Consider the following 56,896-nt stretch of genomic DNA (forward strand, 5'->3'; position numbering starts at 1 on the left):
TGCCGTGACCGCCGCCAGCCTGCAGGACCGCCCCGGCGGGCGGGCGCTGCTGACCGCCGCCCGCCCCCGCTATCCGCGGCTGGTCAGAGTGTGGGCCGACGGTGGCTACGCCAACGTGGTCGACACCCACCTGATCGACTACGCCCACGACGAGCTGGGCCTGCACTTGGAGATCGTTCGCCGCAGCGACGACGTGCCAGGCTTCCAGGTACTGCCGCGCCGATGGGTCGTCGAGCGCAGCTTCGGGTGGCTGACGAGGAGCAGGCGGTTGGCACGCGACTACGAGCGCAAGACCGAGCACGCCGAGGCCATGATCAAGGTCGCGATGATCCGGCTCATGGCCGCCCGGCTCACCGGACGGCACATCGAGCCGCACGGCCCCATCGAGACCGAGGCCGCCCGCCGCCTCGCCGAAGACCTCGACGAGCAGCAGTAACCGATCAGTTACCCAACACCCTCTCAGAGGGCGGGTCCTCAGAGGGCGGGTCCTCAGAGGGCGGGTCCTCAGAGGGCGGGTCCTCAGAGGGCGGGTCCTCAGAGGGCGGGTCCTCAGAGGGCGTAGCCGAAGGAGAAGACGCGGTCGGGGTCGACGGCCCGCTTGACCGCCTGCAGCCGCTCGGCGACGGCGGGCGGGTAGGCCGCGGCGACCTCGGCCGGACCGCTGACCTCGCCGAGGAAGTTGACCACGCAGCCGGGCGCCTTCCACGGCTCGAGCGCGGCCAGCAGGCCCTTGCCCAGCGCCGGGACGACGGCGGCCAGCTCGGGCACCGCCGGGCCGATGACGAGCACCTGGAAGGCGCCGTCGCGGCCGGCCACGGCGTTCGGGCTCTGCGGCTGGCGGGCCAGCGCGCCGCCGAGCAGCCGGAGCTCGACCATGATCAGCGGGATGTCGAGCTGCGGCCCGGCCGCGGCGAGGAGCGCGTCGATCGTCCCCTCGGTCAGCTCGGCGAGCTGCATGCCCTTCTCCCAGCCCGGCATCGGGTCCTTGGGGTCCATGTGGATCGAGTCGAACTCGGTCGCCAGCAGCGGGTGGATGAAGCCCAGGACCACCTCGCCGGCGGACCTCATCGGCTCGAGCAGCCGCTCGCCCTCGGCGAAGTCCTCGCCGGAGTAGGCGTAGCGCAGGTGCAGCACGGTCTGCCCGCGCAGCGGCGGCGGCAGCTCCTCCAGCGGCGGCACCCGCAGCAGCGCGATCGAGGTGCTGACCTCCTCGGGCAGGGTCGGCGCCCACTCGCGGAAGGCGTGCAGCACCGCGGCGGCGTCCTTGCCGGCGAAGAAGATCCCGCCGCCGAGCACCGAGCGCACCGGGACCAGCTGGATCTCGATCGAGGTGACGACGCCGAAGTTGCTCTTGCCGCCGCGGACGGCCCAGAACAGCTCGGGCTCCTCCTCGGCGCAGACGGTGCGGATCGCGCCGTCGGCGGTGACGATCTCGACCGAGAGGACCTGGTCGGCGGCGAAGCCGTACCTGCGGCCCAGCGAGCCGAGCCCGCCCCCGAGCGTGTAGCCGACCACGCCGACGTCGGACGACGACCCGCACAGGCCGGTGAGCCCGAACGGGGCCGCGGCCTCGAGCACCTTGACCCAGCGGACGCCGGCCTCGACGCGGGCGGTGCCGCGCATCCGGTCGATCGTCACGCCCTGCATGCGGCGGGTGGAGATCATCAGCGAGCCGGCGGCGTTGCGCACGGGCCCGTGCCCGGTGGCCTGGACGGCGACCTTGAGGCCGTGGGCGGTCGCCCACGAGACGGCGGCGGCGACGTCGGCGGCGCAGGTGGCGCCGACCGCGATCGCCGGGGTGTGGGTGACGGCGACGTTGAAGGTGGCGACCTCGGCGGCCATGCCGTCGTCGCCGGCGACGTAGACCGGGCCGTGCACGCGGCTGCGCAGGTCGTCGACGTCCTCGGCCGGGATCGCCGGCGCGAGGCTGTCGAGGACGGCGTCGTCCATGGCGACCGGCAGGGACTCGGGCTCGATGAGGCTCATGGGGGGTTTCCCTCGGGAGAGTGCTCGCGGCGCTCCGCCGCGGTGGGGGTCGATCGGGACGGGGAGCACCGTGGCCCCGGCGACTTGACCCGCACTTGCAAGACTCTTGGACGACGACTTGCGGTCCCCGGCGCCCGGGAGCGCGACGGATCCGCACGAAAGGGTCTCCCGATCCGGGCCGAGACCTGGGAGGATCCCCCGTCGTGCGTTATCGCGTCCTCGGCCCGCTCGAGGTGTCGGGAACCGACGGACGCCCGCTGGACGTCGGGGGCGCCAAGCCGCGCGCGCTGCTGGCCCTGCTGCTCGCCGACGCCAACCGCGTGGTCGCCGTCGACCGCATCGTCGCGACCCTGTGGGGCGACGACCCGCCGCCCACCGTCACCGGCACGCTGCAGGCCTACGTCTCGCACCTGCGCCGGGTGCTCGAGCCCGACCGCGGGCCGCGCGAGGCGCCGTCGGTGCTGCTCACCCGCGCTCCCGGCTACCTGCTGCGGACCGACGCCGGCGACCTGGACGCGCTGCGCTTCCCCGAGCTGGTCGAGGAGGCCGAGCGGGCGCTGGAGGGCGGCGACCCGGCGCGCGGGGTCAGCCTGCTCGACCAGGCGCTGAAGCTCTGGCGCGGCGAGCCGCTGGCCGAGCTGGGCGACACGCCGTCGGCGGCCACCGACCGGCTGCGGCTGGTCGAGCTGCACGTGCGCGCCCGCGAGCGGCGCTGCGACGCCCTGCTGGCGCTGGGCCGGGCCGACGCCGCGGTCACCGACCTGCAGGACCTCGTCGCCCAGAACCCGCTGCGCGAGCGGCTGTGGGCCCGGCTGGTCACCGCCCTCTACGCCGCCGACCGGCAGGCCGACGCGCTCGACGCGGTGCGCCGGTGCACCGAGCTGCTGCGCGACGAGCTGGGCATCGACCCGGGTCCGGAGCTGCGCGACCTGGAGCAGGCCGTGCTCCGCCAGGACCCGAAGCTGCTCGAGCGGCTCCCCCGCCCGAAGCTGACCGTCGCCCCGCCGCCCGCGCCGGCCCCGGTGGTGCCGGCGGCGGAGGAGATCGTGGGCCGCCGGCAGGAGCTGGACCGGCTCAGCGCGGTCGGCGACCAGGTCGCCGGCGGCCGGCCCGCGGTGGTGGTCATCGAGGGGGAGGCCGGGATCGGCAAGACCCGCCTGGCCGAGGCCGCCGCCGACGCCGCCCGCGCCGCCGGGTGGGCGGTGGCGTGGGCGCGCTGCGCCGACGACGCCGGTGCGCCGCCGCTGTGGCCGTGGACCCAGGTGCTCGAGCAGCTCGGCCAGGAGCAGCTGACCCTGGTCACCGAGGCCGACGCCGCCGGGGACGCCGACGCCGCCCGGTTCCGGCTGTTCCAGGACCTGCGGGGCCGGCTGTCGTCGGCCGCCAGCCGCCCGCTGCTCGTCGTCCTCGACGACCTGCAGGGCGCGGACACGACGTCGGTCCAGCTGCTCGGGCTGCTCGGCCGGCACCTGCCCCGCGTCCCGCTGCTGGTGATGATCACCGCGCGGACCGTCGGCGAGCAGGTCCCGGAGACGGTCTCCGACGCGCTGGCCCGGCTGGCCCGCGAGCCCTCCGCCACGTGCCTGCGCCTCACCGGGCTGGCGACCGAGGACGTGCAGACGCTGCTGGCCCGCCAGCTCGGTGCCGGTGACCGCTCGCTGGCCTCCGCCGTGCACGACCGCACCGGCGGCAACCCGTTCTTCGTCGTCGAGCTCTCCCGCTGGATGCTCGGCGCGCACGACCTGCAGCTGACCCGCGTGCCGGTGCCGCCGTCGGTGGGCGAGGTGCTGCGCAAGCGGCTGGACCGGCTGCCGGCGGACACCCGCGCGGTGCTGCAGCTGGCCGCGGTCGCCGGCCGCGACATCTCGCTGGAGCTGCTGGAGGCCGCCGGCACGCCCGCCGAGGACGCCCTGACGGCGCTGGACTCCGCCGTCGCCGTCGGGCTGGTCGTGGAGGGCGCCACCCCGTGGACCTGGCGGTTCACCCACGCGCTGGTGCAGGAGGTGCTGGCCGGCGACCTCTCGGCGCTGCAGCGGGCCCGGCTGCACGCCCGGCTGGGCGCGGCGCTGGAGCAGCGGGCCGCGGCGGGCACGCCCGAGGAGGCGCTGCTCGAGCGGCTGGCGCACCACTTCATGGAGGCGGTCCCGGTGACCGGCCCCGGCCCGGCGCGGCGCTACGCGGCCGACGCCGCCCAGGCGGCCCGCTCGCGGTGGGGGCACGGGGAGGCGGCCGAGCACACCCGCCGGGCGCTGGGCCTGCTCGACCCGAACGAGCCCGACGCGCTGCGCACCCGGCACCAGCTGCTCACGCTGCTCGCCCACGACCTGCTGCGCAGCGGCTCGCGCACCGAGGCGCACGAGGTCACCGCGCAGGCCATCGCCGCCGCCCGCGAGCTCGGCGACCGCAAGTGCCTGGCCGACGCCGCGGCGATCTGGGGCAGCATCACCGTCTGGAACTGGCGGCCGCACGGTGTCGTCGACGACGACATGGTCGCCGTCCTGGAGGACCTGCTCGAGCACCGCGACGAGCTGGCCGACACCGACGACGAGCGCGACCGGCTGGCCGCGCGGCTGCTGGGCACCCTCGGCGTCGAGCTGGCGTTCAGCCACGACCTGCAGAAGGGCGTGCGCTACGCCGACCAGGCCGTGGAGCTGGCCCGCCGGATCGGCGACCCCGAGCTGCGCGGCCGCACGCTGAACAACTACAGCCTGGCCGTGTGGGGCCGCCCGGGCGCCGCGGAGCTGCGGCTGGCCGCCGCCGAGGAGACGATCTCGCTGGCCGGCAAGGGCCTGCCCCGCCGCACCGAGTTCTTCGCGCGGCTGCACCGCGCGGCGATCCGGCTGCACATGACCGACCTGCGCGGCTTCGAGGCCGACCTGGACGCCGCCCGCCGGCTGGCGATCTCGCTGTCCGGCCCCGAGGTGCGCCCGCACGTGCTGTGGCAGCAGGCCGGCGCGGCCTGGCTGCGCGGCGACGCCGCCCGCGCCGAGGAGCTGACCACCGAGGCCTACGAGCTGTACCGGCGGGTGACACCGCACGCGCGGCACGCCTACGCCGCCCACCAGTTCACCCTGCGCCGCGGCGACCACCGGCTGCCCGAGGCGGTCGACCTGCTGGTCGAGACCGGCGACGAGGGCAACCCGCTGCTGCAGCTGATGGCGGTGCTGGCCGCCGCGGAGTCGGGCGACCTCAAGGAGGCCCGCCGGCTGCGGGCCCGCTGGGGGCGCACGCAGATCCGCGACTGGGCCAGCGACGTCGCCGTCCTGCTCGAGGCCGAGTGCGCGCTGCTGCTCGGCGACGAGCCGGAGCAGGAGATGGCCGTCGTCCAGCTCCTGCCCTTCCGCGGCCGGCAGGCGGTCCTGGGGACGCCCTCGTTCTCGCTGGGCGCCTACGACGAGCTGCTGGGCCGGATCGCCGAGGCGCACGGCGACACCGTGGCCGCCCGCGAGTGGTGGCTGGCCGCGCGGCAGCAGGGCCGGCTGGTGGGGTCACCGCACCAGGTGGCGCTGGCCGAGTCGCACCTGGCGCGGGTGCCGGCCGAGAAGGCCGTCCGCCCGCGCCGCAAGCGCTCGACGACGCCGCCCCCGCCCGCCGCCTCCGCCTGAGCTCCGCCTGAGCTCCGCCTGAGCTCCGCCACGATCAGCCGAGCTGGTCGTGGCGGGACCTCCCTGACGCTGGGGCGTGAGGGAGGACGCGTTGCGGTGAGGGAGGAGCCACGGCGGCGTCAGGCTCCGCAGTGGGCGGTGGTGGTCCTCGGGATGTCCAGCGCGGGATTGCGGTCGAAGAAGCCGAACGGCGCGAGGGAGAACCCGCACGAGTCGACCGGCATGACCGGCCACTCCTCCGGCCGCGGGAAGTGCACCATGCCGAAGGTGTGCCACAGGACGACGTCCTGCCCCTCGAGCGGGCGGTCGCCGGCGACGAAGACCGGCAGCCCGCCGGCGCCGGCGTGCTGGTTGACCAGGTCCCCTGCGGCGTGCCGCTGGGCGGGGTCGTACCGGGTGACCCACAGGTGCTTGGTCGCGAACGCGGCCCGCTCGGCGATCGACGACGACTCGCCGGCCAGCAGGACCGGCCTGCCCTCCGGGACCAGGACGTACCCGACCGGCTGCCCGAGCCGGTTGCGGACCGACGGGTTGACCACCTGCCACACGCGGTCGACGGATGCATCGGCCATCCGCTGTGCCTCCGACTCCCGGGTCAGGGGCGTCATCCGGCGGCGGAACCCGTTGGCGAACGGGTTGCCGTCGCCCGCCGGATCAGGGACGGCGTCGACTTCGTAGACCGTGTTCCCCGTCCCGTCGACGGCCATGTCCAGCCGTGCCGAGAAGAGGTGCTGGTGGTAGGGCGCACCCAGCCCCGGAGCTACCTCGGTCGCGTACGGGTGGTCGGGGCCGCGGTACGAGGAGGTCCACAGGATGCCGGTCGCCTTCACCTCCAGCTGGATCCGGCCGTCCAGGTACAGATACCAGTAGAAGCCGTAGTCGTAGTTGCCGACCGTGGTGACGAAGCTGATCACCAGCCGGCGCTGCCGCCGGGTCTCGGCCATGTCGAAACGTCGCTGTGCTTCCAGAGGAGACCGACGTCCTCCTCGTGCAGGCAGACGGCGTTGGGGAGGACCTGCGGGTGGCCGGTCTCGTCGGCGAGCACGGCGTCGAAGTAGCGGATCTCGCCCAGGCAGTCGCACCCCAGCTCGAGGCTGTTGGCGAACCGGCCGAACAGGTACTCGCCGCCGTCGAAGTAGTTCTGCCAGTAGCGAGCCGGTGAGGGATCGGCGTACGGCACGATCATCTCGGAGACCGACGCGCGATAGACCACCGACCGGCCGTCGTGGGTGACCTGGTGCAGGGAGAGGCCCTCCCGCGCGTCGAAGCCGAACCGGAACCGCCAGCCGGCCCAGCTGACCTCGTCGTCGTCGACGGTGAAGCTGGGGCCCTCCGGCTGGCTGATCTCGATGGGCCGCAGGTCGGTCCGGGGTGGGACCGCGTGCGGCGCGGCGTCCCAGCGACCGCGTTCGGCCGGCACCGGCAGGTCGAGCAGGTCGTGCACGGCGGTGACCACGCCCGCGATCAGGTCGATGTCGGCGACCAGGCCGTCCACGGGATGGGCGTAGGGGCTGTCCTGCGCATCCGGCTGGAGGAAGGGGAGCACGCGGAGGAGCCGCCGGTCCGCCTCGCCGGCGAGACCGTAGGCGCCCGCCGACAGCGGCGCGCAGCGGACGTCCGCGACGTCGAGCCCCCGCCGGGCCAGTGCCGTGGTCCACCGCTCGTCGGCGGCCACGATCCCCTCCATCTCCAGGAACTCCTCGAACAGGATCGGCAGCTGCCCCTCCGTGGCGGCGTCGATCTCGACGTCCCGGACGATCGCCCGGCGGCTCAGCGAGACCGACACGTCACGCGCGATGCCGGTGGCGCGGTCGAGCAGCAGCACCCGCACCCGTCGGTCGACCTCCGCTCCCGGGCGCCAACCGAGGACGTCCTCCTTGTCCGGCTCCTCGAGCTGGACGAGGACGAACCGGGTCGATGCGGAGAGCGCCCCGGCATCCGCGATCAGGTCTCGGACCTCCTGGATCTCCTCGGCGGTGAGCCGGGCCAGCGGGTGACGGACGGCGGGGGCGCGGGTGGACGTCGCGGTCATCGGGGCTCCTCCGGCGCGGGAGGCCCACCCTTCCCCGCTCCCGTGGCCGGACGCTACAGACCTTCGGCCCGGTCCATCACCGGGTCGTCGCGATGCCGCCGTCCACGGGGATGACCGTGCCGGTCACGTACGCACCGGCGCGGCTGGTCAGGTAGACGACGACGCCGGCCATGTCGTCGGGGCGGCCGATGCGGCCCAGCGGCGACCGGGCGGCGATCTCGTCGCCGAACGCCTCGAGGGTGGCGGCCATCATCTTCGACTCGAACGGGCCGGGGGCGACGGCGTTGACGGTGATCCGGCGCGGCCCGAGCTCCTTGGCCAGCACCCGCGTGAGGTGGTGCAGCGCGGCCTTGGACGCCGAGTACGAGTAGGTGTGCATCGGCGGGACGTGCAGGCCGTCGATGCTGCCGACGTTCACCACGCGCGCCGGGTCGTCGTCGGTGCCGCCCTCCTGCAGCAGCGGCAGGAACGCCCGGGTGAGGAAGAACGGCGACTTGAGGTTCAGGTCGAGCACCTTGTCCCAGCCGGAGGCGGGGAACTCCATCAGCGGCGCCCCCCACGTCGCGCCGGCGTTGTTGACCAGGATGTGCAGCTCGTCCTCGTGCCGCCCCACCTCGGCGGCCAGCGCCTGGCACGCCTCCTCGGTGGAGAGGTCGGCCGGCACGAACCGGACCGTGCCGTGCGCCGCGAGCTCCTCGCGGGCGCGTTCGCCCTCGTCGGCCTTGCGGGCGCTGATGTAGACGCGGGCGCCGGCCTGCAGCAGGCCCCGGGCCATCATCAGGCCGATCCCCCGGGTGCCGCCGGTCACGACGGCCACCTTGCCGGTCAGGTCGAACAGGTCCACGAGCCACCTCCGGGAGGTCCGCGCCGCCGCGCGCCGCTGGACGGCGACCCTATCCAGCCACCGTCCGGGCCCTCGCGTTCACCCGGCCCGGACGACGCGGCTGCCCCGGTCCGCGGCCAGCCTGGTGCCCGGGAGAGGGGAGGCGCCATGACCGGGACGTCGCAGGACGACCTGCGCCCGAACTGGCACGTCCGGTCCGGGGAGTACGCGCCGAGCGGGCAGCAGAGCCGCTGGGTCACCTGGCTGGTCTTCGCCGGCGTGATGCTGGCGATCGTCGGGTTCCTGCAGGCGCTGGCCGGGCTCACGGCCCTGTTCGACGAGGACTCGTTCGCCGTCCCGTCCACCGGGCTGGTGGTCAGCGTGAGCTACGACGTCTGGGGCTGGACCCACCTCGTGCTCGGGGCGGTCGCCATGGTCACGGCGTTCCTCCTGCTGCGGGGCAACCTGTTCGGTCGGATCCTCGGCGTGGTCATCGCGGTGTGCAGCGCGCTGCTCAACCTCGCCTTCCTGCCCGCCCACCCCTGGTGGTCGGTGCTGGTCATCGCGTTCGACGTCCTCGTCGTCTACGCGATCACGGTGCACGGCGGGGAGCTGAAGGGCACCGCCTGACCGGGTTGTGCGAGTCTGCCGATCATGAGCGACGCCGCGCCCGTGGGCGCGTCCAGCGAGGTCGGCCGTCTGCGCACCGTGCTGCTGCACCGTCCCGGCCCCGAGCTGTCGCGGCTCACCCCGCGGAACAACGACCAGCTGCTCTTCGACGGGGTCCCCTGGGTGGCCCGCGCGCAGGAGGAGCACGACGCCTTCGCCCAGGCCCTGCGCGACCGCGGCGTCGAGGTGCTGCACCTCGACCGGCTGCTCGCCGAGGTGCTGGACTTCCCCGCCGCCCGCGCGGAGCTGATCGCCGCGGCCGTCGACGACCCCCGCCTCGGCACGACGCTGCAGCGGGCCGCGACCGCGCACCTGGCCGACCTCGCCCCCGACGAGCTCGCCGCGACGCTCATCGCCGGCCTGGCCCACGACGAGCTGCGCGGCGGCTCGGGTCTGGCCTACCGGCTGATGGACCGGGGCGAGTTCATCGTCCCGCCGCTGCCCAACCTGCTGTTCACCCGCGACTCGTCGGTGTGGGTGGGCGACGAGGTCGCCGTCACCTCGCTGGCCATGCCCGCCCGGCACCGCGAGAGCACCATCACCTCCGCCGTCTACACCCACCACCCGCGCTTCGCCGGCGTCGAGCAGCTCTACGGCGCCCGCCTGGAGCACCTGGAGGGCGGCGACGTCCTGCTGCTGGCCGAGGGCGTCGTCGCCGTCGGGGTGGGCGAGCGGACGACGCCCGGCGGGGCGGAGCGGCTGGCCCGGCGGGTGCTCAGCCGCGGGCTGGCGCAGACCGTGCTCGTCGTCCCGATCGTGCAGCAGCGGGCGACGATGCACCTGGACACCATCGCGACCATGGTCGACGTCGACGCGATGGTGATGTACCCGGCCGTCGCCGACGCCCTGGTGGCCTGGACGGTCACGGCCTCGCACTCCCCGCCCGCCCACCCCACCGCGGACTCCGACGGCCTCGAGCTCACCGTCCGCGGCCCCGCGCCCTTCGTCGAGGCCGCCGCGGCCGCGATGGGCATCGACCGGCTACGCGTCATCGACACCGGCCTCGACCCGGTCACCGCCGAGCGCGAGCAGTGGGACGACGGCAACAACACCCTCGCCCTCGCCCCGCGGCTGGCGGTGGCCTACGAGCGCAACACGGTGACCAACGCCGCGCTCGAGGCGGCCGGCATCGAGGTCGTGCGGATCGCCGGCTCCGAGCTGGGCAGCGGCCGCGGCGGCCCGCGGTGCATGAGCTGCCCCGTCACCCGCGACCCGCTCTGACGTGCTTCACCGCGATCGAGCACGCGTGCTCGATCGCGATGAAGCACCGACCGTTACAACCCCTGGGCGAGGCGGTGGTAGGCGGCGCTCCAGCGCAGCTCCTTGGCCAGCGACCGCCGCGTGGTCTCGGCGTCGATGACCACCAGCTCGGTCGAGAACACCTCGGCCAGGTCGGTGAGCTCGTCGGCGCCGACCTGGGTGGACAGCACCGTGTGGTGCGGCCCGCCGGCGGTCAGCCAGCCCTCGGCGGCGGTGGCGAAGTCGGGCCGTGGCTCCCAGACCGCCCGGGCGACCGGGAGGTTGGGCAGCGGCTCGTCGGGCTCGACGACGTCGATCTCGTTGGCCACCCAGCGGAACCGGTCGCCGAGGTCGGACCAGCCCACGACGACGCCCGGCGCCGGGGTGGCGGTGAACACCAGCCGGGCGGGGTCCTCGCGGCCGCCGATCCCGAGCGGGTGCACCTCGACGCGGGGCCGCTCGTCGGTGATCGTCGGGCAGACCTCGAGCATGTGGGCCCCGAGGATCTTCGGGGTGTCTCCCTCGAGGTGGTACGTGTAGTCCTCCATGAACGACGTGCCGCCGGGCAGGCCGTGGCCGACCACCTTGAGCACGTGCAGCAGCGCGGAGGTCTTCCAGTCCCCCTCGCCGCCGAATCCGTAGCCGTCGGCCATCAGCCGCTGGACGGCGAGGCCGGGCAGCTGGCGCAGCCCGCCGAGGTCCTCGAAGTTCGTGGTGAACGCACCGAAGTCGCCGTCCTCGAGGAACGACCGCAGCGCCGCCTCGATGCGCGCCTGGTAGCGCACGGCGTCGTGCTTCGGCCCGCCCGGCTCGGCGCCGTCCTGGAAGTCGTACCGGTCGAGGTACTCCTCGACCAGCGCGTCGACGGTCTTGTCCTCGACCGCGTCGACGACGGCGACCAGGTCGTTGACGCCCCAGGTGTTCACCGAGACGCCGAAGCGCAGCTCGGCCTCGACCTTGTCCGACTCGGTCACCGCGACGTTGCGCATGTTGTCGCCGAAGCGGGCCAGCTTGAGCGACCGGGCGGCCGCGGCACCGGCTGCGGCCCGGGCCCAGGAGCCGACCCGCGCCTGCACCCGCGGGTTCGACACGTGGCCGGCCACGGTGGTCCGCGGCGTCCGCAGGCGGGTGAGGATGAACGCGTGCTCCCGGTCGCCGTGGGCGGCCTGGTTGAGGTTCATGAAGTCCATGTCGATCGTCGCCCACGGCAGGGCGGCGTCGGCCTGGGTGTGCAGGTGCAGCAGCGGCTTGCGCAGCGCGTCGATGCCGGAGATCCACATCTTCGACGGCGAGAAGGTGTGCATCCAGGTGATGACGCCGAGGCAGTTCGGGTCCTCGTTCGCCTCGCCCATCGCGCGGCGGATCGCCCCGGCGTCCTTGAGCACGGGCTTCCACACCACCCGGACCGGGACGGCGTCGGCGGCGTCGAGCCCGGCGGCCACCCGCTGGGACTGCTCGGCGACCTGCTGCAGGGTCTCCTCGCCGTAGAGGTCCTGGCTGCCGGTCAGGAACCAGACCTCGGCCCCGGCGTAGGGGTCGGTGCGCATCAGGGAGCGATCCTCACTTCTGTCCGTAGACGTTCTGGTAGCGGGCGTAGAGCGAGTCGACGTCGCGCTGGTCGATCGGCAGCGGCTCGCCGAGCTGGCGGGAGAGGTGCACCGTGCGGGCGACGTCCTCGGTCATGACGGCGGCCTTGACCGCGGCCTTGCCCGACCCGCCGATGGTGAAGACGCCGTGGTTGCGCATGAGCACCGCCGGCGAGCGGGACGACGAGAGGGTCTCGACGATCCCCCGTCCGATCGAGTCGTCGCCGATCAGCGCGAACGGGCCGACCGGGATCGGGCCGCCGAACTCGTCGGCCATCGCCGTCAGCACGCACGGGATCTCCTCGGCGCGGGCCGCCCAGGCGGTGGCGTACGGGCTGTGCGTGTGCACCTGGCCGTTGACGTGCGGCATGTGCCGGTAGACGTAGGCGTGCGCGTCGGTGTCGGACGACGGCTTCTTCACCCCGTCGACGGGGTTGCCGTCGAGGTCGCAGACGGTGATGCCCTCCCAGGTCAGCTCGTCGTACTCGACGCCGCTGCCCTTGATGACGAACAGGTCCTCCCCGGGCACCCGCTCGGAGACGTTGCCCGACGTCCAGGTCACCAGCTCGTAGCGGGTCAGGTAGGTGTGCAGGGCGGCGACGTGCTCGCGCTGCGCGCGGTGGGTGCCGCGCTCGGTCAGGGTGGCGGTCATCGGCTGTCTCCTCGCGGGACGGGGCTCAGGTGGTCGACGGCGGCCCGCTCGACCGGGAGTGCGGCGACGTAGCGCCGCATGAAGGCGTCGAACCCCGCGACGTCGGCCGGGTCGGGCTCGGCGGTCTGCAGGCGCGCGCCGCCGAAGACGGCGCTGTCCAGGTAGTCGGCCAGGCCCTGCTCCGGCGCGCGCCGCACGGCGAAGGCCGCGAGCACGGCCATGCCCCAGGCGCCGCCCTCGGCCGCGACGTCGCCGACCGAGACCGGCGTCCCGATCGCCGCGGCCAGGAAGCGCTGCGCCACGCCCCGGGTCTTGAACAGGCCGCCGTGCGCGAACATGCGGTCCAGCCGCACGCCCTCGTCCTTCTGCAGCACGTCCATGCCGATCCGCAGCGTGGCCAGGGACGAGAACAGGTGCGCCCGCACGAAGGTGCCGAGGTCGAGCCGGCTGTCCGGCGACCGTACGAACAGCGGCCGCCCCTCCTCGAAGTCGGTGATCGGCTCGCCGGAGAGGTAGTTGTAGGCCACCATCCCGCCGCCGTCGGCGGCACCGCCGAGCGCGGCGGTGAACAGGGTCTCGAAGACGGCCGACGGGTCGGCGGGCGCACCGAGCGCGCGGGCGAACTCGGTGAACAGCCCGGCCCACGCGTCGAGCTCGCTGGCCCCGTTGTTGCAGTGCACCATCGCCACCGGGTCGCCGGCCGGCGTGGTGACCAGGTCCAGCTCGCGGTGCACCCGCCCGAGCTCTCGCTCGAGCACGACCATCGCGAAGATGCTCGTCCCGGCGGAGACGTTGGCGGTGCGCGGGGCGACCGAGTTCGTGGCGACCATGCCCGTCCCCGCGTCCCCCTCGGGCGGGCACAGCGGGACGCCGGGCCGCAGCCGCCCGGTGGGGTCGAGCAGGGCCGCGCCCGCCTCGGTCAGCGTGCCGGCGGGCTCGCCGGCGACCGCGATGGCCGGCAGCAGGTCGGCCAGCCGCAGCTGCGCGCCCGCCTCGGCGGCGAGCTGGTCGAACCGGGCCAGCATGGGAGCGGAGTACCCACCGGTGGCGCCGTCGATCGGGAACATGCCGCTGGCGTCCCCGATGCCGAGCACCTTCTCGCCGGTCAGCTGCCAGTGCACGTAGCCGGCCAGGGTGGTCAGGTGGTCGAGCCGGGCGACGTGCTCCTCGCCGTCCAGCACCGCCTGGTACAGGTGGGCGACGCTCCACCGGTGCGGGATGTTGTGGCCGAACTCCGCGGTGAGGCGCTCGGCCGCCCGCCCCGTGTTCGTGTTGCGCCAGGTGCGGAAGGGCGTGAGCAGCGCTCCGTCGGCGTCGAAGGCCAGGTAGCCGTGCATCATCGCCGAGACGCCCAGCGCGCCGACCGTGGAGAGCTCGACCCCGTGGCGCCGCCGGACGTCGTCCGCGAGGGCCGCGACGCTCTCCTGGACCCCCGACCACACGGCGTCCAGCGAGTACGTCCACAGCCGGTCGACGAACTGGTTCTCCCAGTCGGAGGTGCCGACGGCGAGCGGCGCGTGGTCCGGCCCGACCAGCACGGCCTTGATGCGGGTCGAGCCCAGCTCGATCCCGAGGGCCGTGCGACCTGCGGTGATCGCCGCGCCGGCGTCCGTCGTCATGTGGGAAGACCCTTCCGCCCGGTGACGGGCTTGGATGTTAGCGCTAACACGACGGACGGCCTCATATCCGGTGCCGCGGGGCCCCCGTGCTGGAGCGCACCAGCAGGGTCGGCAGCACGGGTTCGGGGTGCAGGTCCTCCCCCTGGAGCCGGGCGAGGACGAGCTCGACCCCGCGCCGGCCGAGCTCGGCGAAGTCCTGGCGCACCGTGGTCAGCGGCGGGGTGAAGTACGGGGCCTCCGGCAGGTCGTCGTAGCCGACGACGCTGACGTCGCGCGGGACCTCCAGCCCCTCCTCGTGGAAGGCGGCGAGCAGGCCCAGGGCCATCTGGTCGTTGGCCAGGAAGACGGCGGTGACCTTCTCGCCGTCGCGCAGCCGCTCGGCCAGCAGCTTGCCCGCGGCGTAGCCCGAGGACGGCGTCCAGTCGCCGCGCAGGATCCGCGGAGCCGCCGCCTCGGCGGCGTTCAGCTCGGCCCGCCAGCCCTCGATGCGGTCCCGGGCCTCCTTGCTGTCGGCCGGGCCGGTGACGTGGTGCACCGTGCGGTGGCCGAGGTCGAGCAGGTGCCGGGTGGCCAGCCGCGCGCCGGCCACCTGGTCGACGCCCACGGCCGGCTCCTCGAGCGCGCCGCCGCTCTGCACGGTGACCAGCGGGATCGGGGCGGAGACGGTGTGGAAGGCCTCGAAGGCGTCGTCGTAGGTGCCCAGGGCCACGACGGCGTCGACCGACTGCGCGACGAAGCGGTCGACCGCGTCGCGCATGGCCTTCGCCGTCGCGTCGTCGAGCACCGTGACCGCCAGCGAGTAGCCGGCGGACCGGGCGGCCTGCTCCAGGCCGACGAGCGTCTGCGCCGGCCCGTACTGGCTGATGTTGACCACGACGAAGCCGATGGTCCTGGTGGAGCCGGTGACCAACGCGCGCGCCGCGCTGTTGGGCCGGTAGCCGAGCTCGGCGATCGCCGCGAGCACCCGCTCGCGGGTCAGCGGGGCGACGTTGGGCGAGCCGTTGATGACGCGGGAGACCGTCTGGTGCGACACCCCGGCACGGGCCGCGACGTCGGACATGACGAGCGCACGAGGCGGCGCTTCGGGCTGCACCGGTCTCCTCCTCGGCGTCGTCGGCGGGGGGTGGTTCGGGGGTGGAGCGCTGGATCTGGGTGCGCGGGGTCCGCCCCGGCGCCCGCGGGCGCCGGGGCCGGACCCGCGCGGGTCAGCGGGAGCCGGCGGCCCGCCGCTTGTTGTAGACGTCGAAGGCCACGGCGAGCAGCAGCACGAGGCCCTTGACGACCGACTGGATGGACTGGTCGACGCCCTCGAGCTGCATGCCGTTGCTCATCACGCCGACGAGCAGACCGCCGACGACGGCGCCGCCCACGGTGCCCACACCACCGGTGACGGCGGCACCGCCGATGAAGCAGGCGGCGATGGCGTCGAGCTCGAACATGTTGCCGGCGCCGGGCTGGGCGCCGTTCGAGCGGGACGAGAACACGATGCCGGCCACGGCGGACAGCACGCCCATGTTCACGAACAGCCAGAAGTTGACCGCCCGCACCTTCACGCCGGACAGCGTCGCGGCGGCCAGGTTGCCGCCGATGGCGTAGACCTGGCGGCCGAAGACGGTGCGCTTGGTGACCATCGCGTACACGAGGATCAGCACGGCCAGGATGATCAGCACGATCGGCAGGCCGCGGGCGTGGGCCAGCTGCCAGGCGAAGTACATGACCACCGCGCCGACGACGACGATCCGCGCGACGAACAGCGGGAAGGACTCCACCGGCTGCTGGTACTTCACCCGCGCCATGCGGGTGCGGAACGAGCTGAGCGCGTAGCCGGCGACCGCGATGCCGCCGATCAGCAGGGTGAAGGCGTCGTAGCCGTCACCACCGATGAGCCCGTTGAGGAAGCCGCTGGCGATCCGGCCGTACTCCTGCGGGAACGGCGAGAGCGAGATGTTGTCCAGGACCTGCAGGGTGAGGCCGCGGAACAGGAGCATGCCGGCGAGGGTCACGATGAACGCCGGGATGCCGACGTAGGCGACCCAGAAGCCCTGCCAGATGCCCACCAGCAGGCCGACCCCGAGGGCGGCCAGCACGCCGACCCACCACGGTGCGCCCGACCTGATCACGGTCACCGCCGAGACCGCGCCGGTGAGCGCGACCACCGAGCCGACCGAGAGGTCGATGTGCCCGGCGATGATGATCATGACCATCCCGATCGCCAGGATCAGGATGTAGGAGTACTGCAGGACGATGTTCGTGATGTTGCCGGGCGAGAGCAGCGTGCCGTCGGTGAGGATCGCGAACAGCGCGATGATGACGACGAACGCGATGTAGATGCCGCTCTGCCGCAGGTTGCGGGTGAACAGCTGGCGGATGTCGCTCGTGCCGGCGTGGAGCGCGGCGGCGGGAGCGGCCTCAGCCGCGGTGTCCTCCGCCGGCGGCGGCGCGGTCCTGGTCATGCGGCCTGCTCCCTCTCCTTGGTCATGAGCACCATGAGGTTCTCCTGCGTGGCGTCGCCGACCGGCATCTCACCGGTGATCCGGCCGGCCGACAGGGTGTAGATGCGGTCGCAGATGCCGAGCAGCTCGGGCAGCTCCGACGAGATGACGAGGACGGCCTTCCCGGCCGCCACGAGGCGGTTGATGATCGTGTAGATCTCGTACTTGGCGCCGACGTCGATGCCGCGGGTGGGCTCGTCGAGGATGAGCACCTCGGGGTCGGTGAACAGCCACTTGGACAGGACGACCTTCTGCTGGTTGCCGCCGGAGAGCTTCCCGACGATCGACAGCACGCTGGGCGCCTTGATGTTCATGTCCTTGCGGTAGCCCTCGGCGACCTTGATCTCCTCGTTGCCGTTGACCCAGCCGCCACCGGACAGCTTCTTGAGGGCGGCGGCGGAGATGTTGCGGCTGATGTCCTCGATGAGGTTCAGCCCGTAGCGCTTGCGGTCCTCGGTCGCGTAGGCGATGCCGTTGTCGATCGCTTCGGCCACGCTGCGGGCCCGCACCTCCTTGCCGTGCACGAAGACCCGGCCGGAGATGTTGCGACCGTAGGAGCGGCCGAAGATGCTCATCGCCAGCTCGGTGCGGCCGGCGCCCATCAGCCCCGCGATGCCGACCACCTCGCCGGCGCGGACGTAGAAGTTGGCGTCCTCGACGATCTTGCGGTCCTGCGTGGGGTGCCAGACGGTCCAGTTCTCGACGCGGAGGATCTCCTCGCCCGGGTGCGACTCGCGCTCCGGGTAGAAGCTCTGCAGGTCGCGGCCGACCATGCCGCGGATGATCCGCTCCTGGGTGACCTCGCCCCGGTGCAGGTTCAGCGTCTCGACGGTCTTCCCGTCCCGGATGACGGTCACGTTGTCGGCGATCGCGGTGATCTCGTTCAGCTTGTGCGAGATCATGATCGAGGTGATCCCCTGCTCGCGCAGCCGGCGCAGCAGGTCCAGCAGGTGCGCCGAGTCGTTGTCGTTCAGCGCGGCGGTGGGCTCGTCGAGGATGAGCAGCCGCACGTCCTTGGACAGCGCCTTGGCGATCTCGACCAGCTGCTGCTTGCCGACGCCGAGCTGACCCACCGGCGTCACGGGGTTCTCGTCGAGGCCGACCTGCTTGAGCAGCGCGTCGGCGTCGGCGTTGGCCTTGTTCCAGTCGATGAGGCGGTTGCGCCCGCGGCGCTCGTTGCCCAGGAAGATGTTCTCGGCGATCGAGAGGTAGGGCACCAGGGCGAGCTCCTGGTGGATGATCACGATGCCGACGTGCTCGCTGTCGCGGATGCCGCCGAAGTGGACGGCCTGGCCGTCGTAGACGATCTCGCCGTCGTAGCTGCCGGTGGGGTAGACGCCGGAGAGGACCTTCATCAGCGTCGACTTGCCGGCGCCGTTCTCCCCGCAGATCGCGTGGATCTCGCCCCGCCGGACCGAGAGGTTGACGTTCTCGAGCGCCTTGACGCCGGGGAACGTCTTCGTGATGCCGCGCATCTCCAGGATGTTGTCGTCCATGGACTCCGTCGTCCTCGCAGTCGTGCGCTCGGATGGAACTGTGTGCCGTCAGCATGGCCCTGCCGCGGGGACGCGGCGAGTGGGCGGCTGAAGTGGAACCGGCCGGGCCCGGCAGCGCCTGTCGCTGCCGCCGGGCCCGGCCGGGCCTGGGGGTGCGGGTCAGTCGGCCTGACCCGCGGCGACCTCGTCGGCCGTCCAGTAACCGGTGTCGATCAGCTCCGCCTGGATGTCCTCGGCGAAGACGGTCACGACCGGCAGGAGGTACGAGGGCACGACCTTGACGCCGTTGTCGTACGTCTCGGTGTCGTTCGCCTCGGGCTCGTCGCCCTGGAGGAAGGCCTCACCGGCGACGACGGCCTGCTCGGCCAGCAGACGGGTGTCCTTGAAGATCGTGGAGCTCTGGACGCCGTCCTGGATCAGCTTGACCGAGGCGATCTCGGCGTCCTGACCCGTCACGACCGACATCGGCTGCGGGGTGGAGTCGAGGTTCGGCCCGTACCCGGCGTTGGTCAGCGCGGTGATGATGCCGCGCGACAGGCCGTCGTACGGCGAGAGGACGCCGTCGACGCGCGAGCCGTCGTTGTAGGTGGAGGTCAGCAGGTCCTCCATGCGCCGCTGGGCGGTCTCCTGCTGCCAGCGCAGGATCGCGACCTGCTCGATGTCGGTCTGGCCCGACTTCACGACGAGCGTGCCGTTGTCGATGTACTCCTGCAGCACCGACATCGCGCCGTCGAAGAAGAAGTGGGCGTTGTTGTCGTCCAGCGAGCCGGCGAACAGCTCGATGTTGAACGGACCGGTCGCGGTGCCCGGGTTGCCCTCGGCGTCGAGGATGCCCAGGCCGGTGAGCAGCGCGGTGCCCTGCGCGACGCCGACCTCGAAGTTGTCGAAGCTGACGTAGAAGTCGACGTTCTCGCTGTCGCGGATCAGCCGGTCGTACGAGATGACCGGGATGCCCTCGTCAGCGGCCGCCTGCAGCTGGCTCGACAGCGCGGTGCCGTCGATGGCGGCGATGATCAGGAGGTCGGCACCCTCGGTGATCATCTGGTCGATCTGCTGCGACTGGGTCGGGATGTCGTCGTTCGCGAACTGGAGGTTGACCGTGTAGCCCTTCTCCTCCAGCTGCGACTGCACGGCCTCGCCGTCGGCGATCCAGCGCTCGGACGTCTGGGTCGGCATCGAGACGCCGACCGTCTGGTCCTCCGGGTTGGCGTTCTCGTCGCCGGCGCTCGAGCCGCCACCGGCGCCCTCGCCGCCACAGGCCACCAGGCTCAGCGCGAGGGCAGCCCCCAGGGCGCTCAGCCGGAGCTTCTTAACCTGCACATCTCCTCCTCGAGACAACTGCCGCCTCACGGGCGCTCAGGCCCGCGCTGACGCGAGCGGCAGCCAGTGTGAGCGCTCACATAGGGGTGCCGTCAAGGCTTGTGCCAGAACTCAGATGTCACGTTCGGGTAACGCGCGCTTCACCGACGGCGGCTGGCGCGAGACCGCGATCTCGCCCCGCCACGTCCGTCTCGCCCGATCGGCGTCGGGCCCGGTGAGGCATAGGTACCTTCACCTGCGTTCCAGGGGCCAGAACGCAGGTGAAGGTACCTATGCCTGGGGTCAGCGGAGGGTGATCTGGCGGCTCAGCAGGCCGGCGCGGGCCCGGCGCTCGTCGGCGGTGAGCGGCTCGGTCACGGCGAGCGCGCGCTCCAGCCGTCCCTGGAACTCCGCGGCCGGGCCGGTCCAGTCGGCGGCCGGGGTGTCGGCGGGCAGGTCCCACACCGGGACGAGGAGGCCGTGGGCGCGGAAGGCCCCGGCGTAGCGGGTGCCCTCGCCCAGGGTCAGCTCCTCGGCGGCGCGCAGCCGGGCCAGGGCGTCGAGCAGCGGCTCCTCGTCCTCCTCGCGCACCCAGCGCAGGTGCGCCCGCTCGTCGCCCGGGCGGACCCAGTAGGCGGCGCCGAGCCCCTCGAGCCGCCGGGTGGGCAGGATCGCGGCGTTGGCCTGCTCCAGGCCGGCCTGCGCGGTCGGGCCGGCGTCGGCGCCCTCCAGCCAGAAGCCGAAGTCGTCGTGCACGGTCACCTCGAGCGGGGCCTCGCGGTCGACCAGCTCCTGCAGCCGGGGGCCGGCAGATCCGGCGGCACCGACCGGGCCGGGGTCGACCGGCGCACCGGTCGGGGCCTCGAGCGCGGCGGCCAGCGCGGTGCCGAGGTCGCGGCTGACGTCGTCGGACGCCGCGGGCAGCTGCACGCCGAGCACGATCTCGCCGTTCGCCCGCACCAGCGCGGGGGCGCCGCCGGGCAGCACGCTGGCCAGCGTGACCTCGCGGCCGTCGGCGGTCCGCAGGGGCGCGGTCGCGGCCGGGACGAACTCGCGCAGCGCCACCCAGTGCGCCTCGCCGGGCAGCCCCTCGAACGGCCGCGTCACCGGCGGGGCGTAGCCCGAGCCGTGGCAGTGCTTGTACCGCCGGCCGGAGCCGCAGGGGCACGGGGCCTTGGGGTTGACCTCGCCGTCGGCGGCCTTCGGGGCGGCGGGACGGCGCTTGGTCGAGGAGCGAGCCATGCGCCGACCCTATGCGCCCGGCGCGGGCACCCCCGTCCAGAGCTCGTCGAAGGCGATGCTGTCGAAGAACGCCGTCCCCTCGACCACGGCGCCGTCGCGGAGGGCGAGGAACCAGGCGTAGGTGTTGCGGTAGGTCGTGCCGGCCGTGGTGGTGCCCTCGCCGTCCCAGACGACCACGACGTCGTCGCCGTCGGCGAGCACGCTGCGGATGCGCACCGGGCGGAACGGCGCGTCGGCCGGGAACCGCGCCGCGAACGGGGCGAGCACGCCGTCGACGAACTCCCGGGCGCTGCCGTACCGGCCGGCCGCCTGCGACCGGCCGACGATCTCCCACCGCATGTCCTCGGCGAACAGTGCGCTGACGTGCCCGTCCCCGCGCTGCCACGCCTCGAACGCGGCCGTGACCAGTGCTCGGTTGTCCGCCATCCCCTACTCCCTCTCCGCCAGTCGCTTCAGGTTGAGCAGCTGCCGCCGGGCCATGACCAGGTCGCCCACCGCCATCGCGCGGGTGGTGACGGCGGCCGGCACGGGCAGCGGCGGCGGCGTCCAGCGCAGCCGCATGAGCAGGTGGCTGCCGCCGTCCCGCGGCGTGACCGCGTAGGTGACGACGACGTGCCCGAACCGGCCGCGGTGCTCGTAGGTCTGCTGCACCGGCCGCTCGAACGACGCCAGGTGGAAGATCCGCATCGCCGGCTGCCCGACGACCAGCCGGTCGAGCCCGGGCGTGAGCCGCTGCGGGCTGCGCCGGCCGCCGTTGTCGAGCAGGTCGTAGGAGTACGGCGCGACGCGCAGCTGGCACAGCCAGCGGAACAGGCGCTCCGGCGGCGCGTCGACGTCCACGGCCCGGTGCAGGACGACGTCGGCGTCGGGGAACAGCTCGTCGCAGGGCAGCCGCCGGACGAGGTCGTCGTCCGTGGCACCCCAGTCGCGGACGACGTCGGCGATCGCCATGACCGCCACCTTGGCCCCCGGCGGCCCGCGGCGGGAGTCATACGCTCGTCGGCGTGACCGTGGCCGCCGCACCGCTCGACCTGACCGACCCCGCGGTCGTCGCCGATCCCTACCCGTCGTTCGCCCGGGCCCGCGCCGCCGCGCCGGTGCAGTGGCACGACGGCCTGGGGCTGTGGCTGGCGTTCACCCACGCCGAGTCCAACGCCGTGCTGCGGGACCGGCGGCTGGGCCGCATCTGGCGCGACAAGGAGCCGGCCGAGCGGTTCGGGCAGTTCAACCTCATCCACCGCAACGCGATCCTCGAGATGGAGCCGCCGGAGCACACCCGGCTGCGCCGGCTGATCAGCGCGGCGTTCGCCCGCGGCCACGTGGAGCGGCTGCGGCCGTGGGTGCAGCAGCTGGCCGACTCCCTCGTCGACGAGCTGGTCGAGCGCTCCGCCGGCCGGGACGGCGTCGACGTGCTGGCGGGGATGGCCGAGCAGCTGCCGGTGGCGGTCATCGCCGAGCTGCTCGGGGTGCCCGAGGCCGACCGCCCGCTGCTGCGGCCGTGGTCCAACGCGATCGTGAAGATGTACGAGTACGGCCGCACCGAGCAGGTCGAGCAGGCGGCCGAGCAGGCGGCCGCCGAGTTCGTCGAGTACCTGCGGGCGCTGGCGGCCGAGCGGCGGAAGGCCCTCGGCGATGACCTGGTCAGCCACCTGGTCACCGTGCGCGACACCGAGGGCGACCGGCTCACCGAGGACGAGCTGGTCACCACCTGCATCCTGCTGCTCAACGCCGGCCACGAGGCGACCGTGAACGTCAGCGGCAACGGCCTGCTGGCGCTGCTCGAGCACCCCGGCCAGCTGGCGCGGCTGCGCGCCGACCCCGCCCTGCTGCCGACGGCGATCGAGGAGCTGATGCGCTTCGACTCGCCGCTGCAGCTGTTCGAGCGCACCGCCACCGAGGACGTCGAGATCGGCGGCGTGACCGTGGGGCGCGGGCAGAAGATCGCCGCGCTGCTCGGCGCGGCCAACCGCGACCCCGCGGTGTTCGCCGACCCCGACAGCCTCGACGTCGGCCGCACCGACAACCCGCACATCTCCTTCGGCGCCGGCGTGCACTTCTGCATCGGCGCCCCGCTGGCCCGGGTGGAGCTGCAGGCCTCGTTCGGCGCGCTGCTGCGCCGCACCTCGGCGCTCGACCTGGCCCGGCCGGCGCGGCGCCGTCCGGAGTTCGTGATCCGCGGCCTGGCCGAGCTGCCCGTCGTCCTCACGCCGTAGCGCGCTCCAGCAGGGGCACCAGCTCGTCCGGACCGGGCAGCGACGCGAGGCCGGCCGCGGCCTCGCGCGCCGCGGCCCGCAGGTCGTCGCGCTCGAGCAGCTCGGCGACGGCTGCCCGCAGCCGCTCCGCCGTGGCCTCGTCCGGCTCCAGCCGCAGGCCGAGGCCGGCGGCCACAACCCGCTCGGCCCCCAGCCGCTGGCTGGGCGAGATCCCGGGGAGCACGAGCAGCGGCAGCCCGGCGAGGAGGGCGCCCACGGTCGTCCCCGCACCGCCGTGGGAGACCACCGCGTCGACGTGCGGCAGCACCAGCGACTGCGGGACGTATGCCACCACCCGCACCCCCGGGTGCGCCGCCCGGACGACGTCCGGCGGGTTCGGCCCGGTGGCGACGACGACGCCGGGCGCGACGTCGGCCGCCGCGTCGGCGAGGCGCTGCAGCAGGTCCGGCCGGGACGACGCGGGCACCGTCCCCAGGGTCACGTAGAGGGCCGGCCGCGGCAGCGCCTCGAGCTGGGGAGCGGTCGCGGCCGGGCCGTCGAACGCGGTCGGGCGGACGGTGACGACGGGGACGCCGAGGTGCTCGACGTCGGGCACCTGCAGCCGCGGCGGGCACGCGTCGAGGTAGAGGCCGCCGGTCTGGCGCGCCGGCCCGGCGGCACCGGCGGCCGCCCAGACCGCGTCCAGCGGATCAGCGAGCAGCTGCCTGCCCGCCGCGGTGCGCGCCGGCGACGACCAGCTGTGCGTGACGACCGGCAGCCCGCGCAGCGCACCCACCAGCGGCGCCGCGTACTCGCCCTCCTCGTGCAGGAGCACGTCGGGCCGCCACCCGTCGACGAGCGCCAGCAGGTCGGCGGCCATGGGCGGGACGGCGATCGTGGTGAACAGGTGCCGGGGCCGCTCTGGCCCGACGAGCCCGCGCGCGTCGGCCTGCTCGACCATCGCCCGCAGCGGCAGCCCGGCCGGCACCGCCGTCGCCCCGCACCGCACCACCCACGGCACCTGGTCGGCGCCGGTCGCCACGCGGACCTCGTGCCCGGCCGCCGCCGCGGCCAGGGCCAGCGGCAGCACGGGGTGCAGGTGCCCCAGACCCGGGTTGCTGCTCACCAGGAACCGCACGCTCACCTCCCTGACCGCCGGGGATCCTCCTCCGCGGCGGGTCGCCCCGTCACTGGCACGATGCGGCCCATGCGCCGCACGGACCCGGACGCCGCGGAGGTCCTCGACCGGCTGCGGGACCTGGCCGACCCGGCGCGGCTGGAGGGGATGGCCCGCTACGGCATCGGCGGCGCGCACGCGCTCGGCGTCACGGTGACCGAGCTGCGCGGGCTGGCGAAGGAGCTCGGCCGCTCGCACGAGCTGGCGGCGGGCCTGTGGGCGTCGGGCGTGCACGAGGCGCGGATCCTGGCCAGCCTGGTCGAGGAGCGCGACCGGGTCGACGCGCGGCAGCTCGACGACTGGGCCGCGGCGTTCGACGCGTGGGACCTGTGCGACCAGGTCTGCCAGAACCTGGTCCGGCACACCCCGTTCGCCTGGGCGCGGGCGCTGGCCTGGAGCGGGCGGGAGGAGCCGTTCGTCAAGCGGGCCGGGTTCGCCACGATGGCCGGGCTCGCCGTGTTGGACAAGCGGGCCGACGACGACCGGTTCGAGCCGTTCCTGCGCGCCGTCGCCGAGCGGGCGGACGACGACCGGCCGATCGTCCGCAAGGGCGCCAGCTGGGCGCTGCGCCAGATCGGCAAGCGCAACCCGGCGCTGCACGCCCGGGCGGTGGCGACGGCGGAGGGGCTGCGCGAGGGCGGGCGCGGCGCCCGCTGGGTGGCCGCCGACGTCCTGCGCGAGCTGGGGCGGCGTACTCACCGGTAGAGGGTGAGCGGTGTCACTGGCACGATCCAGCCATGCGCGGCCTGATGCAGGACTACCCCCTCACCATCGACTCGATCTTCCGCCACGTCGAGCAGCACTACGGCGACGCGACGATCGCCACCAACGGCCCCGACGGCGTCACCCGGGTGACGTACGCCGAGTGGGCCGAGCGGACCCGCACGCTGGGCGGGGTGCTGGACACGCTGGGCATCAGCGGCGACGGCCGGGTGGGCACCTTCGGCTGGAACAGCCAGCGCCACCTCGAGCTGTACTTCGCCGCCCCGTGCACCGGCCGGGTCCTGCACACGCTCAACATCCGGTTGTTCCCCGAGCAGCTGACCTACATCGCCAACCACGCCGAGGACGAGGTCGTCTTCGTCGACCGCAGCGTGCTCCCGCTGCTGTGGCCGCTGATCGACACGATGAAGACCGTGCACCACGTCGTGGTCATGGACGACGGCGGGAACAACGAGATCCCCGACGACCCGCGCGTGCACGACTACGAGGCGCTGCTGGCCGACGCCTCCCCGGTCGACTTCGGCGTCACGGACGAGAACCTCGCCGCCTCCATGTGCTACACGTCCGGCACCACCGGCAACCCCAAGGGCGTCGTCTACTCCCACCGGTCGACGTTCCTGCACACCATGGCCGTCTGCGCGCCCAACGCGTTCGGCCTGAGCATCCGCGACGTGGCCATGCCGGTCGTGCCGATGTTCCACGCCAACGCCTGGGGCATCGCCCAGGCCGCACCCGCCGCCGGCGCCTCGCTGGTCATGCCCGGCCCGATGATGCAGCCGGAGGCGCTGGCGAAGCTGATCGTCGACGAGGGCGTCACGTTCACCGCCGGCGTCCCGACGATCTGGCAGGGCGTGCTGCCGCACCTGGCCGGGAAGCCTCACCAGCTGCGCGAGATCGGCTGCGGCGGCTCCGCCGTGCCGCGGGCGCTGAGCGAGGCCTACCGCGAGCAGGTCGGGCTGCCGATCCTGCAGGCCTGGGGCATGACCGAGACCTCGCCGGTGGCGTCGTCCGGGGTGCTGCCGCGGCGCTTCGAGGACGCGTCCGACGACGAGAAGGCCGACCGGCGGGCACGGGCGGGCATCCCGCTGTTCGGCGTCGAGGCGCGGATCGTCGACGCCGACTCGATGGAGCCGCAGGCCTGGGACGACTCGGCCACCGGCGAGCTGCAGGTCCGCGGCCCGTGGTGCGCGAAGGACTACTACAACCCCGACGCCGGCGTGCAGCTGAGCACCGACGACGGCTGGATGCGCACCGGCGACGTCGCGGCCATGGACACCGACGGCTCGATCCGCATCGCCGACCGCACCAAGGACCTCATCAAGTCCGGCGGCGAGTGGATCAGCTCCGTCGACCTGGAGAACGTGATCATGAGCCACCCGAAGGTGAAGGAGGCCGCCGTCGTCGGCATCCCGCACCCGAAGTGGGACGAGCGCCCGCTCGCCTGCGTGGTGGTCAAGGAGGGCGAGGAGCTCAGCGAGGACGAGGTCCTCGAGTTCCTCAAGCCGAAGGTCGCCAAGTGGTGGCTGCCCGACGCCGTCGAGTTCATCGACGAGGTGCCCAAGACCAGCGTCGGCAAGTTCTCGAAGAAGGACCTCCGCAACAAGTTCGCGGAGTACCAGCTCGAGTCGTGATCCGGAGTGGATCGATGCGGGTGACCCGCACGGATCCACTCCGCTTCAGCGCACGAAGGGGGGCTGGCCGGTCTCGCTGACCAGGGGCCGGCCGGCCGCCTCCCACTCGCCCATGCCGCCGGCGACGTTCACCGCGTCGTAGCCGTTGTGGTTCAGCCAGGCGGCCACCCGCGCCGAGCGGCCGCCCATCCGGCACACCACGTAGAGCGGGTCGCCCTCGGGGACGTCGTCGAGGCGGGCGGGGACGTCGCCCATCGGGATGTGGGTCGCGCCGTCGACGTGGCCGTGCACCCACTCGTCGTCCTCGCGCACGTCGAGGACGATGGCGTCCTCGGGGACCTCGTCCACGGACACGGTCGGGACCTGCATCGGCATCACCCCTCCATGATGCAACGCCGCCGCGGGCCGGCACGCTGCGAGGATGGGGGCGATGACCACCGCCCCGCCCCCGGTCCGCATGCCGGCCTGGCAGCTGTCCCGCTCGGCGATCTGGCTGTGGATCACCGAGGGGATCATCGCCTCGCTGTTCAACGCCGTCCTGGTCGCGGCCTTCCTGGTCTTCGTGCCGGCCGAGGGCGGCCCGCTGCCGCTGCTGCGCTGGCTGGTGCCCGCGCTGGCGGTGGCCTACGCGGTGACGGCGATCGGCATCCGCCCGTTCGTGCGCTACCGCGTGCACCGCTGGGAGGTCACCGGCGAGGCGGTCTACACGCTCACCGGGTGGCTGACCCGCACCTGGACGCTCGTGCCGATCGCCCGCATCCAGACCGTCGACGTCACCCGCGGCGTGCTGCAGCAGCTGTTCGGCCTGGCCTCGATCGCCGTCCTCACCGCCTCGTCGCAGGGCACCGTCCGCGTGCCCAACCTCGAGCTCGACGTGGCCAACCGCGTCGCCGAGGACCTCGCGCGCCGGGCGGAGCAGGTGCGGGACGAGGCGACGTGAGCAGACGGGGGCGTGAGCATCGCAGCGAGGAACGAGCGAGGAGCGGAGCGCCCCGCGGGAGCGAACAGGAGACATCGTGATCGACTCCCCGCTGGTCGCGGCCGGACGGCGGACCTCGCCGCTCGTCGTCCTCGTGCACACCGTCACCTTCCGGCAGGCCCGGCAGTTCGTCCCCGCCGCGATCGGGCTGGGGGCGGCGATCGGGTTCAACGGCGGGACGACGGCGGTCGTCCTCATGGTCGTCGGCGTGACGCTGTTCTCCCTGACGGCGGCGGCGCTGTCGTGGTGGCGGTTCAGCTACCTCGACGGCCCGACGGCGGTCGTGGTCACCCGCGGCCTGCTCTCCCGCTCGGTGCGGACGGTGCCCAACGACCGCATCCGTGGCGTGGAGGTCGAGGCGCCCGCGCTGCACCGCGTCTTCGGGCTGGTGCGGGTGCGCGTCGACGCCGCGGCGGGGGCCGCCGGCAAGGACGAGGAGATCGTCCTCGACGGGGTGCCGCGCGCCGAGGGCGACCGGCTGCGCGCCGCCCTGCTGACCCGGCGGCCGGTCGCACCGGCCCCGACGGAGGAGGCGGGCCCGGCGCCCGAGCCGGCCGAGGAGGAGTTCGCCCGGTTCGAGAACAGGTGGCTGCTCTACGCGCCGCTGGTCGGCAGCTACCTGGTTCTGCCGCTGGCCGGGGTCGGCGCGCTGTTCCGGCTGCTCGACGAGCTGCCCGACCGGCTCACGCCGGACCTGCCCGGTCCCGACGTCGTCGACGGCCGGCTGGTCGCGATCGTGGTCGTCCTCGCGCTGGTGCTGCTGGCGGTCGGCGCGGTGGTCGGCGCGGCCGTCGTCAACTGGGGCTTCCGGCTGGTGCGGCGGGGCGGGTCGCTGGTCGCCGTCCGCGGGCTGATCACCCGCCGGCACACCGAGCTGGAGGTCGACCGGATCCGCGGCGTCACGCTGTCGGAGGGTCTCGGCATGCGGTTGGTCCGCGCCGCGCGCGTGAGCGCGCTGGTCACCGGGCTCGGCGACGCCACGCGGCGCGGTCAGCTGCTCCCCCTGGGGCCGCGCCCCGAGGCCGTCGACCTGGCCCGCCGCATGGTCGAGGACCCGGGCCCGCTCGCCCGGCACCCCGCGGCCGCCCGGCGGCGCCGGCTGGTGCGGGCCGTCGTCTCGGGCCTGCTGGTGCTGGCGGCCGGGGCGGTGGTCACGCCGCTGCTGGGCTGGTGGTGGCTGCTGGTCGCCGGCGCCGTCCTCACCGTGCTGGGCGTGCCGCTCGGGCTGGGCCGCTACGCCTCGCTCGGCCACGCCGTGGCGGGCACGGCGTTCAGCGTGCGCAGCGGCTGGCTGGTGCGCGAGCAGGCGGTGCTGCAGCGCCGCGCCGTCGTCGGCTGGACGGTGCAGCAGTCGTTCTTCCAGCGGCGGGCCGGGCTGGCCACCGTGCTGGCCTGCGTCGGCGCGGGCAGCGGCGGCTACGCGGCGGTGGACATGGCCGCCGACGAGGTCGTCGCGTTCGTCACCGCGGCCTCCGACGGCGCCTGGGCCGCGACGTTCACCGCAGCCGGCTGACCAGCCCCGCGGCGGCTCGCGGGTGCTCGGCGGCGAGCAGCCCGGCGGCGGCCAGCACGTAGCGGCGGTCGACGACGACCCGGCTGCCGGCCAGCACGCTGCCCGCTCCCCCGGCGTCGGCGGCGATGCGGGCGACCGCGGCGTCGACGTCGTCCGCGTGCCGGAAGACGCCACCGGAGAGGACGACGAGCCCGGCCGCCCGGGCGCTGGCGCCGCCCGGACCGTAGGCGGCCTCGGCGCGCAGGTGCCGCCGCAGCGCGACGGTGGCCGCGGCGGTCCCGAGGCCGAGCGTGTCGTCGTGGGGGTCGGGCAGGCCCTCGGCACGGGCCGCCTCCCGCAGGTCGCCGGCGCTGGAGCTGACCCCCAGGTCGCCCTCCACGGTGCGGCGGCGGGCGGGCACGCCCACGGCCTCGCGGCCGAGCGCGGCCTGGTCGGCGTCGGGATCGGGCACCGAGTAGACGTCGGTGGTGGCGCCGCCGACGTCCACGACGACGACGCCGTCGCCCTCGCGGGCTAGGACGCCGACGCCCTCCAGGACGGCGTCCGGCGTCACCGCCCGCACCCACTCGCGCAGCCGCGGGTCGGTGGAGAGCCGGGGCCCGCCGATGACGTGCTCGAGGAAGACGGCGCGGATCGCCGTCCGGGCCGACTCGGGCTCGAGCCGGCCGATGTCGGGCAGCACGTTGTCGGCCGCCACGACCGGCAGTCCGCCGTCCCGCAGGGTGGCCGCGACCTCGTCGCGGACGGCGGCGTTGCCGGCGAGGACGACCGGGACGGACCGGTTCGCCCCCGCCAGGGCCGCGGCGTTGTGCCGGAGCACGCCGGCCTCGCCGCCGTCGGTGCCGCCGACGAGGAGGACGACGTCGGGGGCGGCGGTCCCGAGCGCGTGGAGCGCGGCGGAGTCGAGCCGGCCGGCGGCCACGTGCACGACGCGCGCGCCGGCCGAGAGCGCTGCCCGGTGCCCGGCCTCGGCGCTGATCAGCTCCTCGTAGCCGACCACGGCCAGGCGCAGGCCGCCGCCGGCGCTGGAGCAGGCGAGCACGGGTGCGTCCCAGCCGCTCGTCGCGTCGAGGACGCCCGCGACGACGTCGTCGAGGGTGGTGGGGGCCTGGGCGGTGGCGAGCAGCTCGCCGTCGGGCAGGCCGACGAGCGCGGCCTTGGTGTAGGTGCTGCCGATGTCGACGCAGGCGACGGCGCTCACGCGCGCACGAGGCCCGCCCCGGCGGCGCCGGCGGTGAGCTCGGCCAGCCCGAACGCCTGCACGGGGCCGGCCGCGCCGGTGGTGCGGACGCCGTCCTGCGCGGCCGTCGTCGCCCCCCAGGCGAGCATGGCGCCGGTGAACCCGTACGGCTCGCCGCCCTCGAGGACGACGCGGCTGACCAGGGCGCCGGCCGCGTCGCGGACCTCGGCGACGGTGGTCGTGCGCGCGTTCGCGGTGCTCTCGGCCGACGGCCCTTCGCTCACGCGGCGGCCGACGGCCTGGGCGAGGCGGGACATGCCCCGCGTCGCGCCGGGGACGCGGGCGGCGAGCGCGGCGGCCGGGGACAGCGCGTGGAGGACGGGGGTCGCAGGCCCGAACCAGTCGAGGTGGACGCCGACCTCGCGCAGCGTCGGGGCGAGCGGCGGCAGGGTCAGGTGCTCGGAGCCGCCGACCGAGAGCCCGAGCCGGCTGCGGGTGCCGGCCTGGAAGCGCCAGGTCCGCCGTCCGGCCGGCTCGGCGGTGAGCCGCCCGTCGCGGAAGGCGGGGCCGGGCTCGAGGAGCACGCCCATGGCCGAGACCATGGTGCCGCGGGAGAACGCCTGGCCCGAGGTGCCGTGGACGCTGTAGCCGACGTCGACCCGGTGGGCGCGGTCGCCGGCTTCCTCCAGCGCGAGGGCGCCGGCGAGGTTGCCGGGGACGTAGTCGAGCCCGAAGGCGGTCACCAGCGTGGCGCCGGCTGTCTGCGCGCGCGGGCCGAACTCGTCGAACACCCTGCGCACGAAGGCCGGTTCGCCGGTGGAGTCGAGGTAGACCGCGCCCGCGTCGACGGCGGCGGTGAGCGCGGGCTCGCCCAGCTGGAGGAAGGGGCCGACGGTGGTGACGAGGACGTCGCCGGGCTCGAGCAGCGCGCGCACGCTGGCGGGGTCCGTGACGTCGGCGCGGGCGGTCTCCAGGCCGCCGAGCCGCTCGGCCAGCTCGTCGAGCCTCTCCTGGTTGCGGCCGGCGAGGACGGGCTTCGCGCCGCGGGCGGCCAGCGCCTCCGCCGTCCGCGCGCCGGTGTAGCCGGTGGCCCCGAGCAGAACGATCCGTGAACTCACCAGCCGGACCTTATCCGGGCGCCGACGGGGTAGGTGGCGCACGATGCGGTTGCGGAACGTCTCAGGCCGGCCGGCCGTCCCGGCCCAGGCCCACCCGGCCGGCGAGGGCGGCCGCTTCCACGCGGGTGGAGACGTCGAGCCGGCGCAGCAGGTTGGCGACCAGGCGCTTCACCGTGCGCTCGGAGACGTGCAGCGTCGTGGCGATGTCGACGGTGCTGATGCCGTCGGCGACCAGGCGCCACAGGCGGCGCTCGTCGCTGGTCAGCCGGGCGGCGATGCTGTCGTCGTCGGACGGCGCGGCGGACTCGAGCAGTTCGCGCAGCAGGGTTTCGGGGACGACGGACCAGCCGTCGAGGACGGCGAGCAGCGGGCGGACCATCGTCTCCGGGTCCGCGGTCTTGGGCAGGAAGCCGGCGGCGCCGGCGCGGAGGGCCTCGAGGGCGGCGTCGGACCCGGCGAGGCCGGAGAGGGCGACGACGCGGACCATCGGGTCGGCCCGGCGGATGGCCGCGATCGCGCGTGCGCCACCCGGGGGCGGCATGTGAAGATCCACCAGCGCGACGTCGGCGTGCTGGCGTCGGACGAGGGCGGCGGCCGCCGAGGCGTCGTCCGTCGTCCCGACGACCCGGACGCGCCCGTCGCTGACTCCGTGCAGGAGCAGGGCCAAGCCGCGGCTGAAGAGCGGGTGGTCGTCGACCACCACCACGTCCACCGACGGCCTGCGTTGAGAAGCAGCCGAGGCCTCGTCGAACCCCATGTGACCCCCGTCGAACTTGGGGAGAGGTGCCCATGACACTCGCGGCCACCCCTGCGTCCCAGCGCTCCAGAGGCCTGCTTCTCGACCTGGCGCACGTGCTCAAGGCCCATCTTCCACGCGTCCGGAAGGCGTCCGAGGAGGTGCCCACTCCGGAGGATGCCCTGGTCCGGGCGTTGTGTCACGACATGAGCAGCCCGCTCGCCTCGCTGGAGGCGGTGCTGGGCTCGCTGGACCGGGTGCCCGGGGAGCGGGCGGAGCTGGTGCGGCTGGCCCAGGCGCAGGCGCAGCACCTGTCCTCCATGCTGCGCACCGCGGCGGCCAGCAGCGGGGCGACCCGGCGGCCCCCCGGGCTGCGGCTGCTGCGGGACGTGCTGCAGGGGGCGATCGCCGCGTCGGGGCTACCCGGCGAGCAGCTGACCGTCGTCGTGAACGGGGACGCCGGTGAGGTGGCCGTGGGCGACGCCCGCGTGCAGCGGATCGTGACGAACCTGCTGGAGAACGCGCACCGGCACGGCCGCGGTGCGGCGGTGCGGCTAGCGGTGAGCCGGCGCCGCGGGTGGGTGGAGATCGCGCTGACCCAGGCCGGGTTGGCGGCCGACCGCGTGGCCGGCCACCTCGCCACCCTGCAGCCGCCGGTGGACCTGACGGGTCTCGGGCTGTGGTCGGTGCAGCGGCAGAGCCGCGAGCTCGGCGGACGGGTGGTGTGGGAGGACGACGGCGCCGCGCTGACCCTGGTCGTGCAGCTGCCCGACCGCTGATTCACCCCATCGCGTGGTCGGCGCGCGTTGTCCACAGGATCGACGCCGCCGAGATAGTGATCTGCGTAGTCTCCCCGGCACCGGTGGGTGATGTACGGGGAGGACGACGGTGCGGCGGCGGTGGACCCTGCGCTTCCTGGCCGGTCTCGCGCTGAGCGCGCTGCTGGTCAGCGGCTGCTCGAGCAAGCAGGAGGCGAACGACACCCTGCCGAGCGCCGAGGAGACGACCAGCTCGCCCGCCCTCGCGCCCCTCGGCCCGCCCGATCTGCCCATGCCCGACGAAGCTCGCCGTCAGACGCCGGAGGGCTTTAATGCGTTTGCCCGCTATTACGTCGCGCTAATAAACCGCCTTCAAAACGACCTGAACCCTACTTTCCTCAGAGACTTCAGTAGAGACTGCGACACGTGCGACCGACTGGCGGACGACGCGCAGTCAGATGAGTCAATGGGGTATCGCTACGAAGGTGGCGCGATCACCATTACTGCCATCGCACCAGCTTCACTCGAGGGCACGGAGGCCGAGACTGCTTTCACGGTCGACCAGGCGGCCTACTCGGTCGTCGATGCAGACGGCACGCCGGTGGAAGGACTGAGCGGTGAGGCTGTCTCTTCCTTGCCTGGAGGCATGTCCGGCGTCTGGGAAGACGGCTACTGGCTGGCAACGAGCTTGAGCTTCGGATGATCCCAAGACTTCTCGTTGTGGCGGTGCTCAGCTTGGCCTCGCTGGCCATGACAATAGTCGTGGCGCTCGCAGCCGACTGCCGGTTCACCTGTCCAGAGCAGCCTCAAGTCGAGGCGGGTCAGGGAGCGCTCACAGCGTCCTACTTCGAGAACCGAAGTGGGATCGGCTACGCCAGCAATAGCACTTCGACGGCGCCGCTCTACCAATGGCGGCTTCGCACCCAGTGCGCCATCTCCGACGAGGTCATCGGTGCATGCGATCCAGCAGGCGCGTTCTGTGAATCAACCCCGGACCGAATCGTCAGCTACTACATCGTCCAATCCCAGAGACTTGCTCAGGCGGATGGGACACCGGTCGATGGTCAGGCACCACCGCCCGGGCAACAGCCGGGCACCCCCTACGGGCAGTGGGCCACCGTCTTCACCGGGTGTGTGGATGTCACGGATCTGAATCCGCCGCCGTCGCCGGGTGAGGTGTACCGGTACTTCCAGACGCTCCCCCTGCCGCAGCTGACCACCCAGCAGCAGCCTCCGGGCAACGCGCTCGTGGGCCTGCCGGTGATCTTCTGGACCGACAGCCCGACCGCCCAGACGTTCGCCGTAGACATCCGCGGCTTCCAGGTCGTCATCGTCGCGACGGCCACCGGCTTCACCTGGCACACCGGCGACGGCACCGACCTGACCACCGACCACCCCGGCGCCCCGTACCCCGAGCACACGATCATCCACGACTACCGGGCCGGCACATACACCGCCTCGCTCACCACCACCTGGAGCGGGACCTTCAGCGTGAACGGCGGGGTCAGCGCCGACGTCCCCGGCACGACGACGACCGAGGGCCCGCCAGTCACCTTCACGGTCCTCCAGGCCCGCGCCGTCCTCACCAACCCGTACGACTGACCGCTCCTGGCTCTTGCGGTGTCCCGCATGCTTCTGCGGCGTTGCACCACCGCAAGGGCGCGCACAACACCGCAAGAGCCGGCAGCCCAGCCGACAACTTGGCACCTGCGGGCCAGCGGTCGGCACCGGGAGGCCAACGAGCCGGGGCAGTTCTGCGTCGTCACCGCATGCAGCGGTGTCGCCGACGACGCGAGGAGACCCCGTGTTCACGCACACCCACGCCCTGCAGTACGAGGCCAAGCCCGACGGACCGGACCCGGACTTCGCGCGCAAGATGCAGGAGGTCCTCGGCGGTCAGTGGGGCGAGATGACCGTCGCCACGCAGTACCTGCTGCAGGGCTGGAACTGCCGGCTGCCCGGCAAGTACAAGGACCTGCTCCTCGCCATCGGCACCGAGGAGCTCGCGCACGTCGAGATGATCGTGACGATGATCGACCGGCTGCTCGACCACATGCCGCTCAAGCCGGACTCCGCCGACCGCACCAAGGAGGCCGCCGCCGGCTACGGCCAGCACAACCCGCAGCACCCGATCGTCAACGGCGGCGGCGCGTCCTACATGGACAGCATGGGCAACCCGTGGACCGGCGCGTACGTCACCGCCAGCGGCAACCTGTACGCCGACTTCATGTACAACGCCACGGCCGAGATGCAGGGCCGCCTGCAGGTCGCCCGCCTCTACAACATGACCGACGACCCCGGCGTCAAGGACCTGCTCCGGTTCCTCATCACCCGCGACCACTACCACCAGCAGCAGTGGCTGGCGGCGCTCGAGAACCTCAGGGAGGACGGCCTGGAGGGCGTCCCGGTGCCCGAGGCGTTCCCGCTCGAGGAGGAGGTCGGCGACCTCGGCTACGTGTTCATCGACGCCTCCGACGGCCCCGAGGCCGCCGCCGGCCGCTGGGCCTCCGGCCCCTCGATCGACGGCCGCGGCCAGTTCAGCGCCCGCCCGATCGAGGCGACGGCCGACGCGCCGATCCTGCCGCCGGGTGACCCGCGGCTGTACGGCACGCCGCAGAGCGACACGAAGAACCTGATCCAGAAGGCCAAGGACATGCTGACCTGACGCCGTCCTCCCCCACGGCAGAGGGTCCTACCTCACGCTGCGACGTGAGGTAGGACCCTCTGGGATCAGCTCACCTGATCGTGGCCGGGCCCCGTCAGTGCTGGATCGCCTTCTCCGCGCCGATGCCGGTGAGCGCGCGCACCTCCAGCTCGGCGAACTTCGCCTCGTCGCGCTCCTTGGACAGGACCGTGCCGAGCCAGCCGAGGAAGAACGCCAGCGGGATCGACACCAGGCCCGGGTTGTTCAGCGGGAACCACGAGAAGTCGACGTCCTGGATGAGCGAGGTCGACTTGCCCGTCGTCGGGTTGACCGGCGCCCCGGAGACGACCGGCGAGAAGATGATCAGCCCGACGCAGGAGATCAGCCCGCCGTAGATCGACCACAGCGCGCCCTGGGTGTTGAACCGCTTCCAGAACAGCGAGTAGAGGATCGTCGGCAGGTTGGCCGACGCCGCGATCGCGAACGCCAGCGCCACCAGGAAGGCGATGTTCAGGCCCGCCTGCAGCGCCAGGATGCCCAGCCCGATCGAGACCGCGCCGATGACGATGGCCGTCACCCGCGCCACCTTGACCTCGCCGTTCGGCGACACCTCGCCCCGCTTGATGACGTTGGCGTACACGTCGTGCGCGAAGGACGCCGACGCCGTGATGGTCAGGCCGGCGACGACGGCGAGGATCGTGGCGAACGCGACCCCGGCGATGATGCCGAGCAGCACCGTGCCGCCCAGCTCGAACGCCAGCAGCGGCGCCGCCGCGTTCACCGCCCCGGGCGCGCTGAGGATGCGCTCGGGACCCACCAGCGCCCCCGCGCCGTACCCGATCACCAGGCTGAACAGGTAGAAGATGCCGATCAGCCAGATCGCCCACACCACCGAGCGCCGGGCGTCCTTCGCCGTCGGCACCGTGTAGAAGCGCATCAGGACGTGCGGCAGGCCCGCCGTCCCTAGCACCAGGGCGAGCCCCAGCGAGACGAAGTCGAGCTTCGACGTGTCGGTGAGCCCGTACTGCGCCCCCGGCGCCAGCACCTGCTCGCCGGCGCTGTCGGCGGCACCGCCGAGCAGGGCGGAGAGGTTGAACCCGAACTCCGCGAGCACCCACAGGGTCATCACCAGCGCCCCGGCGATGAGCAGCGTCGCCTTGATGACCTGCACCCACGTCGTGCCGCGCATGCCGCCGACGAGCACGTAGATGATCATCAGCGCGCCGACCAGGATGACGACGAGCGCCTGCGCGGCCTCGCCGGTCACGCCCAGCAGCAGGGTCACCAGGCCGCCGGCGCCGGCCATCTGGGCCAGCAGGTAGAACAGCGACACCACGAGCGTGGAGATCGCCGCCGCCGTCCGCACCGGGCGCTGGCGCATCCGGAAGGCCAGGACGTCGGCCATCGTGAACCGCGCGGTGTTGCGCAGCAGCTCCGCGACCAGCAGCAGCGCCACCAGCCAGGCGACGAGGAAGCCGATCGAGTACAGGAAGCCGTCGTAGCCGTAGACGGCGATGGCGCCGGCGATGCCCAGGAACGAGGCGGCCGAGAGGTAGTCGCCGGCGATCGCCAGGCCGTTCTGCTGCGCGGCGATCGTGCGCCCGGCCGCGTAGAAGTCGGTCGCGCTCTTGTTGCTCCGGCTGGCCCGGAACGTGATGACGAGCGTGATCAGGACGAAGACGCCGAAGATCGAGATGTTGATCGCCGGGCTGCCGATCGTCTCGTCGGCGGCCGCGGCGGCGAGCGCGTCAGACACGGGTGGCCCCCTCGCCGTGTCCGGCGGCGAACTGGTGGTGCTCGAGCCGCTCGTTCATCTCGTCGCGGATCGGGTCGGTCGACCGGGCCGAGTGCCGCACGTACAGCTGCGTGATCAGGAAGGTGGTCACGAACTGGCCGAGGCCGAGCAGCAACCCGAGGTTGATGTTGCCGAACACCTGGGTCGCCATGAAGTCCGGCGCGTAGGTCGAGAGCAGGACGTAGAGGAGGTACCAGGCGAGGAACGCCACGGTCATGGGGACGGCGAAGCGGAAGAAGCGCCGCTTCAGCTCCTGGAACTCCGGTGAGCGCTGGGCCTCGAGGTATTCCTCCGGCGTGAGCAGCCGGCGGTCATCCGGTCGGGTCACGGGGCAGCCTTCCTTTGGGGTAGCTGTGTGATCGGCGTCACCGTAGGCCTCGACTCGGGAGTCCGCAGCTCAGCGAGTCCGTTCCGTTGCGAAACCTTTCGGCGCCCGTAACGCCTCGGGAACGCGCCGCCGGTGCAATGGGTCATGGCCGTCGCGCACAGGACCTCCGGCTGGTTCCCCGTCGCCCGGTCCGGCGAGGTGGGGACGACCCCACTGCCGGTCGGCGCCGGGGGGGACGTCCTACGTCGTCGTCCGGCTGCGCCCCGGCGGCGAGGTCAGCGCCTTTCCCGCCCGCTGCCCTCACCGGCTGGCGCCGCTCGCGGCGGGCGCCGTCGTCGACGGGCGGCTGCAGTGCCCGTACCACGGCTGGCGGTTCGACGCGGAGGGCCGCTGCGTCGACATCCCCTCCCTGGGTCCCGACGGCACCCCGCCGCCCCGCGCCGACCTGCGGGTCCCGTGGGCGGTCGAGGAGCGCGGCGGCTGGGTCTGGATCGCCCCGTCGTCGACGAGCGAGCGCTGCCCGCCCCGCGACGCCACCGCGCCCGAGCCGGCCCCGGCTCCCGCGCCGCCGTCCGGGCCCGTCTTCGGCAACCTCGACCCGTCGCTGGAGCACGCCTGGCACCCGGTCGCGCTCTCCCGCGAGCTGCGCCCCGGCGGCTGGCTGCAGGTGCGGCTGCTCGGCCGCACCTGGATGCTGCGCCGCACGCCGGAGGGGCTCGAGGTCGACCCGCCGGCCTGGGGTGTCCGCGAGCGGCTCGGGCTGGTGTGGCTGGCCCCGGCCGAACCGCGGGACGTGCCGCTCGAGGTGCCCGAGGCCCGGGACCGCCGCTTCGTGGCCCGCTGGCTGCAGCCGCAGCGCTCGACCGGGCCGGCGGGCACGTTGCTGGACACGGTGCTCGACCCGGCGCACGTGCCGTTCGTGCACCCGGGCACCTGCCACGGGCCCGAGCAGGTCGTCCCCTCGGTCGTCGGCGGGCCCGGCGGGTTCGACGGGCTGCAGGAGCAGGCCGACGGCCGGCGGATGACCTACGCGTTCCGGGCGCCGTTCCAGCTGCGGCTGCGGCTGGACCACCTCGCCACCGGGGCGGCGACGACGACCCTGTTCCTGCTGCAGCCCGAGGACGCCGACTCCACCCGGATCTACAGCTGCGTGCTGCTGTCGGCCGGTCCCGGGCAGCCGCTGCCGGGCCCCGGGGCGGTGGCCGAGGCGGTCGGCACCGAGGAACGGGTGCTCGCCGAGGACCTGGCGCTGCACGTGCGCCTGACCGGCGACGGCCTGCCGCTGGACCCGCGCGACGAGCTGCACGTGCGCGCCGACCGGCTGGGGGTGGCGCTGCGCCGGTCGCTGTGCGACTTCCAGCTGGCCGGCCGGGCGCGCGCGGCCGCCTAGCGCTCCTCGGGCAGCTCGGCGCCGCAGGCCGGGCAGCGGGTCGGCGGGTCCTCGTCGGCCAGCCGCCCGCACTCCGGGCAGACCCGGTGCAGCCAGCAGGCCGGGTCGCCGCCGTCGTCGGGTTCGGGTGCGCTCACGGGACCAGGATGCCCCGTCCGACCCGGGTCGGAGCCGCGGCTCATCCCTCGGGACGACGACACCGCGCCACCCGCTGCCTACTGTCGTCGGCGATGGAGCGCACCCCTGCCCGCGAGCGCCTGACGGCGCGGCTGGGCGCCCACCCGTTCGGCGTGGACGTGGCGATCGCCGCGACGGTCGCCTTCTCCACCGTCGTGCTGCCGGCCGGCTCCTACGCCCCGGCCGAGGGCGCCGCGCTCGCCCTGGGCCTGCTGCTCACCGCGCCGCTGGCCTGGCGCCGCCGGGCCCCGGTCCACGCGGCCGCCGTCGTGACCGCCGCCGGTCTCCTGCAGCTCGCGGTGGTGCCCAGCCTCCTGGCGGCCGACGTCGCCGCGCCGCTGATGGTCTACGCCCTCGCCGCCTACGCCCCGCGCTGGGCCGCACGCGCCGGCCTGGCGCTCGGCCTGTTCGGGGCCCTGCTCGCCGGCCTCGTCTACTACCGCTACGTCGCCGACGACATGGTCATCGGGACGGCCGCGGCGGGCGGGATCTCGGTGGTCGCCGCCTGGGCGCTGGGCAACCTCCGGCGGGCCCGGGCGCAGCGGGTCGCCGCGCTGGAGGAGCGCGCCCGGCTGCTCGAGCTGGAGCGCGACCAGGAGATGCGCCTGGCGGCCACCGCCGAGCGGGCGCGGATCGCCCGCGAGCTGCACGACGTCGTCGCCCACTCGCTGTCGGTCGTGATCGCCCAGGCCGACGGCGGGCTGTACGCCGGCCGCACCGACCCGGACAAGGCGACCGGCGCGCTGGAGCAGATCGCCGCCACCGGCCGTCAGGCCCTCACCGACATGCGGGCGCTGCTCGGCGTGCTGCGCGAGGACGGCCGGCAGGAGTACGCGCCGCAGCCCGACGTCGCCGCGATCAAGGGCCTCGTCGAGGACGTGCGGGCCAGCGGGCTCGACGTCGACCTGATCGAGGAGGGGCAGCCGCAGCCGCTGCCCGCCGGTCCGCAGCTGGCCGCCTTCCGGATCGTGCAGGAGTCGCTCACCAACGTGCTCAAGCACGCCGGCCCGGCCAGCCGGGCCTGGGTGCGGCTGCAGTGGCGGGCCGACGCGCTGGAGCTCTCCGTGCTCGACGACGGCCGGGGCGCGTCGGCGGCCATGGCCGGCTCGGACGGCGCCGGCCAGGGCCTGCGCGGCATGCTCGAGCGGGCGCACCTGCACGGCGGCCGGCTCGAGGCGGGGCCGCGGCACGGTGGCGGGTTCGGCGTCTCCGCCGTCCTGCCCTACCGTTCCGGTCGATGACCGTCCGGGTGGTGCTGGTCGACGACCAGCAGATGGTGCGCGCCGGGTTCCGCATGGTCATCGACTCGCAGGACGACCTGCTCGTCGTCGGCGAGGCCGGGGACGGCGCCGCGGCGGTGGAGCTGCTGCGCCGGACGCCGGCCGACGTCGTCCTCATGGACGTGCGCATGCCCGGCACCGACGGCATCGAGGCGACCCGGCAGGTGACCGCGCTGCCCGACGCACCGCGGGTGGTCGTCCTGACGACGTTCGACCTCGACGAGTACGTGGTCGCCGCGATCGGCGCCGGCGCCAGCGGGTTCCTGCTCAAGGACGCCCCGCCGGAGGAGATGCTCGGCGCGATCCGCACCGTGCACGCCGGCGACTCGGTGATCGCGGCGTCGTCGACCCGCCGGCTGCTGCAGCACGTGGCGCCGATGCTGCGCGGCACCGCGCCGGCCCCGGCGGCCGACCAGCTGGCCGAGCTCACCCCGCGCGAGCGCGAGGTGCTGGTGCAGATGGCGTACGGGGCGACCAACACCGAGATCGCCGAGCACCTCGTGGTCAGCGAGGCGACGGTGAAGACGCACGTCGGGCGGGTGCTGGCGAAGACGGGCTCGCGCGACCGGGTGCAGGCCGTCGTCCTGGCGTACCGCACCGGCCTGGTCCAGCCGGCGGACCTCCTCCGCAACGCCTGAGCCTTTCCTCTACCGCTTTCGGTGCCGGAAGCGGGCCCGCTTTCGGCACCGAAAGCGGAGAGGGTCCGACCAGGGGACGAGGCGGAGATCGGCCTCCGCTCCGACGCGGAGGAACGACCTCGACCGGCAGCGTGATCGGCGTCCGCGAACACGTGCCTGGAGGTCCGAGAGTGTCCGTCCCCGTCCTGACCGTCCCCGGCGAGCCGCCGGCCCCGCCCGCGACGGCGGCCGTCCGCGCGGCCGGGCTGCGCAAGACCTACGGCAGCGGCGAGACCGCCGTGCACGCCCTCGCCGGGGTCGACGTCGAGTTCACCCGCGGCGAGTTCACCGCGATCATGGGCCCGTCGGGCTCGGGCAAGTCGACGCTCATGCACTGCCTGGCCGGCCTCGACTCCGCGACCGCGGGCCAGGTCTGGCTGGGCGACACCGAGCTGACCAGCCTGCGCGACGACCAGCTGACCACCCTGCGCCGGCAGCGGATCGGCTTCGTCTTCCAGGCGTTCAACCTGCTGCCGGTGCTCGACGCGCTGGAGAACATCACCCTGCCGATGCAGCTGGCCGGCCTGCGCCCCGACCGCGCGTGGCTCGACGCCGTCATCGCCCGGCTCGGCCTGCGCGAGCGGCTGGGGCACCGGCCGCACGAGCTCTCCGGCGGCCAGCAGCAGCGGGTGGCGATCGCTCGCGCCCTGCTCCCCCGCCCCGACGTCGTCTTCGCCGACGAGCCCACCGGCAACCTCGACTCCCGCGCCGGCGCCGAGGTGCTCGGCCTGCTGCGCTCCAGCGTCAAGGAGACCGGCCAGACCGTCGTCATGGTCACCCACGACCCGTCCGCCGCCGCCTACGCCGACCGCGTCGTCCTGCTGGCCGACGGGCGGCTGGCCGGTGAGCTCGTGCGGCCCACGGCCGAGTCGGTGCTCGACGCGCTCCGCGGGCTGGGGGCCTGAGCCGCCGTGCGTCCCGTCCTGTTCGCCCAGCTGCGCGCCCACGCCGCGCGGCTGGTCGCCTCGACCCTGGCCGTCGTCATCGCCGTCGGCTTCGTCGTGGCCACCCTCGTGCTCAACGAGACCACCCGCAGCACCGTGTTCGAGGCCGTCGGCGCGCAGTACGTCGGCGCCGACGCCGTGGCCACCTCCGACGACGGCGCCGTCCTCGACGACGCCGTGTACGCCCTCACCCGCCTGGACTCGGTGCGGGCGGTCGCCCCGGAGTGGGAGACCTCCGTGCAGGCGGTGGTCCCCGGGCGGACCGGCGCGCAGTACCTGGTGGTCGGCACCGTCGCCGACGACCCCGCGCTGCGGTGGCAGCAGGTGTCGGACGGCGTGCTGCCCACCCGGCCGGGCGAGATCGCGGTCAGCGACCGCGCCCGCGCCCGGGTCGGCGACGTGCTCACCGTGAGCAGCTACGACGCCGACGGCACGCCCACGTCCGGCGCGGTGACCGTGACCGGCATCCTCGACCTGGGCGGCGACCCGACCGCGGGCCTCTACGGCCGCGCCGCCGTCGTCCCGCAGCAGGCGCAGGCCTGGGGCGTCCGCGCCCCGACCGAGCTGCGCCTGGCCGCCGCCCCCGGCTACTCGAGCGGGGACGTCGTCGCCGACGCCGCGGCCGCGCTCTCCGGCCGCGCGGTCACCGTGCGCACCGGCACCGAGCAGGCCGAGGAGGCGACCGCCGCGCTGACCGGCAACGCCACCGCGCTCGCCGCCGTCCTGCTGGTGTTCGCCACCGTCGCCGTCGTCGTCGCCGGGCTGGTCATCGCGAACACGTTCGCCGTGCTGCTCGCCCAGCGCACCCGCGAGCTGGCGCTGCTGCGCTGCGTCGGCGCCACCGCCCGGCAGGTGCGCCGCAGCGTGCTCGGCGAGGCGCTGGTCACCGGGCTGGTCTCCTCGGCGGTCGGCGTGGGCGCCGGCATCGGGCTGGCGGCGCTGGTCTCGGCGCTCACCGGCACCGACTCCCCGATCCCGCTGGCCGGCGTCACGGTGCCGGTCTACGCGGTGCTCACCGGCCTGGTGGTCGGCACGCTGGTCACCCTGCTCGCCGCGCTGGCGCCCGCCCGGGCCGCCACCCGGGTGGCGCCGCTGGCCGCGCTGCGCCCGGTGGACGCCGCGCCGCTGCGCTCCCGGCCGGGCGTGCGGCGGCTCCTGCTCGGCCTGGCCCTGCTGCTGCCCGGCGTCGCGCTGCTCGGCGCGGGGGTGGTGATGGCCAACGTGCTCGTCGGCCTGCCCGGCGGGGTGCTGAGCTTCCTCGGCGTCGTCCTGCTCGCCCAGCGCGCCGTCCCCCCGGTGGTGGCCGGGGCCGGCCGGCTGGCCGGCCGCTTCGGCGGCGTCCCGGCCCGGCTCGCATCGGGCAACGCCACCCGCAACCCGCGGCGGACGGCGGCCACCGCCACCGCGCTGCTCATCGGGGTCACCCTGACGACGGCGATGGTGGTCGGCGCGGCCTCCACCCGGGCCACCGCGGTCGCCGGGCTGGCCGCCGCCTACCCCACCGACGTCCTGGTCCGCGCCGGCGAGCCGCTGCCGGCCGGCCTGCTCGCCGACGCCACCGCGGTGGACGGCGTCACCGGCGGCGTCGCGCTCGACGCGGCCGAGGTGACCGGTCCGGACGGCGAGACCTGGCGGGTCGAGGGCGTGGACACCGCCGCGGCCGCGCCGGTGCTGCGCTCCACCACCGACCTGGTGCTGCCCGAACCGGGCCAGGTCGTGCTGCCCGGGTGGCTGGCCGAGGTGTGGGGGGTCACCGCCGGCGACGACGTCGCGCTGGGCGACGGCAGCTTCACCGCCGTGGTCGTCGGGTCCGACGACGTCGACGACCCGCTGCTCACCACCACCGACCTCGGGACGCTGACCACCGGCCCGGAGGTCACGGAGCTGTGGCTGCGGCTGGCCGACACCGGCGCCGCGGACCAGGCGACGACCGTCGACGCGCTCACCGACCTGGTCGGCACGGCCGCGCCGACGGCGATGGTGGCCGGGCTGGCCAGCGAGCGGGCGGCGATCGACTCGGTGCTCGACACGCTGCTGCTGGTGGTGACCGGGCTGCTCGGCGTCGCGGTGGTGATCGCGCTGATCGGCGTGGGCAACACCCTCGCGCTGTCGGTGGTCGAGCGGCGGCAGGAGAACGGGCTGCTGCGCGCCCTCGGCCTCACCAGGGGCCAGCTGCGCGGGCTGCTGGCGTGGGAGGCGGTGCTCGTGGCCGGCGTCGCCGCCGTGCTCGGCGTGCTGCTCGGCGGCGCGTACGGGCTGGCCGGGGCGGCGTCGGTGCTCGGCGGGCTGGGCGACGTGGTGCTCAGCGTGCCGTGGCTGCAGGTGGCCGCGATCGTCGCCGTCGCCACGCTCGCCGGCCTGCTCGCCTCGGTGCTGCCGGCCCGCCGGGCCGCCCGCACGGCGCCCGTGGCGGCGATCGCCGGCTGACCGCCCGCGGTCGGCTCCCCTGTCCCCGGGGCCGGCCGCGGCACCTGCCCCCCGGACGCTGGTGCTCTGCGTGCGCAGCGCACGCAGAGCACCAGCGTCCCGGCCGGGTGACACCGGGAGGACAGGAACGCCTGGGATGCTGGAGGGCGTGTCACCTGCTCTGCGCCGTGCCGCCGCCGTCACCGCTGCCGCCGCTCTCGCCGGCGGCGTCTCCTGGGTTGCCCGGGCGGCATGGGGCCTGCCCACCGCCCTCGGCGCCAGCCAGCGCCAGCTGCGCCCGAGCGTCACCGGCTCCCCGCAGTTCTCCGACGGCAAGTTCCACAACACCCTGCCGACGCCGACGTTCAAGCCGGCCAACGCCCGCGACGGGCTGCTGCGGCAGTGGCACGACGAGCGGCACAACGGCCACCCCGGCGGCCCGGTCCCGCTGACCCGCTCCGACTTCCCGGTGGAGGCCGCCGAGCTCGCCGTCACCTGGTTCGGGCACGCCAGCGCGCTGCTGGAGGTCGACGGGCAGCGGGTGCTGGTCGACCCCGTGTGGGGCGAGCGGGTGTCCCCCTCGCCGCTGCTGGGGCCGACCCGCCTGCACCCCAACCCGGTGCCGCTGGAGGCCCTGCCGCCGGTCGACGCCGTGCTCATCTCGCACGACCACTACGACCACCTCGACCTGCCCACCGTGCGCTGGCTTCTCAAGCGGTCGGGCGCGGTGTTCGTGGTGCCGATCGGGATCGGCGAGCACCTGCGCACCTGGCAGGTGCCCGAGGAGCGGATCGTCGAGCTCGACTGGGACGGCAGCACCACGCTCGGCGGGCTCACCCTCACCTGCACCGAGGCGCGGCACTTCTCCGGCCGGTTCTTCGCCCGCGACACGACGCTGTGGGCGTCCTGGGTGGTCGCCGGGCCGCGGCACCGGGTGTTCTTCGGCGGCGACACCGGCTACACCCCCGCCTTCGCCGGCATCGGCGCCCGCTACGGCCCGTTCGACCTCACCCTGCTGCCGGTCGGCGCCTACAACGAGGCGTGGCGGCACATCCACATGGACCCCGAGGAGGCGGTGCGCGCGCACGGCGACCTCGGCGGCCGCGTGCTGCTGCCCGTCCACTGGGCCACGTTCAACCTGGCGTTCCACCGCTGGGCCGAGCCGGTGCAGCGCACCCTCGCCGCGGCCGCGCGCGCCGGGGTGGAGGTCGTCGTCCCGAAGCCCGGTGGCCGGGTCGACGTGGCGGACCTGCCGGAGCTCAAGGACTGGTGGACGGCGGTCGGCTCGCAGTCCGACCACGAGCACCGCTGATCAGGCGCTCTGCCGCACCACCAGCTCCGACGGGAAGAAGCGGGTGCCGCCGGCGTCGAGCCGGGTGAGCGTCCCGCCGACCGCGGCCGCGGCGATGTCCTCGACCGGGTGCGTCGCCGAGGTGAGGTCGACGGCGTCGGCGATCGGCAGGTCGTCGAACCCCGCGACCGCGACGTCCTCGGGCACGCGGCGGCCCAGCCGGCGCAGGGTGCGCAGCGCGCCCAGGGCGACCGCGTTGCAGATGCCGACGACGGCGTCGGTGTCCGGCCACCGGGTGAGCACGGCGGCGGCGCCGGTCTCGCCGTGCACCTGCTCGAAGCCGCCCGGCACCGTGCGCACCGGGAGTCCGGCGGACGCCATCGCCGCCCGGAAGGCCTCGACCGGCCGCTGGGCGCAGGGCAGCCAGGACGGGCCGGTGATCATCGCGATCCGGCGCCGGCCGGCCCGGATCAGGTGCTCGGCGGCCCGCCGGCCGACGGCGGGGCCGTCCACGTCGACCGAGGGGACGTCGGCGCTGCCCACGCCGATCGAGACGGTCCGGCCGCGGAGCCCGCGCGGGAGCGCGTCGAGCACCTCGTGCGTGGTGTTGAGCAGCACGACCCCGGCCACGGTGCGGTCCCGGGCCAGCCGGTCGAGGGCCGGCAGCGGGTTCGCCCGCCGCAGCGGGACGACGCCGATGCCGAGCCCCTGCGGGGTGCAGACGCGGGCGCCGGCGGTGAGCACGCGGGCGAGGTAGGTGCAGACGGCGTCGGGGGTGTCGCTGGTGACCGCGACCACCACGCGGGTGCCGGCGCCGTGCACCAGCGCGCGGGCGACGGGGTCGGCGACGTAGCCGAGCGCGTCGGCGGCCGCGCGCACCCGGCGCAGCGCCTCGTCCGACACCGGCCCGGTGCCGGTCAGCGCCCGGGAGGCCGTGGCGCGGGAGACGCCCGCGGCGCACGCCACGTGCTCCAGGGTGGCCGGCGGTGCTGCCTCGTCGCGCACCCGCCCGTCGTACCACGTCGGGACGACGGTGGGACCTCCCCCGGCGGTGGAAGCGCTCTCAGCGGGACCGGCAGGCTCAGCCTCCGTCGAGCAGCCCCAGCACGCCCGCGACGTCGTCCGCCTCGCGCAGCGGCGCCGGGCCGTCGGGGTCCAGCCGGTGACCGGGCCGGCGCAGCCGCACCACGTCGATCCCGGCCTCCAGGGCGCCGCGCACGTCGCGCGCCGAGGTCGCGACGTGCACGAGCCCGCCCCCGGCCAGCTCCCGCGCCCGCCGGTAGATCTCGCGGTCGGGCTTGTACGCCCGCAGCCGCTCGGAGGTGAGCACCGCCTCGCTCGCGACCAGCGGGGCGACCCGGGTGCGGGCGAAGACCTCGTCGTCGACGTTGGACAGCACGCCGACGGCGTGCCGGTGTGCCACCACGGGCAGGCCGGTCGCGACGTCGGGCCACAGCGGCCAGAGCTCGACCGACTCCAGCAGGACGGCGACGTCGGCCTCGGCGTCGCCGTCCAGCCCGAGCGCGGTGTACGTGGCCTCGAGCGCGCGCCGGCTGTGCTCGGCGAACGGCACCCACTCGGCCAGCAGCGCCTGGGAGGCCTTGTTGGCCGCGTCCCAGCGGTCGTAGAGCTCCTCGCCGGTCACCGGCCAGCCGTGCGCGCGGGCGATGCCGGTGAAGGCCGCCGAGCCGCCGGTGCGGGAGTCGATCAGCGCGCTGAACAGGTCGAAGGTGACGAGCACGCAGCGCAGTGTCTCAGCGGAGGAGCTTCGACATGCGCCGGTCCGCCAGCGGCTTGCCGCCGGTCTGGCAGGTGGGGCAGTACTGCAGCGAGGTGTCGGCGAAGCTGACCTCGCGGACGGTGTCGCCGCACACCGGGCAGGGCAGGCCGGTGCGTGCGTGCACCTGCAGCCCCGACCGCTTCTCGCCCTTCATGGTGGCCGCCTTCTGGCCGAGCTGGCGGCCGAGCGCGTCGGTGAGCTCGGCCCGCACGGCGTCGTAGAGACGGACCAGTTCGTCGTCGTTGAGCTTGTCGGCCATCTTGAACGGCGAGAGCCGCGCGGCGTGCAGGATCTCGTCGGAGTAGGCGTTGCCGATGCCGGCCAGCAGCGTCTGGTCGGTGAGCGCGCCCTTGAGCTGCCCCGAGCGGCTGCGCAGCAGGGCCGCGAACTCGTCGAACGTCACCTGCAGCGCGTCGGGGCCGAGCCGCGCGATGCCGGGCACCTCGGCGGGGTCGCGGACGACGTACACGGCCAGCCCCTTGCGGGTGCCCTGCTCGGTGAGGTCGAAGCCGTCGCCGCTGTCGAGGTGCACGCGCAGCGCCAGCGGCCCCTTGCCCGGCTTCGGCGGCGCCGGCGGCAGGCCGGTGCGCCAGTGCAGCCAGCCGGCCCGGGCCAGGTGGACGACGAGGTGCAGCCCGCTGACGTCGAGGTCGAGGAACTTGCCGTGCCGGGAGGCGCCGGTGAGCTCCAGGCCGCCCAGCGCCGACAGCGGCGGGTCGAAGGTCTTGATCGCCTGGACGGCGGCCAGGTCGACCCGCGTCACGACGGAGCCGACGGCGTTCTCGCGCAGGAACTCCGCCAGCGCCTCCACCTCGGGTAGCTCGGGCACCCGCCCATGATCCCCGACGGGGACGTCACCCCGCCGTCCCCCGGAAGGACCACTCCGCTCTCGGTGCCGGGAGCGGAGCTGCTCCCGGCGCCGAGAGCGAGGTCAGGGCACCAGCCCGTTGCGGTCCTCGTCGAGCCGGACCGTGGCGCCGGGCTCGTGCCGGGCCTGGTCGGCGACGGCCGCGGCCACCGCCTTGGCGACGGCGGGGTCGAACACGCTCGGGATGATGTAGTTGGCGTTGAGCTGGTCGTCGCGGACGACGGCGGCGAGGGCGTCGGCCGCGGCGAGCAGCATCCCGGTGCTGATCTCCGTGGCCTTGGCGTCGAGCAGGCCGCGGAAGACGCCGGGGAACGCCAGCACGTTGTTGATCTGGTTCGGCAGGTCGGAGCGGCCCGAGGCGACGACGGCGGCGTGCTGCCGCGCCCGCACCGGGTCGACCTCCGGGGTCGGGTTGGCCATCGGGAAGACCACCGCGCGCTCGTTCATGCGGGTGATGGCCTCGACCGGCAGCACGTTGGCCGCGCTGACGCCGATGAAGACGTCGGCGCCCTCGAGCGCCTCCGGCAGCTCCCCGCGCACGCACGCGGGGTTGGTGCGGCGCGCGAGCTCCAGCTTGGCGCCGGAGAGCCGCTCGTCGTCCGGCGAGAGGATGCCCTCGCGGTCCCAGACCAGCACCGAGCCGACGCCGGCCTCGAGCAGCAGCGACACGATGGCCGTGCCGGCCGCGCCGCCGCCGGCGACGACGACCTTCACCGACTCCAGCTGCTTGTCCACGACCCGCAGCGCGTTGCGCAGCGCGGCCAGGGCGACGATCGCGGTCCCGTGCTGGTCGTCGTGGAAGACCGGGATGTCCAGCTTCTCCCGCAGCCGGGCCTCGATCTCGAAGCAGCGCGGGGCGGCGATGTCCTCGAGGTTGATGCCGCCGAAGCCGGGGGCGATCAGCTCGACGGTGCGCACGATCTCGTCGACGTCCTGCGTGTCCAGGCAGATCGGCCAGGCGTCGATGTCCGCGAACCGCTTGAACAGCGCCGCCTTGCCCTCCATCACCGGCAGCGCGGCGCCCGGGCCGATGTCGCCGAGGCCCAGCACGGCCGAGCCGTCGGTGACGACGGCGACGCTGTTGCCCTTGACGGTCAGCCGGCGCACGTCCTCGGGGTGCTCGGCCAGCGCGAGGCAGACCCGCGCCACGCCGGGCGTGTAGGCCATCGAGAGGTCGTCGCGGGTCTTCAGCGGCACCTTCGAGGCGACCTCGAGCTTGCCGCCCAGGTGCAGGAGGAAGGTCCGGTCGCTGACCTTGCGGACCTTGACGCCGGGCACCCCGCGCAGCGCCTCGACCATCTCCTCGGAGTGCTTCGCGTCGGCCGCGGAGCACGTGACGTCGACCGTGAGGCCGTCGGGCCGGCTGTCCACCACGTCGATCGCGGTGACCGCGCCGCCGGCGGAGCCCACGGCGGTGGCGATGCGGCCGATGCTGGCCGGGTCGCCGTCGGCGGTGAGCCGGACGGTGATCGAGTAGGAGGCCGAGGTGACCGGGCCCCGCTGGGGCGGGGTCGCGGGCTCGCCCAGGTCGGTCGGGTCGCTGGTGGTGTCGATGCTCATGGCGTCCCACATCGTCCCACCGCCGCCGGGCCGAGGCGTCAGGCGGTTCCCACCGGCCCCAGCACCAGCTCCAGCCCCTCGTCGGCGGCGACGGCGAGCAGGGTGGCGTCGTCCAGCCCGCGGGAGTCCACCAGGGCGGCGACCGCCCGCTGCGGCCCGGCCGGGAAGGCGACGACGACCAGCCGGGACGGCGCCGACCCGCCGCGCCACGACCACGGCGTCCCGCGCGGGCAGACGACGACCGAGCCGGGCGGGCGCGGCCGCTCGGGCTCGCTCCCCAGCGCGACGAGCGGGCACCCGTCGAGGACGACGAGGACCACATCGGAGCCGCGGGCGCGGCACCGCCGCGGCCGGGCGCCGGCCGGGAGGGTGACGGTGGCCGCGCCGGGCGTGTTCTCCATGGGCCGCACCCTGCGCGCCGGCGCTGGTGGCCCGCTGGTCGCCGTCCACCAGCGGCCGACCAGCCCGCGACCAGCGGCGTCCCCGACGGTCGGTGCCGACACCACGGATCGAACCCGTCCCGGAGGACGACCAGCGATGACCACCACCCCGCACCTCGACCCGGCGACCGCCTCCCCGCCGCCGGGCCGCACCCCCTCGCCCTGGAAGGAGATCGGCGTCTTCCTCGGGACGACCGCCGCCCTCGTCGCCACGACCACCGGCGTCGCCGTCGCGCACGACGCCGACGTCCGCCGCGTCGACGAGGCACCCCCGCTCGTCCAGGCGCTCCTCTTCGGCCAGGCGCTGATCCCGCTGCTGGCCGCCGTCGCGGCCCGGCTGGCCACCGGCGGGCTGCGCCGGCCGGGCTGGGGCTTCCGCCGCCCGTCGTGGCGCAGCCTGCTCACCGCCTGGCTCTGGGGCCTGCTGACCACGCTCGTCGGCGGGGCGCTGGTCTGGGCCACCGGCCTCGGTGGGTTCCGTGACGAGGGGCTCGACGTGCAGGTGCTGCTGGGCCTGACCGTGCTCACGGTGCCCTACGTCCTGCTCGCCCTGGCCGAGGACATCGGCTGGCGGGGCGTGCTCGTCGAGCGGCTGGCCACCGTGTGCGGGCCGCGCACCGTGGTGCTGGTCAGCGGCATCCCGTGGGCGCTGTTCCACTGGGGCCTGGTGCTGTTCCTCGGCGGCACCCCGGCGGGCGTGCCGACCTGGTGGGCGCTGCTGTGCTTCAGCGTGGGCACCGTCGCCTTCGGCGCCGTGCTGGCCAGCATGCAGCTGCGCTGGGGCATCTGGCCGGGCGTCGTGGCGCACGCCGCGGTCAACGCCGTCCTGTACCACGTGCTCGACCCGCTGACCGGCGACACCGGCCCGACCGGCTGGTTCGCCACCGAGTCCGGCCTGTTCGGCACCCTCGCCCTCGTCGCCGGCGCCGCCCTGTGGCTACGGTTCCTGCCGCTGCTCCGCCGGGCCGACGGCGGCACGGAGGTCGTGCCGCGCCGCTGACGGGCGAGGCACCACCTACCCTCCGCAGCGTGGAGCTGCGGGTGGCCGTGCTCGGACCGACACGGGTCACCCGCGACGGAGCCGACCTGGACCTCGGCGGGCGCAAGCCCGCCGAGGTCCTCGCGCTGCTGGCGGCGGCCGAGGGCCGGCAGGTGCCGGCGGACGCGCTGGCCGACCGGCTGTGGCGGGGCAGCCCGCCGGCCACCGCCGCGACCACGCTGCAGGGCTACGTCTCCCGGCTGCGGCGCGTGCTCGACCCCGGCCGCGGCGCCCGGGACGCGCAGGTGCTGGTCACCCGCGGCGACGGCTACGCCCTCGCCCTCGACCGCGCCGCCGTCGACGCGCACGCCTTCGCCGACCTGGTCCGCGAGGGGAGGGCGGCCGACGACGCCACCGCCGTCCGGCTGCTGCCCGGGGCGCTCGCACTGTGGCAGGACCGGCCCTACGCCGACGTCGCCGACGTGCCCGAGCTGGCCCCGGTCACCGCCCGGCTGGCCGAGCTGCGGCTCGCCGCGGTGGAGCGGCTGGCCGCCGCGCGGCTGGCCCTGGGCGGCGGGGCCGGGTCGGTGCCGGAGCTGGCCGAGCTGGCCGCCGCCGAGCCGCTGCGCGAGTCCACCGCGGCGCTGCTGGCCCGCTCGTTGCACCGCGCCGGCCGCCCCGGCGAGGCGCTGGACGTGCTGCGGCGGGTGCGCGAGCGGATCGCCGACGAGCTCGGCCTGGACCCCTCGCCCGAGCTGCGGGCGCTGGAGACGGCGCTGCTCCGCCAGGACCCGGCGCTGGCCCCGCCGCGACCGGCGCCGGCGCGCACGGCCGACGGCTTCGTCGGCCGGCCCCGCGAGCTCGCCGCCCTCGCCGACGCCTGGGCCGTGGCCGGGCGGGGCGGCGGCACCGCCGTCGTCGTCAGCGGCGAGCCGGGGATCGGCAAGACGCGGCTGGTCGAGGCCTTCGCCGCCCGCGCCGGCGCCGCCGCCCGCTGGGGCCGCTGCGCGGAGATCGGCGGCGCCCCGCCGTACTGGATGTGGCAGCAGGTGCTCGGCGGGCTGCCCGAGGGCGCCCTCGGCAGCGACGCCGGCGCCCGCTTCGCGCTCGGCCTCGACACCGCCCGCCGGCTGCGCGGGCTGGCCGGGCCGGGGCCGCTGCTCGTCGTCCTCGACGACCTCCAGTGGGCCGACCGCGACTCGCTGTCGGTGCTCGAGGTGGTGCTCTCCCAGCTGCACGACGCACCTGTGCTGCTCGCGATGACCTGCCGCGAGGAGGCCACCGGCCGGCCGGAGCTGACCCGCGTGCTCGGCCTGGCCGCCCGGCTGCCCGGCGCGCGGCGGCTGCGCCTCGCCGGCCTGGACGACACCGAGGTCGCCGAGCTGGTGGCCCAGCTGGGCGTCGGCGCCGACGAGGCCCGGGTCCGCGCGGTCGCCGAGCGCTCCGCGGGCAACCCGTTCTTCGTCGGCGAGCTGGCCGCGCTCCCCGACGACCCGGCCACGGCCGTGCCCGCCGGCGTCCGCGACGTGCTGCGGCTGCGCCTGGACGGGCTCGACCCCGCCGCGCGGGCGGTGCTCGAGGTCGCGGCGGTGACCGGCCGGGAGCTCTCGCTGGCCCTGCTCGGCGCGGTCGCCGACGACGACGGCGTCCCGGCGGCGCTGCGCGCCGGCCTGCTGGTCGAGCCGGCACCGGGGCGCGTGCGGATCGCGCACGACCTGGTGCGCGAGGCGCTGCTCGACGACCTGCCGCCGGCCCGCCGCGCCGGGCTGCACGGGCGGCTCGCCGACGCGCTGGAGGCCGGCCCCGCCGCGGCCACCTCGGCGTCGGCGATCGCCGTGCACCGCAGCGAGGCGGCCGCCGGCGCCGCCGACCCCGCCGCCGCGCAGGCCTGCCTGCGCGCCGCCTGCGAGGCGCTGGACCGGGCCGGCGCCGACGACGCCGCCCGGCTGGCCGAGCGGGGCCTGCGGCACGCGCCGCCGGCCGCGACGGAGCTGACCGCCGACCTGGAGCTCGTCCGCGGGTCGGCGCTGCGCCGGCTCGGGCTCATCGAGGAGAGCGGCGCGGCCCTGCGCGCCGCCGCCGACGCCGCCCGCCGCGCCGGTGACGCCGCCCGCCTCGCCCGGGCCGCGATCGCCTCCGCCGGCGGCGGGCTGGGCGGCTACTGGGCCACGTTCGGCTCGCTGGCCGCCACGGACGTCGGTCTGCTGGAGGACGCCGCCGCGCGCGCCGACGAGTTACCCGCGGAGCTCGGCTCGGCGGTGCTGGCCGCGCTCGCCGTGCAGCGGGCGTCGGTGGGCCGCTCCGGCGGGCGGGAGTTCGCGGCGCGCGCGCTGGCCGTGGCGTCGTCGTCCCCCACCCGGTCGCGGGCCGCGGTCGCCCGGTTCGTGGCCGACTGGTCGCCCCGGCACGCCCCCGAGCGGGTCGAGCTGGCGCGGTCGCTGGTGCGCGACGCCGCCGGGGACCCGGTGGCCGAGGCGACCGGGCTGCACCTGCTGCGCTGCGCGCTGGTAGAGACGGTGCAGGCCGAGGAGGCGGCGGCGGTGTCGCGGCGGTTCACCGAGGTGGCCACCCGCCGCGGCGACGGCGACCTGCTGCTGCTCGACGCCTGGTGGCGCGCGGGCCTGGCGCTGGCGCGCGGCGAGACCGACGAGGCGCGGCGGGTGGCCGACGACGCCGTCGCCGACGCCCCGGCCACCTCGCCGGCCGCGGCGGACGTGACCCGCATGTCGCGGCAGACCGTCGAGGGGATCGCCGCCTGGCACGAGCACCGGCTGCCCGACGTCGTCCCCGCGGCCGTCGACCTCGCCGCGACGGTGGACCCCGACTGGCTCGGCGTCCTCGCCCAGGCGCACGCGCAGGCCGGACGGCGCGACGCGGCGCTGGCCGCCGTCGACCGGCTGCTCGCCCACCCCGGCGAGGGCGTGCGCGCCACCTACCGGGCGGTCGTGCTGGCCGACGTCTTCCTCGAGCTGGGCGAGGCCGACCGGGCGGCCACCGTGCTGCCCGAGCTGGAGAGCTACGGCGACACCGTCGTCGTCCTGTGGGCCGGCTGGCCGGTGCTGGGCCCGACGGCGCTCTACCGCGGCGGGCTGCGGGCGCTGCGCGGCGAGCCGGGCGCCGCCGCCGAGCTGGAGCGCGCGCTGGAGATCTGCGAGCTCTTCGGGTTCCGGCCCTACGCCGCCCGGGCGCGGGCGCTGCTGGACCTCAGCTCCGGACGCCGATGACCTGCAGGTACGTGTTGGGCACCAGGACGCCGGGCGAGCCCCGGCTGTAGCTGCCCCACATGTCCACGAACTCGTCGTGGAAGGCCTGCCGGCCGGTCTCGTCGAGCCGCTCCCAGGCGACGCGCACCGGGGCGTACCACTCGACGTAGCGGTGCCACTGCTCCTCGACCGACGGCGCGGTGAAGTCCACCGTCCGCTCGGTGTAGCGCAGCGACACCCCGCGGCGGCCCAGCAGCTGGTCCACGCCGGCACGGGTGCCCCAGCGGAGCAGGTCGCCCGGGTGGTCGCGGGGGTCGTGCCGGCGGATCAGCTCCAGGAGCTTGCCGCCCGGTGCCTCCGGCACCCACGAGGTCAGCCCGAACCGGCCGCCGGGCCGCAGCACGCGCACCAGCTCGGCCGCCGCCCGCTCGGCGTCGGCGGCGAAGACGACGCCGAGCGTGGAGGTGACGACGTCGAACGAGCCGTCGTCGTAGGGCAGCGCCTGGGCGTCGGCGACCTCCGTGGCGAAGCGCAGCCCCTCCACCTCGGCCCGGCGGCGGGCGTGCTCCAGCAGCTCGGGGACGACGTCGGTGCACAGCACGTCGGCGTCGCGGCGGGCCGCGGCCAGGGCGGTGTTGCCGGTGCCGCCGCCGATGTCCAGCAATCGCTCGCCGGGCCGGACCTGCAGGTCGGCGACGAGGTGCTCGCTGGCGGGCACCAGGCGGACCCCCACGCGCTGGTAGTCGCCGACCGACCACAGCTCGCGGACCCGCTCGGCACCGGGGGCGGTGGCCGGGGACGTCATGCCCGCAGTGTGCTCCGGGTCACCGTTTCCGCGAAACCGCCCGGTCGTCCCCGCGACCGCGGAGCGGGTCGAGCCGCTCGCACGACCGTGGAGCCGGTGCACGACCCGGCTCGACGGTCGATCAGGCGGCTCCTCTGCCCGCTGACGCAGTGCCGGTGCCCGCCGCGCCGCCGGGGTACCGGACGGCGCATGGGTGCTCGCAACGCGGCGGTCGCGGCGACGGACCGGTGGACCGATCCGGAGGGGATCCGGCGGCCGGCCGGCGAGGTGCACGCGTGGGAACCGGGGCGCAACGAGACGGCCTGCGGGCTGTCGCTGAGCCGGTCGCAGCTGACCCGGTTCCCGCACGTGAGCTGGGCCGACGCCCAGCCGGAGTCGGGCCGGCACGCCGACGAGGTGCAGGCGGTGTGCCGGCGCTGCCGGGCGGCTCTCGGCGGACGGCGGGACGAGAAGGGCTGGACCCGGACCAGCCCGCGGCCGTGACCCGTCAGGCCGCGGGCAGCTCGAGCGTGTGCGAGGTGTGGTCGCGCTTGGTCGCCAGGTAGCGCGCGTTCGCGGCGGAGACGTGCACGCCGGTCGGCACGCGCTCGGTGACGGTGACGCCGAGGAGGTCGAGCTGGGCGGCCTTGTCGGGGTTGTTCGACAGCAGGCGGACCCGGTCGGCGCCGACGGCGGCCAGCATCTGGGCGGCGGCGGTGTAGTCGCGCTCGTCCTCGCCGTGGCCGAGGGCGCGGTTGGCCTCGTAGGTGTCCAGGCCGGCGTCCTGCAGGGCATAGGCGTCGAGCTTGGCGTACAGGCCGATGCCCCGGCCCTCCTGCCGCAGGTAGAGCAGGAAGCCGCCGGCGTCGGTGATCCGCTCGGCCGCCTCGCGCAGCTGCGGTCCGCAGTCGCAGCGCTCGGAGCCGAAGACGTCGCCGGTGAGGCACTCGCTGTGCGGCCGCACCAGCGGCGCCTCGCCGCCCGCCGCCGACCGCGTGAGCGCCGCCCGCCAGTCGCCCAGGCCGAGCAGGAGGTGCTCCTTGCCGTCGGCCAGGCCGGTGAAGGTGAAGACGTCGGCGGAGGTGGCGTAGCCGTCGGGGAACCGCAGCGGCACGGTCACCTGCGTGCGCACCGCGACGGGCGGGCTCACGGGCAGGACGGCGACGGGGAGGTCGGCGAGGCTCATGGTGCGGGTCTCCGGTCGGGGGAGAAGGTTGTTGCTTCAACTGTGCGCTCTCGCAGACCGTAGCCCGCGATGGTTGTCGCTGCAAGCATCTCTCTGGGAGACTTCTCCCCGTGGACGTGCGGTGGCTGAGCGACGAGGAGCGGGCGGCGTGGGTCCGCCTGATCGCCGTCGTCGAGCTGCTGCCGGGCGCGCTCGACGGCCAGCTGCGCCGCGACGCCCAGCTGTCCAACTTCGAGTACTTCGTGCTGGCGATGCTGTCCGAGTCGCCGGAGCACACCCTGCGCATGACCGAGCTCGCGGCGCGCACCAACGCGACGCTGCCCCGGCTCTCGCACGTGGTGAGCCGGCTGGAGGACCGCGGCCTGGTGGCGCGCAACCCCTGCGCCTGGGACCGCCGGGCGACCAACGCCCGCCTCA

At 74.8% G+C, this 56,896-nt stretch carries 50 protein-coding genes and 2 pseudogenes (1 of these 52 cut by a window edge); 24 read left to right on the plus strand and 28 right to left on the minus strand.

The features are described from left to right. Nucleotides 1-436 (plus strand): transposase (locus ACI797_RS20635; RefSeq protein ID WP_456860893.1); only part of this gene is annotated, 436 nt, incomplete at its 5' end. A gap of 113 nt (nt 437-549) precedes the next feature. Here the strand turns inward: ACI797_RS20635 and ACI797_RS20640 are convergent. Next, nucleotides 550-1,986, minus strand: coding sequence for an FAD-binding oxidoreductase (locus ACI797_RS20640; protein ID WP_456860895.1), 1,437 nt, complete (start codon nt 1,984-1,986; stop codon nt 550-552). A 203-nt stretch (nt 1,987-2,189) separates the two neighbouring features. On the opposite strand from ACI797_RS20640, the gene ACI797_RS20645 reads away from it, so the two are divergent. Next, nucleotides 2,190-5,591: a BTAD domain-containing putative transcriptional regulator gene (locus ACI797_RS20645; RefSeq protein WP_456860897.1), complete on the plus strand. Its 3,402-nt coding sequence runs from the start codon at nt 2,190-2,192 to the stop codon at nt 5,589-5,591. Between the two features lie 119 nt (nt 5,592-5,710). Here ACI797_RS20645 and ACI797_RS20650 read toward each other — a convergent pair. Both ACI797_RS20650 and ACI797_RS20655 read right to left on the minus strand, forming a co-directional pair. Further along, nucleotides 5,711-7,623, minus strand: a pseudogene (locus ACI797_RS20650) (primary-amine oxidase). A gap of 76 nt (nt 7,624-7,699) precedes the next feature. Then, the gene (locus tag ACI797_RS20655) at nt 7,700-8,467 is read right to left on the minus strand and encodes an SDR family oxidoreductase (RefSeq protein ID WP_456540568.1); all 768 of its coding nucleotides are present in this window, start codon (nt 8,465-8,467) and stop codon (nt 7,700-7,702) included. A gap of 147 nt (nt 8,468-8,614) precedes the next feature. Here ACI797_RS20655 and ACI797_RS20660 point away from each other — a divergent pair, with 147 nt between their 5' ends. Together ACI797_RS20660 and ACI797_RS20665 are read left to right on the plus strand one after the other, a co-directional pair. Then, nucleotides 8,615-9,076: a DUF7144 family membrane protein gene (locus ACI797_RS20660; RefSeq protein WP_456860899.1), complete on the plus strand. Its 462-nt coding sequence runs from the start codon at nt 8,615-8,617 to the stop codon at nt 9,074-9,076. Between the two features lie 24 nt (nt 9,077-9,100). Then, nucleotides 9,101-10,336, plus strand: coding sequence for an arginine deiminase (locus ACI797_RS20665; RefSeq protein WP_456860900.1), 1,236 nt, complete (start codon nt 9,101-9,103; stop codon nt 10,334-10,336). Nucleotides 10,337-10,389: 53 nt separating this feature from the next. Here the strand turns inward: ACI797_RS20665 and araA are convergent, their stop codons facing one another. From araA to ACI797_RS20715, 10 genes are all read right to left on the minus strand, one after another. Continuing rightward, nucleotides 10,390-11,901 carry an L-arabinose isomerase gene (gene araA, locus ACI797_RS20670; protein WP_456860902.1) on the minus strand — a complete coding sequence of 504 codons (1,512 nt, stop codon included), beginning with the start codon at nt 11,899-11,901 and terminating at the stop codon, nt 10,390-10,392. Between the two features lie 13 nt (nt 11,902-11,914). After that, nucleotides 11,915-12,592 (minus strand): L-ribulose-5-phosphate 4-epimerase, encoded by a 678-nt coding sequence (locus tag ACI797_RS20675; RefSeq protein WP_456860904.1) that lies wholly within the window; start codon nt 12,590-12,592, stop codon nt 11,915-11,917. Further along, entirely contained in the window at nt 12,589-14,211 is a 1,623-nt protein-coding gene (locus tag ACI797_RS20680) for a xylulokinase (protein WP_456860906.1), read from the minus strand. The genes ACI797_RS20675 and ACI797_RS20680 overlap by 4 nt, the downstream gene beginning before the upstream one ends. Nucleotides 14,212-14,272: 61 nt before the next feature. Beyond that, entirely contained in the window at nt 14,273-15,304 is a 1,032-nt protein-coding gene (locus tag ACI797_RS20685; RefSeq protein ID WP_456860908.1) for a LacI family DNA-binding transcriptional regulator, read from the minus strand. A gap of 112 nt (nt 15,305-15,416) precedes the next feature. After that, a complete protein-coding gene (mmsB, locus tag ACI797_RS20690) occupies nt 15,417-16,664 on the minus strand; it encodes a multiple monosaccharide ABC transporter permease (RefSeq protein WP_456860910.1) in 1,248 nt (415 codons plus the stop codon). Beyond that, the gene (mmsA, locus tag ACI797_RS20695; RefSeq protein WP_456860913.1) at nt 16,661-18,199 is read right to left on the minus strand and encodes a multiple monosaccharide ABC transporter ATP-binding protein; all 1,539 of its coding nucleotides are present in this window, start codon (nt 18,197-18,199) and stop codon (nt 16,661-16,663) included. Before mmsA ends, mmsB begins: the two co-directional genes overlap by 4 nt. Before the next feature lie 159 nt (nt 18,200-18,358). Continuing rightward, nucleotides 18,359-19,519 carry a multiple monosaccharide ABC transporter substrate-binding protein gene (gene chvE / locus ACI797_RS20700; RefSeq protein ID WP_456860915.1) on the minus strand — a complete coding sequence of 387 codons (1,161 nt, stop codon included), beginning with the start codon at nt 19,517-19,519 and terminating at the stop codon, nt 18,359-18,361. A 282-nt stretch (nt 19,520-19,801) separates the two neighbouring features. Next, on the minus strand, nt 19,802-20,740 hold the full coding sequence (locus tag ACI797_RS20705) for a DUF5926 family protein (RefSeq protein WP_456860917.1): 939 nt from the start codon (nt 20,738-20,740) through the stop codon (nt 19,802-19,804). Nucleotides 20,741-20,749: 9 nt separating this feature from the next. After that, a complete protein-coding gene (locus ACI797_RS20710; protein WP_456860919.1) occupies nt 20,750-21,166 on the minus strand; it encodes a nuclear transport factor 2 family protein in 417 nt (138 codons plus the stop codon). 3 nt (nt 21,167-21,169) lie between these two features. Next, nucleotides 21,170-21,691, minus strand: a complete 522-nt coding sequence (locus ACI797_RS20715; RefSeq protein ID WP_456860922.1) for a hypothetical protein — start codon at nt 21,689-21,691, stop codon at nt 21,170-21,172. A gap of 53 nt (nt 21,692-21,744) precedes the next feature. Between ACI797_RS20715 and ACI797_RS20720 the strand changes: the two genes are divergently transcribed. Continuing rightward, nucleotides 21,745-22,953 carry a cytochrome P450 gene (locus ACI797_RS20720; RefSeq protein ID WP_456860925.1) on the plus strand — a complete coding sequence of 403 codons (1,209 nt, stop codon included), beginning with the start codon at nt 21,745-21,747 and terminating at the stop codon, nt 22,951-22,953. Here ACI797_RS20720 and ACI797_RS20725 read toward each other — a convergent pair. Then, entirely contained in the window at nt 22,943-24,070 is a 1,128-nt protein-coding gene (locus ACI797_RS20725) for a glycosyltransferase (protein WP_456860927.1), read from the minus strand. The two genes, ACI797_RS20720 and ACI797_RS20725, sit on opposite strands and share 11 nt — an antisense overlap. Before the next feature lie 69 nt (nt 24,071-24,139). Here ACI797_RS20725 and ACI797_RS20730 point away from each other — a divergent pair, with 69 nt between their 5' ends. Both ACI797_RS20730 and ACI797_RS20735 read left to right on the plus strand, forming a co-directional pair. Further along, nucleotides 24,140-24,814 (plus strand): DNA alkylation repair protein, encoded by a 675-nt coding sequence (locus tag ACI797_RS20730; RefSeq protein ID WP_456860930.1) that lies wholly within the window; start codon nt 24,140-24,142, stop codon nt 24,812-24,814. A 32-nt stretch (nt 24,815-24,846) separates the two neighbouring features. Next, a complete protein-coding gene (locus ACI797_RS20735) occupies nt 24,847-26,463 on the plus strand; it encodes a long-chain fatty acid--CoA ligase (RefSeq protein ID WP_456860931.1) in 1,617 nt (538 codons plus the stop codon). A 45-nt stretch (nt 26,464-26,508) separates the two neighbouring features. Here ACI797_RS20735 and ACI797_RS20740 read toward each other — a convergent pair whose 3' ends face one another. Further along, nucleotides 26,509-26,838 (minus strand): rhodanese-like domain-containing protein, encoded by a 330-nt coding sequence (locus ACI797_RS20740; protein WP_456860933.1) that lies wholly within the window; start codon nt 26,836-26,838, stop codon nt 26,509-26,511. 55 nt (nt 26,839-26,893) lie between these two features. On the opposite strand from ACI797_RS20740, the gene ACI797_RS20745 reads away from it, so the two are divergent. Together ACI797_RS20745 and ACI797_RS20750 are read left to right on the plus strand one after the other, a co-directional pair. Next, nucleotides 26,894-27,403 (plus strand): PH domain-containing protein, encoded by a 510-nt coding sequence (locus ACI797_RS20745; protein ID WP_456860935.1) that lies wholly within the window; start codon nt 26,894-26,896, stop codon nt 27,401-27,403. A 76-nt stretch (nt 27,404-27,479) separates the two neighbouring features. Continuing rightward, on the plus strand, nt 27,480-28,955 hold the full coding sequence (locus tag ACI797_RS20750) for a PH domain-containing protein (RefSeq protein WP_456860937.1): 1,476 nt from the start codon (nt 27,480-27,482) through the stop codon (nt 28,953-28,955). Here ACI797_RS20750 and ACI797_RS20755 read toward each other — a convergent pair. The 3 genes from ACI797_RS20755 to ACI797_RS20765 all read right to left on the minus strand — a co-directional run bounded on the left by ACI797_RS20755 (nt 28,939) and on the right by ACI797_RS20765 (nt 31,965). Further along, nucleotides 28,939-30,156: a glutamate mutase L gene (locus ACI797_RS20755; protein WP_456860939.1), complete on the minus strand. Its 1,218-nt coding sequence runs from the start codon at nt 30,154-30,156 to the stop codon at nt 28,939-28,941. The genes ACI797_RS20750 and ACI797_RS20755 overlap by 17 nt on opposite strands. Next, a complete protein-coding gene (locus ACI797_RS20760; protein ID WP_456860940.1) occupies nt 30,153-31,253 on the minus strand; it encodes a saccharopine dehydrogenase family protein in 1,101 nt (366 codons plus the stop codon). Before ACI797_RS20760 ends, ACI797_RS20755 begins: the two co-directional genes overlap by 4 nt. Nucleotides 31,254-31,314: 61 nt before the next feature. Then, nucleotides 31,315-31,965, minus strand: coding sequence for a response regulator (locus ACI797_RS20765; RefSeq protein WP_456860941.1), 651 nt, complete (start codon nt 31,963-31,965; stop codon nt 31,315-31,317). Between the two features lie 230 nt (nt 31,966-32,195). Between ACI797_RS20765 and ACI797_RS20770 the strand changes: the two genes are divergently transcribed. From ACI797_RS20770 to ACI797_RS20785, 4 genes are all read left to right on the plus strand, one after another. Continuing rightward, nucleotides 32,196-32,768 carry an ATP-binding protein gene (locus ACI797_RS20770; protein WP_456860943.1) on the plus strand — a complete coding sequence of 191 codons (573 nt, stop codon included), beginning with the start codon at nt 32,196-32,198 and terminating at the stop codon, nt 32,766-32,768. A 109-nt stretch (nt 32,769-32,877) separates the two neighbouring features. After that, the gene (locus ACI797_RS20775) at nt 32,878-33,450 is read left to right on the plus strand and encodes a DUF6318 family protein (protein ID WP_456860945.1); all 573 of its coding nucleotides are present in this window, start codon (nt 32,878-32,880) and stop codon (nt 33,448-33,450) included. A gap of 473 nt (nt 33,451-33,923) precedes the next feature. Further along, a complete protein-coding gene (locus ACI797_RS20780) occupies nt 33,924-34,349 on the plus strand; it encodes a hypothetical protein (RefSeq protein ID WP_456860947.1) in 426 nt (141 codons plus the stop codon). Nucleotides 34,350-34,551: 202 nt separating this feature from the next. Beyond that, nucleotides 34,552-35,412, plus strand: coding sequence for a manganese catalase family protein (locus ACI797_RS20785; RefSeq protein ID WP_456860949.1), 861 nt, complete (start codon nt 34,552-34,554; stop codon nt 35,410-35,412). A 94-nt stretch (nt 35,413-35,506) separates the two neighbouring features. Here the strand turns inward: ACI797_RS20785 and ACI797_RS20790 are convergent, their stop codons facing one another. Together ACI797_RS20790 and ACI797_RS20795 are read right to left on the minus strand one after the other, a co-directional pair. After that, entirely contained in the window at nt 35,507-37,147 is a 1,641-nt protein-coding gene (locus ACI797_RS20790) for a solute symporter family protein (protein WP_456860951.1), read from the minus strand. Further along, nucleotides 37,140-37,514, minus strand: a complete 375-nt coding sequence (locus tag ACI797_RS20795; RefSeq protein ID WP_456860953.1) for a DUF485 domain-containing protein — start codon at nt 37,512-37,514, stop codon at nt 37,140-37,142. Before ACI797_RS20795 ends, ACI797_RS20790 begins: the two co-directional genes overlap by 8 nt. Nucleotides 37,515-37,770: 256 nt before the next feature. Here ACI797_RS20795 and ACI797_RS20800 point away from each other — a divergent pair. Together ACI797_RS20800 and ACI797_RS20805 are read left to right on the plus strand one after the other, a co-directional pair. After that, nucleotides 37,771-37,869 (plus strand): annotated as a pseudogene (locus ACI797_RS20800) (Rieske 2Fe-2S domain-containing protein); the annotation flags it as partial. 312 nt (nt 37,870-38,181) lie between these two features. Then, nucleotides 38,182-38,904: a hypothetical protein gene (locus tag ACI797_RS20805; protein ID WP_456860955.1), complete on the plus strand. Its 723-nt coding sequence runs from the start codon at nt 38,182-38,184 to the stop codon at nt 38,902-38,904. Here ACI797_RS20805 and ACI797_RS20810 read toward each other — a convergent pair. Then, nucleotides 38,901-39,041: a hypothetical protein gene (locus ACI797_RS20810; protein ID WP_456860957.1), complete on the minus strand. Its 141-nt coding sequence runs from the start codon at nt 39,039-39,041 to the stop codon at nt 38,901-38,903. The genes ACI797_RS20805 and ACI797_RS20810 overlap by 4 nt on opposite strands. 93 nt (nt 39,042-39,134) lie before the next feature. Between ACI797_RS20810 and ACI797_RS20815 the strand changes: the two genes are divergently transcribed. The 5 genes from ACI797_RS20815 (at nt 39,135) to ACI797_RS20835 (ending at nt 45,700) form a co-directional block, all read left to right on the plus strand. After that, nucleotides 39,135-40,322: a sensor histidine kinase gene (locus ACI797_RS20815; protein WP_456860959.1), complete on the plus strand. Its 1,188-nt coding sequence runs from the start codon at nt 39,135-39,137 to the stop codon at nt 40,320-40,322. Next, on the plus strand, nt 40,319-40,999 hold the full coding sequence (locus tag ACI797_RS20820; protein WP_456860960.1) for a response regulator: 681 nt from the start codon (nt 40,319-40,321) through the stop codon (nt 40,997-40,999). Before ACI797_RS20815 ends, ACI797_RS20820 begins: the two co-directional genes overlap by 4 nt. 170 nt (nt 41,000-41,169) lie before the next feature. After that, nucleotides 41,170-41,943 (plus strand): ABC transporter ATP-binding protein, encoded by a 774-nt coding sequence (locus tag ACI797_RS20825; RefSeq protein ID WP_456860962.1) that lies wholly within the window; start codon nt 41,170-41,172, stop codon nt 41,941-41,943. A gap of 6 nt (nt 41,944-41,949) precedes the next feature. Continuing rightward, a complete protein-coding gene (locus ACI797_RS20830) occupies nt 41,950-44,409 on the plus strand; it encodes an FtsX-like permease family protein (RefSeq protein WP_456860964.1) in 2,460 nt (819 codons plus the stop codon). Nucleotides 44,410-44,557: 148 nt separating this feature from the next. Continuing rightward, complete coding sequence (locus ACI797_RS20835; protein WP_456860966.1) at nt 44,558-45,700, plus strand: MBL fold metallo-hydrolase; 1,143 nt, start codon at nt 44,558-44,560, stop codon at nt 45,698-45,700. Here ACI797_RS20835 and ACI797_RS20840 read toward each other — a convergent pair whose 3' ends face one another. The 5 genes from ACI797_RS20840 to ACI797_RS20860 all read right to left on the minus strand — a co-directional run bounded on the left by ACI797_RS20840 (nt 45,701) and on the right by ACI797_RS20860 (nt 50,288). Next, nucleotides 45,701-46,684, minus strand: coding sequence for a LacI family DNA-binding transcriptional regulator (locus tag ACI797_RS20840; protein ID WP_456860968.1), 984 nt, complete (start codon nt 46,682-46,684; stop codon nt 45,701-45,703). It abuts the gene before it with no gap. Nucleotides 46,685-46,760: 76 nt separating this feature from the next. Next, complete coding sequence (locus ACI797_RS20845; protein ID WP_456860969.1) at nt 46,761-47,420, minus strand: haloacid dehalogenase; 660 nt, start codon at nt 47,418-47,420, stop codon at nt 46,761-46,763. Nucleotides 47,421-47,433: 13 nt separating this feature from the next. Next, nucleotides 47,434-48,288: an Fpg/Nei family DNA glycosylase gene (locus ACI797_RS20850; protein WP_456860971.1), complete on the minus strand. Its 855-nt coding sequence runs from the start codon at nt 48,286-48,288 to the stop codon at nt 47,434-47,436. A gap of 102 nt (nt 48,289-48,390) precedes the next feature. After that, entirely contained in the window at nt 48,391-49,887 is a 1,497-nt protein-coding gene (locus ACI797_RS20855; protein ID WP_456860972.1) for a malic enzyme-like NAD(P)-binding protein, read from the minus strand. Nucleotides 49,888-49,925: 38 nt separating this feature from the next. Further along, the gene (locus ACI797_RS20860) at nt 49,926-50,288 is read right to left on the minus strand and encodes a hypothetical protein (RefSeq protein WP_456860974.1); all 363 of its coding nucleotides are present in this window, start codon (nt 50,286-50,288) and stop codon (nt 49,926-49,928) included. Between the two features lie 136 nt (nt 50,289-50,424). On the opposite strand from ACI797_RS20860, the gene ACI797_RS20865 reads away from it, so the two are divergent. Both ACI797_RS20865 and ACI797_RS20870 read left to right on the plus strand, forming a co-directional pair. Further along, a complete protein-coding gene (locus ACI797_RS20865; RefSeq protein ID WP_456860976.1) occupies nt 50,425-51,327 on the plus strand; it encodes a CPBP family intramembrane glutamic endopeptidase in 903 nt (300 codons plus the stop codon). A 29-nt stretch (nt 51,328-51,356) separates the two neighbouring features. Beyond that, nucleotides 51,357-54,530: a BTAD domain-containing putative transcriptional regulator gene (locus ACI797_RS20870; RefSeq protein ID WP_456860979.1), complete on the plus strand. Its 3,174-nt coding sequence runs from the start codon at nt 51,357-51,359 to the stop codon at nt 54,528-54,530. On the opposite strand, the gene ACI797_RS20875 is transcribed toward ACI797_RS20870, so the two are convergent. Continuing rightward, nucleotides 54,511-55,314 carry a class I SAM-dependent methyltransferase gene (locus tag ACI797_RS20875; protein ID WP_456860981.1) on the minus strand — a complete coding sequence of 268 codons (804 nt, stop codon included), beginning with the start codon at nt 55,312-55,314 and terminating at the stop codon, nt 54,511-54,513. The genes ACI797_RS20870 and ACI797_RS20875 overlap by 20 nt on opposite strands. Nucleotides 55,315-55,503: 189 nt before the next feature. Here ACI797_RS20875 and ACI797_RS20880 point away from each other — a divergent pair, with 189 nt between their 5' ends. Next, nucleotides 55,504-55,797, plus strand: coding sequence for a hypothetical protein (locus ACI797_RS20880; protein ID WP_456860982.1), 294 nt, complete (start codon nt 55,504-55,506; stop codon nt 55,795-55,797). 4 nt (nt 55,798-55,801) lie between these two features. On the opposite strand, the gene ACI797_RS20885 is transcribed toward ACI797_RS20880, so the two are convergent. After that, on the minus strand, nt 55,802-56,479 hold the full coding sequence (locus tag ACI797_RS20885) for a GTP cyclohydrolase II (protein ID WP_456860984.1): 678 nt from the start codon (nt 56,477-56,479) through the stop codon (nt 55,802-55,804). A 110-nt stretch (nt 56,480-56,589) separates the two neighbouring features. On the opposite strand from ACI797_RS20885, the gene ACI797_RS20890 reads away from it, so the two are divergent. After that, a protein-coding gene (locus tag ACI797_RS20890) for a MarR family winged helix-turn-helix transcriptional regulator (RefSeq protein ID WP_456860986.1) crosses the window boundary here: on the plus strand, nt 56,590-56,896 show its 5' portion. The gene runs 182 nt beyond the window's last position; only the first 307 of its 489 coding nucleotides appear in the window; its start codon is at nt 56,590-56,592; its stop codon lies off the right edge, out of view.

Source organism: Geodermatophilus sp. SYSU D00691, assembly GCF_054050275.1.

What these genes read in the sequence shown, in the direction of transcription:
- ACI797_RS20640 (WP_456860895.1), bottom strand. Translation starts at nt 1,986, where the DNA reads ATGAGCCTCATCGAGCCCGAGTCCCTGCCGGTCGCCATGGACGACGCC.
- ACI797_RS20660 (WP_456860899.1), top strand. Translation starts at nt 8,615, where the DNA reads ATGACCGGGACGTCGCAGGACGACCTGCGCCCGAACTGGCACGTCCGG.
- ACI797_RS20665 (WP_456860900.1), top strand. Translation starts at nt 9,101, where the DNA reads ATGAGCGACGCCGCGCCCGTGGGCGCGTCCAGCGAGGTCGGCCGTCTG.
- araA (WP_456860902.1), bottom strand. Translation starts at nt 11,901, where the DNA reads ATGCGCACCGACCCCTACGCCGGGGCCGAGGTCTGGTTCCTGACCGGC.
- ACI797_RS20675 (WP_456860904.1), bottom strand. Translation starts at nt 12,592, where the DNA reads ATGACCGCCACCCTGACCGAGCGCGGCACCCACCGCGCGCAGCGCGAG.
- ACI797_RS20680 (WP_456860906.1), bottom strand. Translation starts at nt 14,211, where the DNA reads ATGACGACGGACGCCGGCGCGGCGATCACCGCAGGTCGCACGGCCCTC.
- mmsB (WP_456860910.1), bottom strand. Translation starts at nt 16,664, where the DNA reads ATGACCAGGACCGCGCCGCCGCCGGCGGAGGACACCGCGGCTGAGGCC.
- mmsA (WP_456860913.1), bottom strand. Translation starts at nt 18,199, where the DNA reads ATGGACGACAACATCCTGGAGATGCGCGGCATCACGAAGACGTTCCCC.
- ACI797_RS20705 (WP_456860917.1), bottom strand. Translation starts at nt 20,740, where the DNA reads ATGGCTCGCTCCTCGACCAAGCGCCGTCCCGCCGCCCCGAAGGCCGCC.
- ACI797_RS20710 (WP_456860919.1), bottom strand. Translation starts at nt 21,166, where the DNA reads ATGGCGGACAACCGAGCACTGGTCACGGCCGCGTTCGAGGCGTGGCAG.
- ACI797_RS20715 (WP_456860922.1), bottom strand. Translation starts at nt 21,691, where the DNA reads ATGGCGATCGCCGACGTCGTCCGCGACTGGGGTGCCACGGACGACGAC.
- ACI797_RS20730 (WP_456860930.1), top strand. Translation starts at nt 24,140, where the DNA reads ATGCGCCGCACGGACCCGGACGCCGCGGAGGTCCTCGACCGGCTGCGG.
- ACI797_RS20735 (WP_456860931.1), top strand. Translation starts at nt 24,847, where the DNA reads ATGCGCGGCCTGATGCAGGACTACCCCCTCACCATCGACTCGATCTTC.
- ACI797_RS20740 (WP_456860933.1), bottom strand. Translation starts at nt 26,838, where the DNA reads ATGCCGATGCAGGTCCCGACCGTGTCCGTGGACGAGGTCCCCGAGGAC.
- ACI797_RS20745 (WP_456860935.1), top strand. Translation starts at nt 26,894, where the DNA reads ATGACCACCGCCCCGCCCCCGGTCCGCATGCCGGCCTGGCAGCTGTCC.
- ACI797_RS20770 (WP_456860943.1), top strand. Translation starts at nt 32,196, where the DNA reads ATGAGCAGCCCGCTCGCCTCGCTGGAGGCGGTGCTGGGCTCGCTGGAC.
- ACI797_RS20815 (WP_456860959.1), top strand. Translation starts at nt 39,135, where the DNA reads ATGGAGCGCACCCCTGCCCGCGAGCGCCTGACGGCGCGGCTGGGCGCC.
- ACI797_RS20820 (WP_456860960.1), top strand. Translation starts at nt 40,319, where the DNA reads ATGACCGTCCGGGTGGTGCTGGTCGACGACCAGCAGATGGTGCGCGCC.
- ACI797_RS20855 (WP_456860972.1), bottom strand. Translation starts at nt 49,887, where the DNA reads ATGAGCATCGACACCACCAGCGACCCGACCGACCTGGGCGAGCCCGCG.
- ACI797_RS20860 (WP_456860974.1), bottom strand. Translation starts at nt 50,288, where the DNA reads ATGGAGAACACGCCCGGCGCGGCCACCGTCACCCTCCCGGCCGGCGCC.
- ACI797_RS20865 (WP_456860976.1), top strand. Translation starts at nt 50,425, where the DNA reads ATGACCACCACCCCGCACCTCGACCCGGCGACCGCCTCCCCGCCGCCG.
- ACI797_RS20875 (WP_456860981.1), bottom strand. Translation starts at nt 55,314, where the DNA reads ATGACGTCCCCGGCCACCGCCCCCGGTGCCGAGCGGGTCCGCGAGCTG.
- ACI797_RS20880 (WP_456860982.1), top strand. Translation starts at nt 55,504, where the DNA reads ATGGGTGCTCGCAACGCGGCGGTCGCGGCGACGGACCGGTGGACCGAT.
- ACI797_RS20885 (WP_456860984.1), bottom strand. Translation starts at nt 56,479, where the DNA reads ATGAGCCTCGCCGACCTCCCCGTCGCCGTCCTGCCCGTGAGCCCGCCC.